The sequence below is a fragment of the Aeromicrobium sp. JP4 genome, assembly GCF_054957925.1.
The window spans coordinates 2,193,416-2,249,754 of the sequence record NZ_CM143290.1 but is presented as its reverse complement, the minus strand read 5'-3'; the positions used below and the strand labels follow the sequence as shown (position 1 = coordinate 2,249,754).

48 protein-coding genes, 5 tRNA genes and 1 other RNA gene (1 of these 54 cut by a window edge) are annotated in these 56,339 nt (G+C 70.3%); 29 read left to right on the top strand and 25 right to left on the bottom strand.

Features of this window, described 5'->3' with window-relative positions:
- Window positions 1–29 precede the first annotated feature (29 nt).
- From ACY1JX_RS11000 to ACY1JX_RS10990, 3 genes are read left to right on the top strand one after another with little or no spacing between them, the layout of a single operon-like run.
- Window positions 30–767, top strand: coding sequence for a LytR/AlgR family response regulator transcription factor (locus tag ACY1JX_RS11000; protein WP_286930893.1), 738 nt, complete (start codon window positions 30–32; stop codon window positions 765–767).
- Entirely contained in the window at window positions 764–1,156 is a 393-nt protein-coding gene (locus ACY1JX_RS10995; protein ID WP_181753287.1) for a DUF485 domain-containing protein, read from the top strand. Before ACY1JX_RS11000 ends, ACY1JX_RS10995 begins: the two co-directional genes overlap by 4 nt.
- The gene (locus ACY1JX_RS10990) at window positions 1,153–2,658 is read left to right on the top strand and encodes a sodium/solute symporter (protein ID WP_181753289.1); all 1,506 of its coding nucleotides are present in this window, start codon (window positions 1,153–1,155) and stop codon (window positions 2,656–2,658) included. The genes ACY1JX_RS10995 and ACY1JX_RS10990 overlap by 4 nt, the downstream gene beginning before the upstream one ends.
- A 1-nt stretch (window position 2,659) precedes the next feature.
- On the opposite strand, the gene ACY1JX_RS10985 is transcribed toward ACY1JX_RS10990, so the two are convergent.
- From ACY1JX_RS10985 to ACY1JX_RS10975, 3 genes are read right to left on the bottom strand one after another with little or no spacing between them, the layout of a single operon-like run.
- Window positions 2,660–3,166 (bottom strand): WhiB family transcriptional regulator, encoded by a 507-nt coding sequence (locus tag ACY1JX_RS10985; protein ID WP_462563984.1) that lies wholly within the window; start codon window positions 3,164–3,166, stop codon window positions 2,660–2,662.
- 58 nt (window positions 3,167–3,224) lie between these two features.
- Window positions 3,225–3,725 carry a bacterial proteasome activator family protein gene (locus ACY1JX_RS10980; RefSeq protein WP_462563983.1) on the bottom strand — a complete coding sequence of 167 codons (501 nt, stop codon included), beginning with the start codon at window positions 3,723–3,725 and terminating at the stop codon, window positions 3,225–3,227.
- A gap of 43 nt (window positions 3,726–3,768) precedes the next feature.
- Window positions 3,769–4,743: an NAD(P)H-quinone oxidoreductase gene (locus tag ACY1JX_RS10975; protein ID WP_462563982.1), complete on the bottom strand. Its 975-nt coding sequence runs from the start codon at window positions 4,741–4,743 to the stop codon at window positions 3,769–3,771.
- Window positions 4,744–4,777: 34 nt separating this feature from the next.
- Between ACY1JX_RS10975 and ACY1JX_RS10970 the strand changes: the two genes are divergently transcribed.
- From ACY1JX_RS10970 to ACY1JX_RS10955, 4 genes are all read left to right on the top strand, one after another.
- A complete protein-coding gene (locus tag ACY1JX_RS10970) occupies window positions 4,778–5,551 on the top strand; it encodes a carbon-nitrogen hydrolase family protein (RefSeq protein WP_462563981.1) in 774 nt (257 codons plus the stop codon).
- Window positions 5,548–6,600 carry a hypothetical protein gene (locus ACY1JX_RS10965; protein WP_286930888.1) on the top strand — a complete coding sequence of 351 codons (1,053 nt, stop codon included), beginning with the start codon at window positions 5,548–5,550 and terminating at the stop codon, window positions 6,598–6,600. Before ACY1JX_RS10970 ends, ACY1JX_RS10965 begins: the two co-directional genes overlap by 4 nt.
- Before the next feature lie 173 nt (window positions 6,601–6,773).
- Window positions 6,774–6,862: transfer RNA gene (locus ACY1JX_RS10960), tRNA-Ser, on the top strand.
- Window position 6,863: 1 nt separating this feature from the next.
- Window positions 6,864–7,304, top strand: a complete 441-nt coding sequence (locus ACY1JX_RS10955; RefSeq protein WP_462563980.1) for a hypothetical protein — start codon at window positions 6,864–6,866, stop codon at window positions 7,302–7,304.
- 137 nt (window positions 7,305–7,441) lie between these two features.
- Here ACY1JX_RS10955 and ACY1JX_RS10950 read toward each other — a convergent pair.
- Window positions 7,442–7,531: transfer RNA gene (locus ACY1JX_RS10950), tRNA-Ser, on the bottom strand.
- Between the two features lie 44 nt (window positions 7,532–7,575).
- A complete protein-coding gene (locus tag ACY1JX_RS10945; protein WP_462563979.1) occupies window positions 7,576–8,223 on the bottom strand; it encodes a TetR/AcrR family transcriptional regulator in 648 nt (215 codons plus the stop codon).
- A 98-nt stretch (window positions 8,224–8,321) separates the two neighbouring features.
- Here ACY1JX_RS10945 and ACY1JX_RS10940 point away from each other — a divergent pair.
- Window positions 8,322–8,394 (top strand) — tRNA-Arg (locus ACY1JX_RS10940).
- Between the two features lie 443 nt (window positions 8,395–8,837).
- On the opposite strand, the gene ACY1JX_RS10935 is transcribed toward ACY1JX_RS10940, so the two are convergent.
- Window positions 8,838–9,938, bottom strand: coding sequence for a Fic family protein (locus ACY1JX_RS10935; protein WP_462563978.1), 1,101 nt, complete (start codon window positions 9,936–9,938; stop codon window positions 8,838–8,840).
- A 1,401-nt stretch (window positions 9,939–11,339) separates the two neighbouring features.
- Here ACY1JX_RS10935 and ACY1JX_RS10930 point away from each other — a divergent pair.
- On the top strand, window positions 11,340–15,008 hold the full coding sequence (locus tag ACY1JX_RS10930; protein WP_462563977.1) for an Ig-like domain repeat protein: 3,669 nt from the start codon (window positions 11,340–11,342) through the stop codon (window positions 15,006–15,008).
- 196 nt (window positions 15,009–15,204) lie between these two features.
- On the opposite strand, the gene ACY1JX_RS10925 is transcribed toward ACY1JX_RS10930, so the two are convergent.
- Window positions 15,205–17,958 (bottom strand): M1 family aminopeptidase, encoded by a 2,754-nt coding sequence (locus ACY1JX_RS10925; protein ID WP_462563976.1) that lies wholly within the window; start codon window positions 17,956–17,958, stop codon window positions 15,205–15,207.
- 180 nt (window positions 17,959–18,138) lie between these two features.
- Here ACY1JX_RS10925 and ACY1JX_RS10920 point away from each other — a divergent pair, with 180 nt between their 5' ends.
- Window positions 18,139–18,312: a CsbD family protein gene (locus ACY1JX_RS10920; protein WP_286930877.1), complete on the top strand. Its 174-nt coding sequence runs from the start codon at window positions 18,139–18,141 to the stop codon at window positions 18,310–18,312.
- A 98-nt stretch (window positions 18,313–18,410) separates the two neighbouring features.
- Here ACY1JX_RS10920 and ACY1JX_RS10915 read toward each other — a convergent pair whose 3' ends face one another.
- Together ACY1JX_RS10915 and ACY1JX_RS10910 are read right to left on the bottom strand one after the other, a co-directional pair.
- On the bottom strand, window positions 18,411–18,914 hold the full coding sequence (locus tag ACY1JX_RS10915; RefSeq protein ID WP_462563975.1) for a hypothetical protein: 504 nt from the start codon (window positions 18,912–18,914) through the stop codon (window positions 18,411–18,413).
- 42 nt (window positions 18,915–18,956) lie between these two features.
- Window positions 18,957–21,365 (bottom strand): ATP-dependent DNA ligase, encoded by a 2,409-nt coding sequence (locus ACY1JX_RS10910; protein WP_462563974.1) that lies wholly within the window; start codon window positions 21,363–21,365, stop codon window positions 18,957–18,959.
- A 53-nt stretch (window positions 21,366–21,418) separates the two neighbouring features.
- Here ACY1JX_RS10910 and ACY1JX_RS10905 point away from each other — a divergent pair, with 53 nt between their 5' ends.
- The gene (locus tag ACY1JX_RS10905; protein WP_462563973.1) at window positions 21,419–22,165 is read left to right on the top strand and encodes a GAF and ANTAR domain-containing protein; all 747 of its coding nucleotides are present in this window, start codon (window positions 21,419–21,421) and stop codon (window positions 22,163–22,165) included.
- A 7-nt stretch (window positions 22,166–22,172) separates the two neighbouring features.
- On the opposite strand, the gene ku is transcribed toward ACY1JX_RS10905, so the two are convergent.
- Together ku and ACY1JX_RS10895 are read right to left on the bottom strand one after the other, a co-directional pair.
- Window positions 22,173–23,009 (bottom strand): non-homologous end joining protein Ku, encoded by an 837-nt coding sequence (gene ku, locus ACY1JX_RS10900; RefSeq protein ID WP_181753317.1) that lies wholly within the window; start codon window positions 23,007–23,009, stop codon window positions 22,173–22,175.
- A gap of 17 nt (window positions 23,010–23,026) precedes the next feature.
- Window positions 23,027–23,749, bottom strand: a complete 723-nt coding sequence (locus ACY1JX_RS10895) for a DapH/DapD/GlmU-related protein (RefSeq protein ID WP_462563972.1) — start codon at window positions 23,747–23,749, stop codon at window positions 23,027–23,029.
- An 87-nt stretch (window positions 23,750–23,836) separates the two neighbouring features.
- Between ACY1JX_RS10895 and ACY1JX_RS10890 the strand changes: the two genes are divergently transcribed.
- On the top strand, window positions 23,837–24,487 hold the full coding sequence (locus tag ACY1JX_RS10890; RefSeq protein ID WP_181753319.1) for an ACT domain-containing protein: 651 nt from the start codon (window positions 23,837–23,839) through the stop codon (window positions 24,485–24,487).
- 1 nt (window position 24,488) lies between these two features.
- Here ACY1JX_RS10890 and ACY1JX_RS10885 read toward each other — a convergent pair whose 3' ends face one another.
- Window positions 24,489–25,382 carry an SDR family oxidoreductase gene (locus ACY1JX_RS10885; RefSeq protein ID WP_462563971.1) on the bottom strand — a complete coding sequence of 298 codons (894 nt, stop codon included), beginning with the start codon at window positions 25,380–25,382 and terminating at the stop codon, window positions 24,489–24,491.
- 173 nt (window positions 25,383–25,555) lie between these two features.
- Here ACY1JX_RS10885 and ACY1JX_RS10880 point away from each other — a divergent pair, with 173 nt between their 5' ends.
- Together ACY1JX_RS10880 and pntB are read left to right on the top strand one after the other, a co-directional pair.
- Window positions 25,556–27,094, top strand: coding sequence for a Re/Si-specific NAD(P)(+) transhydrogenase subunit alpha (locus tag ACY1JX_RS10880; protein ID WP_286931539.1), 1,539 nt, complete (start codon window positions 25,556–25,558; stop codon window positions 27,092–27,094).
- 15 nt (window positions 27,095–27,109) lie between these two features.
- Window positions 27,110–28,549 (top strand): Re/Si-specific NAD(P)(+) transhydrogenase subunit beta, encoded by a 1,440-nt coding sequence (gene pntB / locus ACY1JX_RS10875; RefSeq protein ID WP_286930865.1) that lies wholly within the window; start codon window positions 27,110–27,112, stop codon window positions 28,547–28,549.
- Window positions 28,550–28,621: 72 nt separating this feature from the next.
- Here pntB and ACY1JX_RS10870 read toward each other — a convergent pair whose 3' ends face one another.
- The 3 genes from ACY1JX_RS10870 to upp are packed head-to-tail and all read right to left on the bottom strand — an operon-like array spanning window position 28,622 to window position 31,769.
- A complete protein-coding gene (locus tag ACY1JX_RS10870; protein WP_462563970.1) occupies window positions 28,622–30,070 on the bottom strand; it encodes an MFS transporter in 1,449 nt (482 codons plus the stop codon).
- A 56-nt stretch (window positions 30,071–30,126) separates the two neighbouring features.
- Window positions 30,127–31,128, bottom strand: coding sequence for an adenosine deaminase (locus ACY1JX_RS10865; RefSeq protein ID WP_462563969.1), 1,002 nt, complete (start codon window positions 31,126–31,128; stop codon window positions 30,127–30,129).
- Window positions 31,128–31,769, bottom strand: a complete 642-nt coding sequence (gene upp, locus ACY1JX_RS10860; RefSeq protein WP_078699499.1) for a uracil phosphoribosyltransferase — start codon at window positions 31,767–31,769, stop codon at window positions 31,128–31,130. The genes ACY1JX_RS10865 and upp overlap by 1 nt, the downstream gene beginning before the upstream one ends.
- A 46-nt stretch (window positions 31,770–31,815) precedes the next feature.
- Here upp and ACY1JX_RS10855 point away from each other — a divergent pair, with 46 nt between their 5' ends.
- From ACY1JX_RS10855 to ACY1JX_RS10840, 4 genes are all read left to right on the top strand, one after another.
- The gene (locus tag ACY1JX_RS10855; protein ID WP_181753329.1) at window positions 31,816–32,277 is read left to right on the top strand and encodes a tRNA adenosine deaminase-associated protein; all 462 of its coding nucleotides are present in this window, start codon (window positions 31,816–31,818) and stop codon (window positions 32,275–32,277) included.
- 14 nt (window positions 32,278–32,291) lie between these two features.
- Window positions 32,292–32,714 carry a tRNA adenosine(34) deaminase TadA gene (tadA, locus tag ACY1JX_RS10850; RefSeq protein WP_181756138.1) on the top strand — a complete coding sequence of 141 codons (423 nt, stop codon included), beginning with the start codon at window positions 32,292–32,294 and terminating at the stop codon, window positions 32,712–32,714.
- An 85-nt stretch (window positions 32,715–32,799) separates the two neighbouring features.
- A complete protein-coding gene (locus ACY1JX_RS10845) occupies window positions 32,800–33,921 on the top strand; it encodes an LLM class flavin-dependent oxidoreductase (RefSeq protein WP_462565885.1) in 1,122 nt (373 codons plus the stop codon).
- Window positions 33,918–34,517, top strand: a complete 600-nt coding sequence (locus tag ACY1JX_RS10840) for a CE1759 family FMN reductase (protein WP_462563968.1) — start codon at window positions 33,918–33,920, stop codon at window positions 34,515–34,517. The genes ACY1JX_RS10845 and ACY1JX_RS10840 overlap by 4 nt, the downstream gene beginning before the upstream one ends.
- 55 nt (window positions 34,518–34,572) lie before the next feature.
- On the opposite strand, the gene ACY1JX_RS10835 is transcribed toward ACY1JX_RS10840, so the two are convergent.
- Both ACY1JX_RS10835 and ACY1JX_RS10830 read right to left on the bottom strand, forming a co-directional pair.
- Entirely contained in the window at window positions 34,573–35,628 is a 1,056-nt protein-coding gene (locus tag ACY1JX_RS10835) for a YdcF family protein (RefSeq protein WP_462563967.1), read from the bottom strand.
- A 56-nt stretch (window positions 35,629–35,684) separates the two neighbouring features.
- Window positions 35,685–36,344 (bottom strand): hypothetical protein, encoded by a 660-nt coding sequence (locus tag ACY1JX_RS10830; RefSeq protein ID WP_462563966.1) that lies wholly within the window; start codon window positions 36,342–36,344, stop codon window positions 35,685–35,687.
- Between the two features lie 140 nt (window positions 36,345–36,484).
- Between ACY1JX_RS10830 and ACY1JX_RS10825 the strand changes: the two genes are divergently transcribed.
- Together ACY1JX_RS10825 and ACY1JX_RS10820 are read left to right on the top strand one after the other, a co-directional pair.
- Window positions 36,485–36,574 (top strand) — tRNA-Ser (locus ACY1JX_RS10825).
- Window positions 36,575–36,778: 204 nt separating this feature from the next.
- Window positions 36,779–41,113, top strand: a complete 4,335-nt coding sequence (locus tag ACY1JX_RS10820) for a LamG-like jellyroll fold domain-containing protein (protein WP_462563965.1) — start codon at window positions 36,779–36,781, stop codon at window positions 41,111–41,113.
- A 68-nt stretch (window positions 41,114–41,181) separates the two neighbouring features.
- Here the strand turns inward: ACY1JX_RS10820 and ACY1JX_RS10815 are convergent, their stop codons facing one another.
- The gene (locus ACY1JX_RS10815) at window positions 41,182–42,051 is read right to left on the bottom strand and encodes an LLM class F420-dependent oxidoreductase (RefSeq protein ID WP_462563964.1); all 870 of its coding nucleotides are present in this window, start codon (window positions 42,049–42,051) and stop codon (window positions 41,182–41,184) included.
- Between the two features lie 3 nt (window positions 42,052–42,054).
- On the bottom strand, window positions 42,055–42,582 hold the full coding sequence (locus ACY1JX_RS10810) for a flavodoxin domain-containing protein (protein ID WP_462563963.1): 528 nt from the start codon (window positions 42,580–42,582) through the stop codon (window positions 42,055–42,057).
- 69 nt (window positions 42,583–42,651) lie between these two features.
- On the opposite strand from ACY1JX_RS10810, the gene aroQ reads away from it, so the two are divergent.
- A complete protein-coding gene (gene aroQ / locus ACY1JX_RS10805; protein WP_462563962.1) occupies window positions 42,652–43,098 on the top strand; it encodes a type II 3-dehydroquinate dehydratase in 447 nt (148 codons plus the stop codon).
- 33 nt (window positions 43,099–43,131) lie between these two features.
- Window positions 43,132–44,637: a potassium/proton antiporter gene (locus ACY1JX_RS10800; RefSeq protein WP_462563961.1), complete on the top strand. Its 1,506-nt coding sequence runs from the start codon at window positions 43,132–43,134 to the stop codon at window positions 44,635–44,637.
- Window positions 44,638–44,640: 3 nt separating this feature from the next.
- On the opposite strand, the gene ACY1JX_RS10795 is transcribed toward ACY1JX_RS10800, so the two are convergent.
- A complete protein-coding gene (locus tag ACY1JX_RS10795) occupies window positions 44,641–45,153 on the bottom strand; it encodes a LytR C-terminal domain-containing protein (RefSeq protein WP_286930852.1) in 513 nt (170 codons plus the stop codon).
- A complete protein-coding gene (locus ACY1JX_RS10790) occupies window positions 45,150–45,452 on the bottom strand; it encodes a type II toxin-antitoxin system VapB family antitoxin (protein ID WP_181753351.1) in 303 nt (100 codons plus the stop codon). Before ACY1JX_RS10790 ends, ACY1JX_RS10795 begins: the two co-directional genes overlap by 4 nt.
- Window positions 45,453–45,566: 114 nt before the next feature.
- Here ACY1JX_RS10790 and ACY1JX_RS10785 point away from each other — a divergent pair, with 114 nt between their 5' ends.
- Together ACY1JX_RS10785 and ACY1JX_RS10780 are read left to right on the top strand one after the other, a co-directional pair.
- Window positions 45,567–47,315, top strand: a complete 1,749-nt coding sequence (locus ACY1JX_RS10785; RefSeq protein WP_286930850.1) for a helicase HerA-like domain-containing protein — start codon at window positions 45,567–45,569, stop codon at window positions 47,313–47,315.
- 4 nt (window positions 47,316–47,319) lie between these two features.
- Complete coding sequence (locus tag ACY1JX_RS10780) at window positions 47,320–48,084, top strand: M14 family zinc carboxypeptidase (RefSeq protein WP_462563960.1); 765 nt, start codon at window positions 47,320–47,322, stop codon at window positions 48,082–48,084.
- A gap of 3 nt (window positions 48,085–48,087) precedes the next feature.
- Here the strand turns inward: ACY1JX_RS10780 and ffs are convergent.
- An RNA gene (gene ffs / locus ACY1JX_RS10775) (signal recognition particle sRNA small type) lies at window positions 48,088–48,184 on the bottom strand.
- 123 nt (window positions 48,185–48,307) lie between these two features.
- Between ffs and ACY1JX_RS10770 the strand changes: the two genes are divergently transcribed.
- The 3 genes from ACY1JX_RS10770 to ACY1JX_RS10760 all read left to right on the top strand — a co-directional run bounded on the left by ACY1JX_RS10770 (window position 48,308) and on the right by ACY1JX_RS10760 (window position 51,698).
- Complete coding sequence (locus ACY1JX_RS10770) at window positions 48,308–48,997, top strand: response regulator transcription factor (protein ID WP_462563959.1); 690 nt, start codon at window positions 48,308–48,310, stop codon at window positions 48,995–48,997.
- The gene (locus ACY1JX_RS10765; RefSeq protein WP_462563958.1) at window positions 48,994–51,552 is read left to right on the top strand and encodes a DUF4153 domain-containing protein; all 2,559 of its coding nucleotides are present in this window, start codon (window positions 48,994–48,996) and stop codon (window positions 51,550–51,552) included. The genes ACY1JX_RS10770 and ACY1JX_RS10765 overlap by 4 nt, the downstream gene beginning before the upstream one ends.
- A gap of 58 nt (window positions 51,553–51,610) precedes the next feature.
- Window positions 51,611–51,698: transfer RNA gene (locus ACY1JX_RS10760), tRNA-Ser, on the top strand.
- Between the two features lie 107 nt (window positions 51,699–51,805).
- Here ACY1JX_RS10760 and ACY1JX_RS10755 read toward each other — a convergent pair.
- The 3 genes from ACY1JX_RS10755 to ACY1JX_RS10745 form a co-directional block, all read right to left on the bottom strand.
- On the bottom strand, window positions 51,806–52,945 hold the full coding sequence (locus tag ACY1JX_RS10755) for a hypothetical protein (protein ID WP_146826467.1): 1,140 nt from the start codon (window positions 52,943–52,945) through the stop codon (window positions 51,806–51,808).
- A 140-nt stretch (window positions 52,946–53,085) separates the two neighbouring features.
- The gene (locus tag ACY1JX_RS10750) at window positions 53,086–54,351 is read right to left on the bottom strand and encodes a tyrosine-type recombinase/integrase (RefSeq protein WP_146826468.1); all 1,266 of its coding nucleotides are present in this window, start codon (window positions 54,349–54,351) and stop codon (window positions 53,086–53,088) included.
- Entirely contained in the window at window positions 54,348–54,962 is a 615-nt protein-coding gene (locus tag ACY1JX_RS10745; RefSeq protein WP_146826470.1) for a helix-turn-helix domain-containing protein, read from the bottom strand. The genes ACY1JX_RS10750 and ACY1JX_RS10745 overlap by 4 nt, the downstream gene beginning before the upstream one ends.
- Window positions 54,963–55,056: 94 nt before the next feature.
- Here ACY1JX_RS10745 and ACY1JX_RS10740 point away from each other — a divergent pair, with 94 nt between their 5' ends.
- Entirely contained in the window at window positions 55,057–55,266 is a 210-nt protein-coding gene (locus tag ACY1JX_RS10740) for a helix-turn-helix domain-containing protein (protein WP_146826472.1), read from the top strand.
- 101 nt (window positions 55,267–55,367) lie between these two features.
- A protein-coding gene (locus tag ACY1JX_RS10735; RefSeq protein WP_146826473.1) for a Fic family protein crosses the window boundary here: on the top strand, window positions 55,368–56,339 show its 5' portion. 336 nt of this gene lie beyond the right edge of the window; the window shows 972 of its 1,308 coding nt (coding positions 1–972); the start codon lies at window positions 55,368–55,370; its stop codon lies beyond the right edge, outside the window.

Sequence of the window (56,339 nt, the reverse complement as noted above, 5' to 3'; positions counted from 1 at the left end):
CGAGGCGCAGAGTGACTAGGCTCACTCCCATGGCGCGCGCACTGCGGACGCTGGTGGTCGACGACGAGCAACCGGTCCTGGACGAGTTGGTCTGGCTGCTCGGCCGCGACGACCGGATCGGCACGATCGACACGGCCCGGTCCGGGACCGAGGCCCTGCGCCGACTCGACGCCGGCGACATCGATTTGCTGTTCCTCGACATCGCGATGCCCGGTCTCACCGGGATCGACATCGCTCGGCTGCTCGGCCGGTTCAAGTCGCCGCCGCAGATCATCTTCGTCACGGCGCACGACGCCCACGCCGTGGAGGCGTTCGACCTCAACGCCGTCGACTACCTGCTCAAGCCGATCCGCGAGGAGCGCCTGCGCGAGAGCGTGCGTCGCGCCGTGTCCGACTCGGACTCCGCGGGCACCGACTCCGACGACACGATCGCGGTCGAGCTGGCCGGCGTCACCCGCTTCGTCTCGCGCTCCAAGGTGACCCATGCCGAGGCCCAGGGCGACTACGTGCGGCTGCACACGCTGGACGGCGCGAGCCACCTCATCCGCACGCCGCTGACCTCGCTCGCCGAGGACTGGGCCGACGCCGGCTTCCTGCGCATCCACCGCAGCATCGCGGTGAACCGCGCGCACATCCTGGAGGTCCGCATGTCCTCGGGCCGCGCCAGCGTCGTGGTCCCGGCGGCCGGCGGCACCACCACCGAGCTGCAGGTCGCCCGGCGCCACACCCGCGCCCTGCGCGAGCTGATCGGCGAGCACACGCCGTGACCGAGGAGCCACGGGAGTCCGGACGGGTCCGGATCACCAGCCCCCTCTCGAGCGCCCCCGCGCACGTGCGCAGCACGGTGGGCCAGGAGATCGACGAGGCCACCGGCGTCGGCGAGGTCTACATGCAGTCGCTCATCCGCTCGCAGCTGCGCGCGGCCGCGACGGTGACCATCACGCTGCTGCTCACCGTCGTGAGCCTGCCGCTGGTCTTCTCCTGGGTCCCGGGTCTCAACGACAGCCGTGTCCTGGGCATCCCGGTGCCGTGGCTCGTGCTCGGCGGCGGCGTCCACGCGGGGCTGATCCTGCTCGGCTGGCTCTACGTGCGCCACGTCGAGCGCGTCGAGCGGCTCTTCGCCCTGCTGGTCGAACCGGGCGACACCCTGCCATGAGCCCCACCTGGGGGATCGTCGCGGTCACGCTCGTGTCGATCGCCACCCTCGCTATCGGCGCGTTCGGTCTGCGGATCAGCCGCACCACGAGCGACTTCTACGTCGCGTCACGCTCGGTCTCCCCCGCGCTGAACGGCTCGGCGATCAGCGGCGAGTACCTCTCGGCGGCCTCGTACCTGGGCATCGCCGGGCTCGTGCTGGTCAACGGCGCGGACATGCTCTGGTACTCCATCGGCTGGACCTCGGGCTACCTGCTGCTGCTGGTGTTCGTGGCGGCCCCGCTGCGCCGCTCGGGCGCGTACACGATCCCCGACTTCGCCCAGGTGCGCCTGCAGTCGGTGGCGGTGCGGCGGGTCTCGACCGCCCTCGTCGTGGCGGTCGGCTGGCTCTACCTGCTCCCGCAGTTCCAGGGCGCCGGCCTGACCCTGGAGGCTGTCCTGGACGCCCCGCGCTGGGTCGGCACCGTGCTGGTGGCCGTGATCGTGACGCTCAACGTCGTGCTGGGCGGCATGCGATCGATCACCTTCGTCCAGGCGTTCCAGTACTGGCTGAAGCTGACCGCCCTCCTGATCCCGCTGATGTTCCTGCTGCTGGCGTGGTCACGCGACGGGCGTCCGGCGGCGCAGGCGTCCAGCGACTGGTGGATCCCGCTCGGCGACGCCAACCCCCAGACCATGTACTCGACCTACGCCGTGATCGTGGCGACCTTCCTCGGCACGATGGGGCTGCCCCACGTGGTGGTGCGTTACTACACCAACCCCGACGGGCACGCGGCGCGCCGGACCACCCTCATCGTGCTGGGCCTGGTCTCGGTCTTCTACCTGCTGCCGACCTTCTACGGCGTCCTCGGACGCGTCTACGCGACCGACCTGATCGACTCCGGTCGCGCCGACACGGTGGCGCTCGAGCTGCCGAGCCGCCTCATCGAGGGCACGGCCGGCGAGGCGCTGACGGCCCTGGTGACGGCCGGGGCCTTCGCAGCCTTCCTCTCCACCTCGTCGGGCGTGACGATGGCCATGGCCGGCGTGGTCGGGCAGGGCCTGAGCAACCACGCGCCGTGGCGGGGGCGGCTCTCCTCGATCGCCGCGCTGCGGATCGCGGCGGCGGCCTGCGTGGCGGTGCCCCTGCTGCTGGCGTTCGTCGCCGAGCCGATCCCGGTGGCCAGCTCGGTGGTGTTCGCGTTCGCGCTGGCGGCCTCGACCTTCTGCCCCCTGCTCGTGCTGGGGATCTGGTGGCGCGGCCTCACGTCCGCCGGCGCCATCGCGGGCCTGATCGGCGGCGGGATCTGCGCCGGCGCGGCCCCGTTCGTCACGCTCGCGCTCGACGTGGAGGGCTGGTGGGGCACGCTCATGAGCCAGCCGGCGGTCTGGTCGGTGCCCGTGGGCTTCGGGCTGATGGTGGGCGTCTCGCTGGCCACCCGGGCGCGGGTGCCGGCGAACGTCGGCCGCACGATGGTGCGCCTGCACACGCCGGAGCGGGTGCAGGTGGACCGCCGGTTCTGAGTCAGACGCTGCGCGAGGTGTCGAGCCGGTCGAACGCGTCGAGCACGTCCCCGACCGAGGGCTTCTCGATCGTGGTCACCACGGCGGCGCGACCCTCGCGCTCCTGGCGCAGGTGCCGCTTGACGGTGGAGGTCGAGCAGCCCAGGCGCTGGGCCAGCTCGCGGCAGGTCTCGTCGGGATGGGCCTTGCGGGCGGCGATCACCTCGGCGTGGTCGACCGGACCGCCTCCGACACGTGCCGTGCCGTAGGGGCTGGAGTCGAACCGCACCTCGATGCCGAGCTCGCGCCGCATCGTGCGGCGCTCGGCCTCACTGGTGCACGCGACGAAGCCCAGGACGTCGACGTCGACCACCGAGCGGTACAGGCAGTCGGCGAGGACGTCGCAGCCCGCACAACGGCGGTGGGCCGCGGCTCGCTTCGCGAGGTAGTCACGCCATTGCTCGACGGTGACGTCGCGCCGCGCCGGCGGGGACAAGAGGATCTCGTCCTGGTACATCGCCGGTGACATGGCACACGGTGGGAGTGTCGGCCTCATTGCCATCTCCGATCCTGCAGGTGACCCCAGTCTAGAGGTACATTCCCCCCGTTTCGGAAGGTGTGACGCGTTCGGACGTCGCACCGTCCTCGCCGGCACCTCCCGGCAGGGCGAGGCGCATGTTCTGCAGCTGGCTCTGGGCCTGCACCTGCTGGGCGTACAGCGCCGCCTGGATGCCGTGGAAGAGGCCCTCGAGCCAGCCGACGAGCTGGGCCTGGGCGACACGCAGCTCGGCGTCGCTGGGGGCCTCGGCGTCGAACGGCAGGCTGAGCCGCTCGAGCTCGTCGACCAGCTCGGGCGCGAGGCCGTCCTTGAGCTCGTCGATCGACTGGTGGTGGATCTCGCGGAGGCGGGCGCGGCTGGCCTCGTCGAGGGGCGCCACCTTCACCTCCTCGAGGAGCTGGCGGATCATGCCGCCGATGCGCATCACCTTCGCCGGCTGCTCCACGAGGTCGGTCAGCGGCGTGCGCTCGGGCTCCGCGGGGGCGGGGACGGGCTGGCCCTGGGGGTCGATGATCCGGTCGTCGGTCATGCGCCCCAGCCTAGGCCGGGAGGCCACGGGGCGCGGCGCGACCTCAGGCCGTGACGTCGAGGACGACCTTGCCCACGTGCGACGACTCCTCGAGGATGCGGTGCGCGTCGGCCACCCGCGAGAGGGGCACCGCCTCGTGCACCACCGGCCCGAGGGTGCCGTCCTCGATGAGCGGCCAGACCTTCTCCACGAGCTCGGCCATGATCGCGGCCTTCTCCTCGAGGGGGCGGAATCGCAGCGACGTCGCCGCGATGCTGCCCTGCTTCGCCAGCAGCGCTCCGAGGTTCAGCTCGCCCTTGCGCCCACCCTGCATCCCGATCACGACGATGCGTCCGCCACGAGCGAGCGAGGCCACGTTCTGCGCGAGGTACTTGCCGCCGATGATGTCGAGCACGACGTCGACGCCACCGAGGTCCTGGCAGGTCTCGACGAAGTCGTCCTCGCGGTAGTTCACCACCGCGTCGGCACCGAGCCGGCGGACGACCTCCGCCTTCTCCTCGCTGCCGACCGTCGTGACCACCGTGGCCCCGAAGGCCTTGGCCAGCTGGATCGCCGTGGTGCCGATGCCGCTCGCGCCGCCGTGGACGAGCAGCTTCTCGCCCTCGCGCAGGCCGGCGAGCATGAAGACGTTGGACCAGACGGTCGCGTAGGTCTCGGCGATGGCCGCGGCCTCGATCAAGGAGGTCCCGGCGGGCACGGGCACCACCTGTCCGGCCGGCGCGACCACCCGTTCGGCGTAGCCGCCCCCGCTCAGCAGGACGCAGACCTCGTCACCCGGGGCCAGGCCGGTGACGCCCTCGCCGAGCTCCTCGACGACGCCGGAGCACTCCAGCCCGAGGACGTCGGTGATGCCGGGAGGGGGCGGGTAGTGCCCTTGGCGCTGGAGCAGGTCGGCGCGGTTGACGCCGGCCGCGGCGACCCGCACCGCGACCTCGCCCGGGCCGGGCTCCGGATCGGGGAGGTCGGCGACGACGAGGCTGTCGGGGCCTCCGGGCTCTTCGACGATGACGGCTCGCATGTGCTCCACGGTAGTGACCGGCACACTGGACCTCATGCAGGTGACGCTCGTCCAGCTGGCCGCCACCCTCGACTCGGCCGCCAACCGTGCCCAGGTGGAGGCGCGACTCAGCGACCTCGACGGCCCCGGGCTCGTCGTGCTGCCCGAGGCGACGATGCACGACTTCGGCCCCGCCGACCACGACCTCGCGGCCGTCGCCGAGCCCCTTGACGGCCCCTTCGTCGACCTCATCGCACGCGAGGCGAAGCGCCTCGGATCCACGATCGTGGCGGGGATGTTCGAGCGCACGGACGATCTCCCGTACAACACGCTCGTCGTGGTCGCTCCCGACGGCGACCTCGCGGCGACGTACCGCAAGATCCACCTCTACGACTCGTTCGGCTACCGGGAGTCCGAGCGGCTCCGCGCCGGCGAGATCGAGCCGGTCGTGGTGCCCGTGGAGGACCTGACGGTCGGCCTGATGACCTGTTACGACCTCCGGTTCCCCGAGCTGGCGCGCGCGCTGGTCGACCGCGGGGCGGACGCGTTCGTCGTCCCGGCGGCGTGGGTCGCCGGCGAGCACAAGGCCGAGCACTGGCGCACGCTGCTGCGCGCCCGGGCCATCGAGAACACCGTCTGGGTGGCCGCGGCGGCCCAGGGCGGCTCTCGCTACACCGGCCGTTCCTTGGTCGCCGACCCGTGGGGAACTATCGTGGAGGAAGCCGCCGGGGGGGACGAGCTGGTCACTGCGCAGGTCGCGGTGGACGCCGTTCGCGCTTCCCGCGACGTGAACCCGTCGCTCGCCAACCGGAGGATTTCCACACCGTGACGACTGCCCCGCCGGGCCGACGCCGCCTCGACACGTCGGTCCCGACCCCCTACGAGGTCGCGACCCGTGAGCCGCGCGTCGACTCGCCGCGCTGGGCGCGTCTGCTCATGATCGCGACGTTCGTCGCGTGGGCGTGCGGCACCGCCGGTGCCGCATCGGCGATCACCGACGTCGGCGCCCCGTCGTGGCTGTGGCGGCCGTCGGCGGCCGTGCTGCTCGTGACGTTCGCCGTGATGCTGACGCACCGCGTCGGCGGGTACATGCGCATCTGGGTGTCCCTGTCGCTCCTGCTGTCCGCGGCGGCCCTGCTGAGCGGGGTCAACGCCCTGCTGGCCGCGGCCGCCGGGACGACGGCGGTGCTGTCCGCCGTGTCGGCCGTCGTCTTCACCCGGCCTGCCGCCACCGTGGTGCAGGTGCTGCGCGAGTACGCCGTGATGCTGGTCCTCGCGCTCAGCGGCGCGGTGGGGGTCGCTGCCTGGAACGCCCCGGTCGAGGTGCGCCCCTTCGGCCTCATGGTCATGGCCGTCTCGGTCACGCTCGCCATCTCGATCGTCTGGCGCCTCGGCTCGGGCCTGCACGGCTTCGGCCGCAGCCACCTCAAGCTGCTCGTCGTGGTGGCCGTGGTCGCGGTGGGCCTGTTCTACTACGGCAGCTTCGTGCGGACAGCGGGCTCGCCCGCGCTGACGAACCTGCTCGACGACACGATCGTGTGGCTGCGCCAGAACATCGGCGGCGTCCCGCGCCCGTACGAGTTCCTCATCGGGTTCCCGGCGCTCGTGGTGGGCGTCTCGATGCGCTCGCGGTACCGCGAGGGCTGGTGGGTCTGCGTCTTCGCCGTCGTCGGCACCGTGATCGTCGCGAACTCGCTGATCGATCCGCGCGCGTACCCGTCGTACTTCGCGCTCTCGACGCTCTACAGCGCGATCATCGGCCTCGTGATCGGCCTGGTCATCCGCGCGGTCTTCTTCCGGCCGCGGTCGCGGCGCGCCGCGCGCGCCGTCCAGCAGGCCCAGCGCACCGAGCCCGGTCGCCTCTCACCGCTGCGCTGAGTTCAGGCCGCGACCACGCTCCCGCCCGCCCACTTGTGGATCGGGATGCACGTGCCTGCGCCCGCGGGACGTTGATCCCGCTCCAAAAGTGGAGGGCTCGGGTGCCAGGTCGGGGCGCCCGCGCGGCGGAATGCGAGAATCGATCCAGGTCCCGTCGCCTCGGCGGCGGGCCTGGAGGGGTGCCGGAGTGGCCGATCGGAACCGCCTTGAAAGCGGTCGCTGGCAGCAGTGTCAGCCGCGGGTTCGAATCCCGCCCCCTCTGCGTGACTCGCTATCGACTCGACCGGTCGCACCTGATGGTGCTCGCCGGCGTGTGCTTCATCGTCGCTGCCGTGGGCGTGCTCGTCGCGTTCCTGACCGGGACGGGCAGTGACCTGCGCGTCACCGTCACGATCCTGGGTGCGGTCGTCGCGGTGGTCGCGCTGCTCGTGGCCGCCGTCATGAACCTGCGGCCCCCGACCGTGGTGACCCTGGACCCCGCCGGCTTCGTCGCCCGCGGGCGCCACGGCGACGTGACGTGGAAGCAGGTCGAGTCGGTCGGCGTCAGCGACGGCATGCTGCGGTTCACCGACGGCACGGGCACCGTCACCGCGTTCCCGCTCTCGCTCGTGGACCGCACCCGCCGCGCCGAGCTCATCCGCGAGGTCTACGACCGCTTGAACCAGGCCAACGGCTACCGGCGCTTCGACCTGGCCGAGGGCTGACGCTCACAGGACATGCGAAGAGGGAGCAGGCGAGCCTGCTCCCTCTTCGATTGGCGGAACGAGCTCCGCCCTGGCTGGGCCCGAGGACACCAGCGAACGTGAAAGGTGGGAGCAGGCTGACCTGCTCCCACCTTGGCTGGCGGAGATGGAGGGATTTGAACCCTCGAGAGGTTTGAACCTCAACCCGCTTAGCAGGCGGGCGCACTAGGCCACTATGCGACATCTCCAGACAACCGCATCAGGATACCCACCCCGACCCTCAGTCACCGAATCAGGTCGAGCGCTTGATGATCGAGGTGCTCATCTGGTCGAAGTGCTCGGGCAGCTCCGGCAGGGGCGTGGCCGGGTGCGGATGCGCTCGCATGCCGTCGAGCACGAGGCCTCGGATCCGCGCGGCGATCCACTCGTGGTGCTCGGGCGCGAAGGTCCGGACCTCCCCCAGCATGACCGCCAGGGCGCTGAGGTCGGAGACCGCCAGGTCGGGGCGTGCGGCACCCTCGTCGATCGCACGACTGACGAGGTTCCCCAGCGGCTCGATCCATCGCTGGCTCGGGCGGTAGTCGGGATCGTTGATGGCCTGGCGACGCATGACCTCCGACACGATGCGCTTCTCGAGGAGCATCCTCATGCACTCGTCGAGGACCAGCTCGATGCCCTCCCAGCCCGACTCCATCTGCACGGCACGCTCCGCCAGCTCGTCGAAGAAGCGGATGTACCGGTCGTAGAGCGCGCGCACGAGCTCGTCCAACGAGGCGAAGTTCCGGTAGAGCGTCCCCGTGCCCACCTTCGCCTCCGCGGCCAGGGTGTGCAGAGGTGCGTCGAGGCCGTTCTCGGCGAAGTAGACCTCGGCGGTGTCGATCAGGCGTTCGCGGTTCGCCACGGCATCGCGGCGCTGTGGAACGCGGGGGGAATCGTCCATCGTCTCCAACTTACGGGAAGTGCGGCGGCGCGTCCGGCAGACCCAATTTCCCACCTCGCGGGGTCACACGTTAGACTCGTCGAGGCCCGCAAGGGCGTGCGCCCGTAGCTCAACGGATAGAGCATCTGACTACGGATCAGAAGGTTTGGGGTTCGAATCCCTACGGGCGCGCAGAGGCCTCTGGAATAGCAGTCAACCGACACGTTCCAGGGGCCATTTTGCTTTCGAAACAGTTATGCGCCAGCGGGGCACCCTTGGCAGTCCCGCTGCGCCGCGATGCTTGCTTGTGCGCAACCGGCGCCCCTTGTTTGTCGCCCGCTTCGAGCGGCCGTGCCGGCGCGGGGCCTTTTGGGCGGCCGCGATGGACTCCCACGTGCCTGCCCGGCCGCGCAGGGCTAGTAGAAGGCCTTGTTCACGCGGTGCGTACTGCTGGCGCCTTTCTTTCCGCCAGCATGCTGGACGAAGGGCAGGCCCGGCGTGTGGCAACGGCTCAAGTACCAGTCGGCCTCGCGAAGGTCGTTTCCAGCTAGTAGCTATCTATCTGACCTGGGCGGACCTGGGTGGCCAGAGCACCCCCCGAATTGAGCCGATTCGCGGGCCCCACCGGGAGTACGTCAGCTGCGCAGTTCGGTGCGCGCCCGGCTGGCGATCCTTACCGAGAGCGCATCTAACTCATCGGCGATGGAGGACACGACCCACACCTGGTTTCGCGTCCGCTTGGTTAGCGGTCGAATCACCCCGGCGTCAGTGAGGTTCTCGATGGCGACGTACATGCTCGACGTGGCACCCACGAACCTTTGCTCCAGGTCGTCTGCGCTGAAGACGGGATTGGTCGCGAAGCCGGAGATGAGCTTGCGAGCCGCCGAGCCGGCTCGGGGCCTACCGGCGTCCTCGATCCAACGCTCAGGCATCTGAGCGAGTCGATGGGCGCTGACGGAGGACTCCGACGCGGCGATCAGCGACCCCGCGGTGAAGGCGGCGATCAACGGGCCGGCATCTCCGGCACGGTGGGCGGCCAGGGCATCGAAGTAGTCGTCCCGGCGGGCCACGATCGCTGAAGCAATAGGTACGACGACTGCGGTAGTGACGCGGCGCCGCCGCAGGATCGTGTTGACCAAGGCTCGGCCGATACGGCCATTGCCGTCGGTGAACGGGTGGATGGACTCGAACTGAGCGTGCGCGATCGACGCTTGGACAATGGGGTGGACATTGCGGCGGTTGCAGAATGACATGAGGTCGGCCAAGTGATGCTCGACGGCGGTAGGTGCCGGCGGCACGTACATGGCACCGAGCGGGCTGTAGTCAGACCCGCCGATCCAGTTCTGCATGTCGCGCGCCTTGCCGGCGTAGTCGCGCTCGCTAGGGTCGGCGGCCATGAGAGTGCGGTGGGCGGCCAAGATCGAGTCCATAACGATGTCCGAGCCGTCGTCCACCGTCCCGATGAGGTCGCGCAAGGCTCGTGTCGAGGCGACCATCGAGACTGCGCTTGAGTTCTCCTTGACCCCGTGCAGGGCGCGGGCATACTCGTCGACGTCGGCCTTGATGTTCTCGATCTTGCTCGACGCAACAGACTCGGCGCGCAGCAGCAGGGTGGCCAGCGGAGTGAGCACATCGGCGTGGGATCGGTCGAGAGTGGTGATGACCTCGGTCGCCTGATCGAGCCCGCGGGACAGTCCCGGGCCGACCGACGGCACAAGGTCTGCGATGTCGGGCACGACCGACACCTCGACCTCGTGCAACGTCCGGTCGTCGTAGCTACCGCCGCGACCCGACGGAGTCCACGGAACCATCTGAGAGCCTGAAGGCTCCACCCCGACTCGCTCGACGGCGACTAGATCGCCGACGACATCGGGAGACACAGCGGCGAGAGTTTCATCGCCGCCGGGCATATGCCCATTCCGCTCGTGTGGCTTCATTGCGCCCTCCTGTCGTAACCCGGAATAGCCTACCCAGTATTCCGGCTTAGGGGACCTAAGTCGGAATAACCCGGTTCGCGTTCCTGTTGGCCGGCGCCTCAGCGGTCCGGCGCCGAGGGTCATCGGCGATCAAGAGGGTCAGCAACCAGCACTCCTGACTAGTTGTCTTGTCCCGTAAGTCGGAATTGGAAGTGCGCTATTCCGGTTTACCGGCCCCAAGTCGGAATATTGGACTTGCTTTTCCGACTTACGGCGACGTCGTTTACCGCTTACGCCCAGCCGGACACGGGGCGACGGCTTGAACCATTCGGCTGCTCAGCCGGAGTCGCGGACTCGGACGCGCACGCGATCCGCCGTCTCCTTGACGATCGTCACCTCCTCGAGTGCCATCGAGCGGCAAGCGACGGCGGGCCATCTCACGATGGATCGGTCCTCGGAGTTTGTTCAAGCCAGGCGCTGATCTCGCTGCGCAACCAAAGCAGCTTGCGTCCCGCCTCCGAAGTCCGCAACAACCCGCCGTGGCGCCGCAGGCCGTGGCTCGCGGCCATCGTCGTCCGCTCTTAGGCCGCTAGGTTGTCGGAGGTCATCAACTCGGGCTCCGAGCTGGTTGGGATGGTCGGGATGGTCCGTGCTCCCGGTGCTGACGTCGGTGACGGTGCTGATGCAGATGTCGATGATGGTGCTGGTCATGCTCGTTCCGTCATCCCCGCATCAGCCTGTCAGCTCCGCTCCGATGCCTCCTGCCAGGTGCCGGCGCTCGCCACGGAGAGCTTCGTTTTCTTTCGTGGTGCGGCCCCCGCCCTGCCCGAACAGATGTGGTGCTGACCGCCCTGCGCTCGGAGCAGCCGCTAGCGTAGAAACGCGCCGCTATTGCAACGATCCGGGCTTGACCGCGTCTTTGGCCGAGCCGAGAAGTGGTCAATCGGATCAGAAGGTTTGGGGTTCGAATCCCTACGGGCGCGCCACCACCCCCGGTCGACCACCAGGTCGCCGGGGGTTCTTCATTTCCTGGGCCGTGGCCGCCCGTGTGCGGATTGTTACGTGACACGCCGTCAGATCATCTGGTTGAGCGGCTGACGACACGTCCGCGTAACGCGCCGTACCCAGACTCGAAGGGTCCCCGCTCCGCCCCCGGTGCGAGCTTCCCCCACCCCCGAGAGGGATCACGTGTTCAAGCAAAGAGGTTGGCGGCTCGCCACCGTGGGAGCACTGCTGGCGCTGCCCCTGGCCGCGGTACCCGCCCACGCCGCCGACGGCTCCCTGGCCTCCGGGGACGACTGGTCGGTCAGCCGCGCCGCCGGCGGTTACCTGGTCACGGTCGACCTGGCCAAGAAGCTGCCCATGGCCTCCGACGCCCCGACGATCGAGGTCGACGGCAAGCCCATCGGCATCGCGACGGAGTCCGCCGACGGCCGCAGCCTGTCGGTGTTCACCGCCGACTCCGCCGTGGTGAAGGCCGACGACATCGAGGCCGGCTGGTTCAGCAAGCCGTCGAGCGCCCCGCTGCGGGCCACCGAGCTCGCCGAGATCGCGGCGGCCGAGCCCGAGCCGCTCGACGCGAACCCCGCCTCGCTCGGCACCTACGAGCACACCGAGGCCGTCTACAACTTCGGCGCCCAGTCCGTCCCGCTGGCCGCGATCGGCGGCATCCGCGGCGAGCTGCAGGGCAAGGTCTACCTGCCCAAGACCGGTGGCGCGCGCCCCGTGGTGCTGCTGCTGCACGGCCGCCACACCTCGTGCTCCACCGGCACGGCCAACCCGAACCGCTGGCCCTGCGGCGCGAACCAGATCAACATCCCGAGCTTCGCCGGCTACGACGGCACGGCGCGGGCGCTGGCCAGCCACGGCTACGCGGTCGTCTCGATCGCGGCCAACGCGATCAACTCCAACGACAACCAGCTCGCGCTGGACCAGGGCGCCCAGGCGCGCGGCCAGCTGCTGCTCGACACCCTCTCGATGCTCAAGAAGGCGAACGAGGGCGCCGAGGTCGTGCACCACGACGCGCAGACCGACGCCGACGTCACGCTGGCTCAGGCCCTGGCGAACCAGGACCCGCTGCCCGGCCTCACCGAGGGAACCGCGGGCCTGTCTCCCGCCGACCTCGTCGGCCGCTTCGACTTCTCGAACATCGGCATGATGGGCCACTCGCGCGGCGGCGAGGGCGTCACCTCCGCCGCCACGCTGAACCAGGGCCTCGAGAAGCCGTGGAAGATCACGTCGATCCTGCCCCTGGCGCCGGTCGACTTCGCCCGCATGACGGTGCCGAACGTGCCGATGAACGTGATCCTGCCCTACTGCGACGGCGACGTCTCGAACCAGCAGGGTCAGCACATGCTCGACGACTCGCGCTACGCGTTCGACGACGACGTGCTGCGCAGCGGCGTGTGGATGATGGGCGCGAACCACAACTTCTACAACACCGTCTGGACGCCCGGGAAGTACGCCTACTCCGTCTCCGACGACTGGGGCGCGACCTCCACCGACGCCGTCTGCGGCCCGCGCTCGGAGACCAACATCCGCCTCAGCGCCGACGCGCAGTACGACGCCGGCACGGCCTACATGGCCGGCTGGTTCCGCCTGACGATGGGTGACGAGAAGCAGTTCCTGCCCATGTTCGACGGCTCCGCCGAGGTGCCCGAGGTGCTGGGTACGCCCGACATCCGCAGCATGTCGACGGCTCCGGCCTCGGCACGCAGGACCATCGCGTCGTTCGAGGCGCCCAGCTCGCTCGTGCGGGTCCAGGGTGCCGCGACGGCCACGGTCTGCGCGAGTGCCGCGGGTCGCACGGTGACGCAGGTCCTGCCGGCCTGCACGGCCTCGACGCTCAGCACGAGCGCCCAGCCGCACTGGACCCCGGCCAGCAACGGCGGCAACGTCCCGGCCACGCCGGTGACCAAGTTCGCCTGGACAGCACTGGGCTCCGGCACGACGACCATCACGCCCAGCGAGGTGCGCGTGAGCGTTCCCGCGAAGGCGCGCGACGCGTCGAAGATGGAGCGCCTGTCGGTGAAGGTCGCCGCGGACGACACCGTCGCCAGCAGCACGGCGCTCTCGCTCACCGTCGTCGACGGCACGGGCGCGACGTTCACCACGCCGGTGGCCGACCTCAACCCGCTGGCCACGACGCGGTTCCCCGCGTCCACCAGCGCGCTGCTGAAGAAGGTCATCCTGCAGCAGGTCGACCTCCCGGTCGCGACGCTGGAGACCGCGGGCCTGAAGGTCTCCGACATCCGTGAGGTCCGCTTCGGCGCCCTCGCCGGTCCGGACGACCTGGCCACCGGTGGCGTGTTCCTGTCCGACCTCGCTTTCGAGAGCTCGGCCGTGGGCACCGCGGACAGCAAGACCGTCCCGACGGTCAACGTCGACGCCCCGAACGTCGACGAGGGCAACGCGCCCGGCACGGCCGACCTCGCGGTCTACCTCGACGAGGCGGCCTCGATCCCGGTCACCGGCTACGTGTCGGCGCTCGGCTCGGCCACCGGCCGGGCGGGCATCGCGATGGAGAAGGTCACCTTCGCCCCGGACGAGACCTGCAAGGTCGTCAGCGCCCCGGTGCTCGGCGACTCGGCCACCAGCACGACGAACTCCACCTCGGTGAAGGTCTCGGTCATCAACACGACCGGCGGCGTCCTGGGCACCAACGCCCTCGACTGGCTGGTCGTGCGTGAGGACGACGGCGTCACGGCTCCGGCCACGGCACTGCCGCCCGCCGGCGTCCAGGGCGACGCGTGCGCCGAGCTGGCCGCCAAGGGCCAGCAGACCGAGGTCTCGGTCAGCGACGCCAAGCCGCAGCCGGGCGAGTCGGTCACGGTCACGGCCGGCGGCTTCCGCTCCGGCGAGGGCGTCACGGTGACCGTCGCCGGGATCGACCCCGTCGTCGCGGTCGCCGACACGACCGGCGTCGTCAGCGCGGTCGTCACCATCCCGGCCACGGTGGCCCGGGGCACGGCCGCGATCTCGGTCGTGGGCAGCGGCACCGACCGCAAGGGCACGGGCTCGCTCGCGGTCCTGGACGCGAGCTCGACGAGCCTGTCGATCTCGCCCGAGGCACCGTCGATCAACGAGCCCGTCACCCTGACGGCCACGGTCGAGGGCGGCGACACCACGGGCTCCGTGGAGTTCCGCGACGGTGACAAGGTCCTGGGCTCGGCCGAGGTCGTGGACGGCGAGGCCACCCTCGACGTGCCGGGCTTCAAGGCCGGCACCCACGCGATCGTCGCGGAGTTCGCCGAGACCGGCGTCACCGCGGGATCGACGTCCGGCGCGGTGTCCTTCACCCTGGTGAAGGGCAAGCCCACGATGGTGATGTCGCTCTCGAGCGCCTCGACCACCTTCGGGCAGGCCGCGCGGCTGTCGGCGATCGTCGGCGGGGCGGACGGTGGCACCGTCACCTTCCGCTACGGCTCGGTGAGCCGGACGGTCGCGCTGGCCTCGGACGGATCGGCGGCCCTCACGCTGCCGGCCACCCTGAAGCCGGGTCGCTACACGGTCTCGGCCGCGTACGACGGCACCGACCGCACCGACGGCTCCGCGCGGATCTCGTCCACGCTGACCGTCGCCAAGAAGAGCACCACCACGAGCCTCTCGGCGAAGTCGGTGGTCAAGCCGGGCAAGACCCTGAGCGGCAAGTTCGCCGTCCGCGGCGGCGTGGCCGGGGTCGCCCCGACGGGCACCGCGAAGGTGTACGTCGCGCAGGCCAAGGGCGGCTACAAGCTGTCGAAGACCGTGCGGGTCCCGTCCACCGGCAAGGCCTCCTTCACGGTGAAGGCGCCCAAGAAGCGCCAGAGCCTGCGGGTGAAGGTCGTCTACTCCGGTGACGCGAACTACGGCTCGAGCAGCTCGGTCGTGAAGTCGGTGCGCGTGCGCTGACGTTCTGCGGAGCGGGGCCCCGGCAGCAGCTGCTGCCGGGGCCTCGCTCTTTCCGCAGCTGGACGAAGGATGATGCATCGAGGCACCGGAGCGGGACCGAGGACATCATCCTTCGCCCTCTCCCGGCGGCGTCCGGACACGAGAGCGCCCCGGCCCGCCGTGGCGGACCGGGGCGCTCGGGGCGACCTCGGTGGGGTCAGCGCAGGACGCGCGCCGTGCGAGGCGTGTACTTCACCACCGTCGCGTAGCCCGGCTTCGTGGCCGTGACCTTGACCCGGATCCGCTGGCCACGATCGGCCTTCGCGAGCTTGTACGACGTCTTCGTCGCACCCTTGATGGCCTTGCTGCCGCGGTACCAGCGGTACGACAGCCGGACGCCCGGGTCCCACGTGCCCGCCTTGACCTTCAGCGTGCGGCCCACCTTCGGCAGTCCGACGTGGAAGGGCTGCGGCTTGCGGGTCAGCAGGCCCGGAGCGACCCTGAGCGGAGCGCTGACCTTGGTCACCGGCGCCCAGCCGGACTTGGTGCCCGTGACCGCGACGGTCACGACGCGACCCACGTCCTTCGGCGTGAGGCGGTAGGTCGCGCCGGTCGCACCGGGGACGACCTTCCCGCCGACCGACCACTGGTAGGCCAGCGCGGTGCCGGCGGGCCAGGTGCCGGCGCGGGCCGTGAGGACCGTGCCGACGCGACCCGTGCCGCTCACCACCGGCACCGGGGCCGGGCTGAGGGGCTTGAGGCCGACGGTGTGGGTCAGCGTGGGCTCACCCGATCCCCCGGCCGTGCCGGGCGAGGCGGAGACCGTCAGCGTGGCACCCGACTCCGACTCGACCTCCACCGTGAACTCGGCGCGGGCCGTCTGGCCGCTCGCGACCCGCGACACCGACCACCGGAGCGTGGTGCCGTCGAGCTCGAGCCCCGCACCCAGCGACACCACGGAGGCGTCGTCGAGGACGTCGGCGAGGTCGATCTCGGCCGTCGCGCCCTCGAGCGCGTGGACGGCCGTGTTCTTCGCCGAGACGGTGTAGGTGATCTCGTCGCCGGCCTCGACAGCACCCGGAAGCGGTGCGGCCGACAGGCCCAGCGTCCACGCGTCGGCCTGGTCGGCGATCGCCGTCGACACGCTGCAGGTGAGGCAGAACGAGCCCAGCGCGCTGGAGCTCGTCGTGAGGCCGACGGTGCCGCCGGACGAGGACTCCTTGACGGTGGCGGGGAACGAGACGGTCGCGGACGCGCCGGCCGCCGTGGCCGGGATCGTCCACCGCAGCGTGCCGCCGAGGTTCGCCAGCTCCGCCGGGAGCGCGCCGAGGCGCGCGTCGTCGACGAGGTCGGCGACGTCGACCGTCACGGTCTGGCCGCCGAGGGCGACCTTGCCCGTGTTCTGCGCCGTCAGGGTGTGCACGACGGTGTCACCCGCGGCGACCGGGCCCGTGGCGTCGGCAGCCGCCGACAGGTTCCACTTCGACGGCCACGCCGGCTTCACCGTGCCGTAGAGCCATGGGTTCAGCACCGGTCGCACGTCCTTGCCGGAGACCCGGTTCGCGAGCGCGACGAAGTCGGCCGTCGAGGCGTCCGAGCCGTTGTTCTCCGCGACCCACGTGCGCAGGATCTCGAACCACGCCTCGTCGCCCACGATGGTGCGCAGCGCCTCGAACGTCATGCCGCCACGCCCGTAGACGTAGTTGAAGAGGATGGCCGGGTCGGTGAAGCCGGCCAGCGGCACCTGCCACTGGGCCGACGTCGGGGCGCTGGCGTTCCACGAGTTGAAGTAGGCCGTCTCGGGCGTGGTCGTCGTCGCGCCGGTCTCGTAGTTGTAGGCGCGCGGCGCGTAGTCGCCCATGCCCTCGTTCAGCCACAGGTCGCTCCAGTCGGTGGGCGACACCGCGTTGCCGAACCACTGGTGGGCGATCTCGTGGATGAGCGTGCCCTTGCTGACCGAGTTCTGGTAGAAGGAGCGGTCCTGCGTCTCCAGCGCGTAGCCGACGTTGATGCGGTCGACGACCGCGCCGGTGGCCACGCCCGGGTACGGGCCGAACTTCGACTCCAGCCAGCGCATGATGTCCTGCGTCTGCGCCAGGCTGGCCAGCGTCGTCGTGCGCTGGGTGGAGGTCATCGCGGCGTCGAGGAACGTCCAGTCGCGGTACGTGCCGCTCTCCAGCTCGATCACGGACTCGCGGACCTCGTACTTGCCGATGGAGACCATCGACAGGTACGGCACCATCTGGTTGGGCTGCTTCCAGTGCCACGTCTCGAGGGCGCCGTTGCGGGTCTTGGAGTGGAGCGTGCCGTTGCTGGCCGCCGCCATCGTCTCGCCGTCCATCAGCCGCGGGATCGTCAGCTTGATGTCGTACTTCGCCTTGTCCTTGAGCGAGTTGTTGACGGGGTACCAGGTCATGGCGCCGACCGGCTCGTTGACGGCGGTGGCGCCGTCGTCGCCGGCGATCCAGCCCTCCCTCGACCCGTCCGGGTCGATGTGGGTGACCGGGGAGCCCGAGTAGGTGACCACTGCGGTGAAGTCACCCTCGACGGGCTCGGCGGGTGTCACGACAAGCTTGTACTTCGTGGTGGCCGCGTCAATGTCGCGCTCCCACGTGGCCGGCGCCCCGTCGACGGTGATCGAGTCGACCGTGAGGCCCTCGAAGTCGAGCGAGAACTCCGAGAGCGGGGCGGCCGCGGTGGCACTGATCCTCGCGGTGGCGGCGATCGTGCTGGCCGTCGCGACCGGCGCCCCGGGGGTCCACGTGATGTCCAGGTCGTAGTGCTGCACGTCGTAGCCGCCGTTGCCGACGTTCGGGAAGAGGGAGTCGCCGGAGGTGCGCGCGCCGGCGACCGGGTCGGCCGCGGCGGCGGTGGCCGTGGTCGCGCCGAGGGTGCCCAGGCACAGGGCACCGCTCAGGGCCGCGACCGCGACGGCCCGAGCCGGTCGGGTGAGGGAAGGAGGAAAGGACATCGTGGCTCTCTCGTCGGGGGGCTTTCGCTCATCCTGCCCGTGACGGGTGTCACGCGTCCGGTGAAGCGGCCAGGTTTCACACGCCTGCAACACGCGGCCCGGACGCGGCCACGAGATGCGCCGCCACCGCATCCGTGTTCGCATGGAGGTGAGAAGAAGACGAGAGGAAAGGTGGAGATCATGGGACTTGATGACAAGTTGAAGAACACCGCTGAAGACCTCAAGGGCAAGGGCAAGGAAGCCACCGGCAAGGCGACCGACGACGAGAAGCTCGAAGCCGAGGGCAAGGGCGACCAGGCCAAGTCGGACATCAAGCAGGCCGGCGAGAACGTGAAGGACGCGTTCAAGCACTGAGTTGCTGAGCACTGAGCACTGACCATGTGCTGACGACGAGGGCCCCGGGAGATCACTCCCGGGGCCCTCGTGCGTCTGGTCTCAGACGGTTGGTGTCGTCAGACGGTCGGCGGCGTCGTCGGCGGCGTGACCGTGCCCGTGGCTCCGACGTCGCCGGTGGGCGTCGTCGAGGTCGTGGTGGTGGTCGGCGCCGCGGGGGCGCCCGTCGGCCGTCCCGGCGTCGTGTAGGTCGACGCGGTGTAGGTGGACTGGTCGGCCGACCTGGCCTTGAAGAACGCCGCCACGCCGGCGACGCCGGCGGTCAGCAGGCCCACGAAGGCCACCTTCTTCACGCCCCTGAACCGCTTCTGCTTCTTCGTCTCGACCGGGAGCTTGTCGCTGACCTCGGCCGGCAGCTTCTCGACGAGGGTGTCACGCAGGTCGACGAGCTCCGACCTGTCCGGCAACTTCTCCAGCAGGTCGTCGCGCAGGGCCAGCCACTCGGCCCGGTCGGGGAGACGCTCGACCAGCTGGTCCCTGAGGTCGCGCAGCTCGGATGCGTCCGGCAGCTGCTCCACGACGGTGTCGACGTGATCCTTCACGCTCTTCTTGCCCTTGCCCACGATGGCTCCTTCGCACAGATGTCGTCGGACTCCCATCGTGGCTCACGGCGGGGTCAGTCGCACCTCGGCAGGGGTCTCCAGGACGACGTCGGCGGCCTCCTTGTCCGGCCGCAGACCGCGCCAGCTGGCGTGGCGCAGGTGCCCGGCGGGCGACCAGTCGCCGTAGACGACCTCGCCCACCAGCTTCGGGGTCGTCCACGTCGCGTCCCGCGATGCGGCCCTCTCCACGTCGTCCACGAACGGCGAGGTGGCGCGCTCCAGCGGGTCCAGCAGCGACCGCAGCTTGAGCCGCTCGGCGTTGCTGTACCCCGTGCCCACGCGCCCGAGGTACTTCAGGCCACCCTCGACCGGGACGCCGACGAGCAGGGACCCGATTCCGCGCCCACCGCTGCCGGGCCGCCACCCGCCGATCACGATCTCCTGCGTGTCCTGGTTCTTGATCTTGAGCCAGTCCGTGGAGCGCGAACCCGGGTCGTACGTGGAGGCGCGCCGCTTGGCCACGACTCCCTCCAGCTTGTGGCTGCGGCTCAGCGTGACGGCCTCGTCGAGGGTGCCGCCGTGGGCCGGTGGCACGTGGACCAGGCCGGTGCCGATGCCGAGGTCGTCGAGTGCGTCGCGCCGCTCGTCGTAGGCGAGGTCGCGGAGCGACGTGCCGTCGCGCTCCAGCACGTCGAAGAGCATCAGCTGCACCGGCACGGTGCGGCGGAGTCGCTCGATGTCGCCGGCCTTCGTGACGCCCATCCGCTGCTGCAGCCGGCCGAAGCTGGGGATGCCCTTGTCGTCGAGGGCGACGATCTCGCCGTCGAGCACCACGTCGAGGTCGAGGCCGGCCAGCTCCTCGACGAGCTCGGGATAGCTGGCGCTGACGTCGTTGTGGTTGCGCGAGTAGAGCCGCACCTGCTCGCCGCTCACCACCGCGACGCACCGGATCCCGTCCCACTTCAGCTCGTAGGCCCACCCGTCGCCCGACGCGTCACGCCCACCAGCGAGCACGGCGAGCATCGGCGGGACGAACCCGGCACGGGCCGACGCCGGCTTCCTCCTCGTCCGCTTCGCCGGTGGCTCCTCCGGGGGCGCCGCCTCCTTTGCGGGAGCGTGCGGCGACTGCTCCTTCATGAGGTGGATCAGCCAGTTCTCGCCGGTCTTGATCAACGCGAGGCGCTTCGACCCGCCGAGGCCCGCCTCGCGCGTGCCGTGCAGCGTCGCGATGACCTCGTGGTCGTTCCACTTCTCCAGGTCGTAGTGCCCGTGGTCCCAGATGGTGACCTCGCCCGCGCCGTACTCGCCCTTCGGGATCGTGCCCGCGAAGGTCGCGTACTCCAGCGGGTGGTCCTCGGTCTGGACGGCGAGGTGGTTGCCGGTGGTCGAGTCGGGCACGCCCTTCGGCAGCGCCCACGACACGAGCACGCCGTCGCGCTCGAGCCGGAAGTCCCAGTGCAGGCGCCGCGCGTGGTGCTCCTGGATCACGAACGTGGGGTCGCCGTCGCGGCCCCGGACGACCGAGTCGGGCACGGGTTCGGGCGTGCGGTTCGCGTCGCGCATCGACCGGTAGGTCGCGAGGCGGTCGGCCACGGGGGCCGCGAGCGCCGCCATCGGGTCGCCCCGCTCGGCCAGCCTGGCCGGGACCTCGTCGATCGTCAGGTGCCTCAGGTCGGCGTCGATCTCGTCCCAGTCGCGGGGCACGGCCACGGTCGGCTCCTCGCGTCCGCGCAGCGAGTAAGGCGAGATCGTGGTCTTGTTGCCGTTGTTCTGGCTCCAGTCGACCAGCACCTTGCCGCGGCGCTTCGCCTTCGACATGTCGCTGACGACCAGCTCGGGCATCGACGCCTCGAGCGCCTGGGCCACCTGCTTGGCGAACGCGTTGACGTAGTCGGAGTCGTGGGTGCCGTCGAGCTGCGCGTAAAGGTGGATGCCCTTGCTGCCGCTCGTGACCGGGACGCACTCGAGCCCGACGTCGGCCAGCAGCTCCCGCGCGGCGTGGGCGACCTCGGCGCACTCGGGCAGACCCGTGCCGGGTCCGGGGTCGAGGTCGATCACGAGCCGGTCCGGGTTCTGCGCCACGCCCGTCGCGTCGACGCGCCACTGGGGCACGTGCAGCTCGAGTGCCGCGACCTGCCCGGCCCACGCGAGGTCGGCCACCGACTCGAAGACGGGGTAGACGTTCGTGCGAGACCGGTGCTTGATCGTGACGCGCCGGATCCAGTCGGGCGCGGAGTCGGGGAGGTTCTTCTCGAAGAACACCTCGGCATCGGGACCCGTTCCGTTCACCCAGCGCTTGCGCGTGACCGTGCGCCCGGCGAGGTGCGGAAGGAGCCACGGGGCGACCTGGGCGTAGTAGGCGATGACCTCGGCCTTGGTGGTGCCCGAGGCCGGGTAGATGACCTTGTCGCTGTTCGTCAGCCTTAGCAGCCTGCCGTCGACGGACACCGTCTGGGTGGGTGCGCCTGCCACTGGTGGTACCCCCTGCGCGTATTCTTTGGAGTTCCCAGTGTGAAGGAGAGGCCGTGTCCGTGCCCGATTTCTTCTCCGAGGTGGCACTCGACCTGCACCAGCAGCCCACCGCTGAGAAGACAGTAGAACGCATCACCGAGCACGCCCGGACGGCCGCCGGGTGCGACGACGCCGGCATCATGCTGGTCCACTCCCGTACGCGCATCGAGACGGCCGCGTCCACCTCGCCCCGCGTCTCACGCTCGCACGAGCTGCAGCACGAGCTCGACGAGGGGCCCTGCCTCGACGCCCTCGAGTCCGGGGGCAGCTACCTGTGCACCGACGTCCAGACCGACGAGCGCTGGCCCCGTTGGGGACGCGCCGCCGCCGAGCTGGGCATCCACAGCGCGATGAGCGTGCTGCTGGAGACGCGCGACCGCCGGTACGGCTCCCTGAACCTCTACGCCGATCGCACAGGCGCGTTCGACTCCAACGACCTCGCCACCGCGATGATCTTCGCGCGGCACGCCTCCATCGCGCTGGCCAACGCCCACCACGAGGCGGGCCTGCTCACCGCGATCGACGCGCGCAAGGTCATCGGCCAGGCGCAGGGCATCCTGATGGAGCGCTTCGACATCGAGTCCGACCGGGCGTTCGACGTGCTGCGGCGGTACTCGCAGAACCACAACCAGAAGCTGCACGCCGTGGCGACCTGGGTCGTGGAGAACCGCAAGCGCCCCGTGTCGGAGTTCCCGGCCACGGTTCGCGTGGAGCTGTCGGACGTCGCCTCCACGTCCGACGGGGACCACCAGCCCGCCTGAGCCGGGGTCAGGCCGACGACTTCTTCTTCGCCGCCTTCTTCTTGGGCTTGTCGTCCGCCGCGTCGCCCTTGCGGGCCTCGACGCTGCGGCGCAGCGCCTCCATGAGGTCGACGACCTCGCCGCCCTCGTCCTCCTGCGTGCCGAACGTGGCCTCGGTGTCGATGCCCTCGCCGGCCTTCTGCTTCGCCTCGATGAGGGTCTTGAGCTGCTCCTGGTAGTCGTCGGTGAACTGGCTCGCGTCGAAGTCGCCGGCGAGCGACTCGATCAGCTGGCCGGCCATCGCGAGCTCCTTCTGGGTGACCTTCGCGGTGTTCTCCAGCACGGGGAAGTCGGCGGTCCGGACCTCGTCGTCCCACAGCAGCGTCTGGAGCACGAGCACGTTGTCGCGCACGCGCAGGGCGCCCAGCCGGGTGCGCTGGCGCAGCGCGAACGTGACGACGGCCGTGCGCTCGGTCTCCTCGAGGGCTTGGCGCAGCAGGGAGTACGGCTTGAGCGCCTTCTCCTCGGGCTCCAGGAAGTAGGGGTTGCCCAGCCGGAGCACGTCGATCTGGTCGTCGGGGACGAACTCGACCACGTCGATCTCGTGGCTGCGCTCGGCGGGCAGGGACTTGAGGTCCTCGTCGGTGAGGACGATCGTCCGCTCGCCGTCGTCGTAGGCCTTGTCGATGTTCTTGTAGGCGACGACTTCCTTGCAGATCTCACAACGGCGCTCGTACCGGATCCGCCCACCGTCCTCGTCGTGGACCTGGTGCAGCGACACGTCGTGGCTCTCGGTGGCGGAGTAGACCTTCACCGGCACGTGGACCAGCCCAAAGCTGATCGCGCCCTTCCAGATGGCTCGCATCCAGCCAGTATCCGCCCTCAGCGCCGCCAGCGCGAGCGCTTCGACCCGCCGCCCGCCGGTCGCTCGATCGGGACGAACCCGGGCTCGTACGGCTCCAGGTCGGGGACGCGCTCGTCGAGCTGGTCGAGCGCGCGGGGCAGGTCGTCGAACGCGACGCCGGCCAGCTCGTTGGGCGAGAACCGCCACCAGGCCAGGTCGAGGAGGCGCTCGCGGGTGGCCGGATCGACCCGGTCGCGGATGGGTCGTGCCGGGATCCCGCCGACGATCGAGTAGGGAGCCACGTCCTCGGTGACCACCGCGCCAGCGGCGACGACCGCGCCGTCGCCGATGGTGACGCCGCGCAGGATCACCACCTTCGCGCCGATCCAGACGTCGTTCCCGACCACCGACGGCTCACCGCGGAACGACGGGCGCCCGTCTGCCTCGGGGTCGATCACCTCGGACTCGGCTGCTGACGAGTGCCACCCCCACGTGGCCAACTTGTACTGGAACGAGTTCACGCCCAGCCAGGTCAGCGGGTGCCCGGTGGCACCGATGAGGACGTCGGGGGCGAACTCGCAGTACCGGCCGATCGTCGCCGACTGTGACTCCATGCCGTGGGCCAGGCTCGTGAACGCCCCCACGCGGGTGAGGCCGCCCCGGACGAGCAGGTCGCCGAGCATCCGGATCGGGGGCTCGGCCAGCAGCCGGGACGACCCGACGAGTCGCAGGCCCTCGGTTCCGCGCGCGTGCTCCACCACGGCGCCAGCCTAGGGGCATCGGCGCGCCGCGACTCGCCCGTCCCGGCGTTTACCTCTCCGCAATCGGGACGCGCGACAATGGCTGGCATGGCGTTTCTGTTGCGGGTGGAGCTTCCCGACGTCCCGGGCTCGCTCGGCGCACTCGCGACGGCACTCGGTGGTGCCGGAGCCGACATCGAGGCGATCGAGATCGTCGAGCACCGGGCCGACGGGGTCGCGGTGGACGACGTGCTCCTCGAGCTGCCCAGCGCGGTGATGCCCGACGCCCTCATCACGGCCTGCCAGGGCCTCGAAGGCGTCCACGTGCACTGGATCAGCCGGTACACCGCGGGCGCGAACCTCAGCATGGACCTCGAGGCCGTCGAGGCCTTCACCGACGAGCCCGACCTGGCGATCGAGCGCCTCATCGAGGTCATCCCCTCGACGTTCCGCACCGACTGGGCCATGGCCGTGGGGCCGGGCGAGGGCGGCGCGACGTTCCTCTTCGGCTCGTCGGCCGCACCCCGCGTCCTGCCCGACTGCGACGCCTGGCTCGCCGTGAGCAAGGCGCAGAACCTGCCCGAGGTCGCGGCGTGGGACTCCACCGTGCTGGCCGGGTCCCCCGGGACCACGCGGTCGGGCACCGAGTTCTTCGTCGCGGTGGGCCGCCACGGCGGGCCGGAGTTCCTGGCCTCGGAGATCGCCCGGCTGGGTCACATGGTGTCCCTCGCCGCCTCGGTGCAGACCGAGGGCGACTGACCTACTGCTTCTTCTGCGTCACCGGGGTGTGCGCGTGGTGGAACCGGCCGAGCGCCGTGACCTCCCGCTCCAGGGCCGGCACGGTCTTGCGGGTCAGCAGCCGCACGTAGGGCCACGTGGCGGGCGAGTTCACGAACGCCTTGCTCCAGTTCGCCAGCAGCACCGCGCGCGGCACGTAGACCCGGCTCTTGCGCTTGGCCAGGCCCACGAGGATCCGCTCGGCGCACGTCTCCACGTCGGTGGTCGTGTTGGCGGGGTACGGGAGCCGGCGGCGGATCGCCTTGAAGGTGGGCAGGTCGGCCTCGGCGTTGCGCACGATGTCGGTGTCGATCCACGAGGGGTGGCACAAGCCGACCTTCACGCCCAGGTGCGCCACCTCCTGGCGCAGCGCGATCGCGAGCGCCTCGTTGCCCGCCTTGCTCGCGCTGTAGGAGCTGAGCCCGGCGATGTTGGAGAAGGCCGCGAGCGAGGAGACCACGAGCAGGTAGCCCTTCGACGCCTGCAGGTGGGGGATCGCGTACTTGGCCGTGCGGAAGACACCGTTGAGGTTGACGTCGATGACGCGCTCGAATGCCTCGTCCTCGATCTGGCGGACCGTGCCGTACGACGCGATGCCCGCGTTGGCGACCACGTGGTCGAGCCGGCCGAAGTGGGCGGCGGCGGCGTCGATCGCGCTCTTCGTCTCCTCGCTGCTGCGGACGTCGGCCTGCCACCAGGCCGCCGACTCGCCGAGCTCCTCGGCCAGGTGGGCGAGCAGGTCGGGCTCGAGTCCGACGAGGGCCACCCGGCCGCCGTGGGCCACGTAGGCACGGGCGACGGACGCGCCGATGCCGCGCGCGGCACCCGTGATGAGCGCGACCTTGCCGCGGAACTGCTGGGGCTTCAGAGAGGACATGGCCGCCAAGATACCGGCGGTATGTGAAATGTGCCACTGCCGATGTCATATTCACTCAAGACCAGGTCTGGCCCGTGTTACCTGTCCGTAACGTGACATACCTCATGCGCCGACCCCGGAGAGACCCGGCTATTGTCTGCGGGATGAGCACCCCCCTGCCCGATCTGGGCTCGATGAGGATCGGCGTCGTGAAGGAGTCCGCCCCCGGCGAGACCCGCGTCGCCGCGACACCGGCGACGGTGAAGCAGCTGATCGATCTCGGCTACCTGGTGAACGTGGAGAGCGGGGCCGGCGTGGCCTCCAGCTTCAGCGACGCCGCCTACGCGGCCGCCGGTGCCACGATCAGCGACAAGCCCGACACGTGGGCCAGCGACGTGATCTTCAAGGTCAACGCGCCCAGCGAGATCGAGATCGCCCTCATGCTGGACGGCGCGACACTGATCAGCATGATCAGCCCGGGACTGAACCCCGATCTGGTCGAGAAGCTGGCGACGCGCCCCATCACGGTGCTCGCGCTGGACGCGGTGCCGCGCATCTCGCGCGCCCAGTCCATGGACGTGCTGTCCTCGATGGCCAACATCGCCGGCTACCGCGCCGTCGTCGAGGCTGCCCACGAGTTCGGCCGCTTCTTCACAGGCCAGGTCACCGCAGCCGGCAAGGTGCCGCCGGCGAAGGTCCTCGTGGCCGGTGCCGGCGTGGCCGGCCTCGCGGCCATCGGTGCGGCCTCCAGCCTCGGTGCCATCGTGCGCGCCACCGACCCGCGTCCTGAGGTCGCCGACCAGGTCAAGTCGATCGGTGGCGAGTACCTCGAGGTCGTCGTGCCCGAGGAGGCCAAGGAGGTCTCCTCGGACGGCTACGCCAAGGCCACCAGTGAGGCCTACAACCGGCGGGCCGCGGAGATCTACTCCGAGCAGGCCGCCGACGTGGACATCATCGTCACCACGGCACTCATCCCGGGCCGGGCCGCGCCCCGCCTGATCACCGCCGCCGACGTCGCGACCATGAAGTCCGGCAGCGTCATCGTGGACATGGCCGCGGCGCAGGGCGGCAACGTCGAGGGCTCGGTCGCCGGCCAGAAGGTCGTCACCGACAACGGCGTCACGATCCTGGGCTACACCGACCTCGCCGGCCGTCTGCCCACCCAGGCCTCGCAGCTGTACGGCACCAACCTGGTCAACCTCATGAAGCTGCTGACGCCGGGCAAGGACGGCCAGATCGTCCTGGACTTCGACGACGTCGTCCAGCGCGGCGTCACCGTCGTGCGCGACGGCGAGAACACGTGGCCCCCGCCGCCCGTGCAGGTCTCGGCCGCCCCGGCGCCCGTGGCACCGAAGGAGCCGGCCCCGGCCCCCGAGCCGAAGAAGCCGGTCAACCCCGCGGTCAAGATCGGCGCGATCGCCGTCGGCGTGCTGGCCTTCCTGTGGGTCCTGGCCACCGCGCCGGGCCAGCTGCCCCAGCACTTCACCGTGCTGGCCCTGTCCATCGTGATCGGCTACTACGTCATCGGGCACGTCCACCACGCGCTGCACACGCCCCTGATGAGCGTCACCAACGCGATCAGCGGCATCATCGTGGTGGGCGCCATGCTCCAGATCGGCGCGGACGACGCAGTGATCCGCGCGTTGGCCTTCGTGGCCGTGCTCGTCGCCAGCATCAACGTCTTCGGCGGCTTCGCCGTGACCCGACGCATGCTCAGCATGTTCTCGAAGTGAAGGGCTGACTGAACCGTGACCGCCACCTCCCTGGCCAATGCCGCGTACCTCGTCGCCGCATTGCTGTTCATCCTCAGCCTCGCCGGGCTGAGCAAGCACGAGACCGCTCGTCGCGGCGTCGCCTTCGGCATCGCCGGCATGGCGATCGCCCTCGTGGCGACGTTCATCCTCGTCGCCAAGTCCGAGCCCGGCATCGGCCTCCCGCTGCTGATCGTCGCCATGGTCATCGGCGCCGCCATCGGCCTGTGGCGCGCCAAGATCGTCGAGATGACCGGTATGCCCGAGCTCATCGCGCTGCTGCACTCGTTCGTCGGCCTGGCCGCCGTTCTCGTCGGCTGGAACGGCTACCTGGAGTACCGGGGCGCCAACGCGCTCGCCGAGTTCCTCGAGCACCTCGAGCCCGGCACGGACCTCGGCGACGCCGGGACCCTGCTCGACATCCACAACGCCGAGGTCTTCATCGGCGTCTTCATCGGCGCGGTCACGCTGACCGGCTCGATCGTGGCCTACCTCAAGCTGAGCGCCAGGATGAAGAGCGCCCCGCTCCTGCTGCCGGGCAAGAACTGGATCAACCTCGGCGCGCTCGCACTGTTCGTGATCCTCACGGTCTGGTTCGTCATCGACCCCGCACTGTGGCTGCTGATCGCCGTCACGGTCGTCGCGCTGGCCCTCGGCTGGCACCTGGTCGCCTCGATCGGCGGCGGCGACATGCCGGTCGTCGTCTCGATGCTCAACAGCTACTCCGGCTGGGCCGCGGCCGCGTCGGGCTTCCTGCTGGGCAACGACCTGCTGATCATCACCGGCGCGCTCGTCGGCTCCTCCGGTGCCTACCTGTCCTACATCATGTGCAAGGCGATGAACCGCTCGTTCATCTCGGTGATCGCGGGCGGCTTCGGCATCGAGGCCGGCCCCGCCGACGACACCGACTACGGCGACCACCGCGAGATCACCGCCGAGACCGCCGCCGAGCTGCTGGGCGACGCCAAGAGCGTCGTCATCACGCCCGGCTACGGCATGGCCGTCGCCCAGGCGCAGTACCCCGTCGCCGACCTCACGAGCCGCCTGCGCGAGAAGGGCGTCGAGGTCCGCTTCGGCATCCACCCCGTCGCCGGTCGCCTGCCCGGTCACATGAACGTGCTGCTCGCCGAGGCCAAGGTCCCGTACGACATCGTCCTGGAGATGGACGAGATCAACGACGACCTCGCCGAGACCGACGTCGTGCTCGTCATCGGCGCCAACGACACGGTCAACCCGGCCGCGGCCGAGGACCCGACCAGCCCGCTCGCCGGCATGCCCGTCCTGCACGTGTGGGAGGCCAAGAACGTCATCGTGTTCAAGCGCTCCATGGCCGCCGGCTACGCGGGCGTGCAGAACCCGCTCTTCTTCCGCGAGAACAGCCAGATGCTGTTCGGCGACGCAAAGGACCGCGTCGAGGACATCATCAAGGCCCTCTGACCGCCGGCCCGCGCCGCCGGCGGGCCAGTTGTGCAGCGCTCCTCACCAACAGGGTGGGGAGCGCTTCACATGTCAGTCGTTCGCGACCGCCCTCGCGATGCGCAGGTGGGAGACCACCGCGACCGCCAGCGCGAGCGAGAGCACGGCCACCGAGGTGAGCAGGGCGGCTCGTAGCCCCACGTCAGCGCCATGGTTCGCCGCCGCGATGCCGTAGACGGTCATCAGCGCCGCCGTCCCGAGGGCCGAGCCGATGCGCTGGCCCGTCTGTAGCGCGCCCCCGGCGGCGCCGCCCACGCTCGGCGGCACGTCCTGAAGGGTGAGGGTCTGGTTCGGGGCCACCACTCCCCCGCCACCGAGTCCGGCGAACAGCAGGAGCGGGGCGAAGGTCCACCACAGCGCTTCGCTGTCCTGTCCGGGCGTCACCCACGCCATCGCGGCGAAGCCGGTCATCAGCACGACCAGCGCGCCGATCGTGACCAAGCGACCGGCACGGCTGACCAGCCGGCCCGCCGGGGTCGACGTGATGGCGGCACCGATCGCGAACGGGGTCAGCAGCAACCCGCTGTGCAGGGCGCTCAGGTCGCGCGCCTCCTGCAGCCACACCGACGAGGCCAGGAACACGCCCGTGAACCCGGCGAAGTAGAGCGTGCCGATCAGCACGCCGCTGCCGTAGGTGGGCAGCTCCGCGAGCATCCCGATGTCCAGCATCGGCGATCGGCCGCGGGCGCGCACGGAGCGCTCCCAGCGCACGAAACCCAAGGCCAGTGGCGGCACGGCGATCACGAGGAGCAGCGGCAGCCGGCTTCCGGACTCGAGCTCGATGAGGGGGTACAGCAGGCACAGCACCGTCAATCCCAGGATCACGGCGCCGACGACGTCGACGCGCTCCCGCTCGCCGTCGCCACGGGCGACCGGCACCAGGCGACGGATCGCCACCAGTGCCACCAGGCCGATCGGAACGTTGACCAGGAAGATCAGCCGCCAGCCGAGCTCGCCGGAGAGCGCGATGATCGCGCCGCCGAGCACCGGTCCGAGGCCCGACGCCACCGAGACGGTCAACCCGAAGTAGCCGAACGCTCGACCGCGCTCGGCGCCGGTGAACAACTCCTGGATCAGCCCGGCGTTCTGCGGCGTGAGCAGGCCCGCGGCGGCGCCCTGCGCCAGCCGGGCCGCGACCACCAGCTCGGCGTTCGGCGCCAGCCCCACGGCCGCACTCGAGGCCACGAAGGCGATCAGGCCAATGGTCATCAGCCGGCGCCGGCCGTACGCGTCACCGAGGTGGCCGCCGGCGACCAGCACCAGCCCGAACGCGAGCGCGTACCCCGACACGACCCACTGCACCGTCCCGGCCGAGGTGTCCAGGCCTTCGCGGATCGAGGGGACCGCGACGTTCACGACCGTGACGTCCAGCAGCGTCATGAAGCCGACGACGAGCGTGACGGCCAGGATCCGCCAGCGTCGCGGATCCGGCTCGTCCAGGGCGATGGGATCGGCGGCCCCGTGCGTCGTCTCATCTCCCACCAGACCACTGTGCCGGGGCGCGCGTCACCTGTCCTGTCGAGCGGCGACCGCCCGGCTCAGCGACCCGCGGCGTCGATCTCGGCGCGCAGGTGGGCCTTCATCGGCTCGGGCGCGAAGCTGGCGTCGACCGCGGCCGTGGCCAGGGCGACCAGGCCCGACTCGTCGAGATCCAGCAGGTCGGCCGCGATCGCGTACTCGTCGTTCAGCGTCGTGCCGAACATCGGCGGGTCGTCGGAGTTGATCGTGACGGTCACGCCCGCCTCGACGAGCGTGGCGAGCGGGTGCGCGTCGAGCGAGGGCACCGACCGCGTGCGCACGTTCGACGTGGGGCACACCTCGAGCGCGATCCCGTCGGCCGCGAGCCGCTCCATCAGCCGCGGGTCCTGGGCGGCGGCGATGCCGTGGCCGATGCGCTCGGCGCCCAGGAGGTCGAGGCTGTCCCAGATCGACTGCGGGCCGGTGGACTCCCCCGCGTGCGGCACGCTGTGCAGGCCAGCCGCGCGGGCCCGCTCGAAGTGGGACGCGAACTGCGGACGGGGCACGCCGATCTCGGGGCCGCCGAGGCCGAAGCCCACGAGGGAGCCGGGGCCGAGCCGCAGCGCCGTGTCGAGGGTGACGTCGGCAGCCGGGATCCCGGACTCGCCGGGGATGTCGAAGATCCACTGCAGCGCCACGCCGAAGTCGCGCTCGGCGGCGCGACGGGCGTCCTCGATCGCCTCGACGTACGCCTCGGCGGCAATGCCGCGCACGATCGAGGTGTAGGGCGTCATCGTCAGCTCGGCGTAGCGGACGTTCTGCGCGGCGAGGTCGCGGCCGACCTCGTGGGTCAGGGTCCAGATGTCCTCGGGCGTGCGCAGCAGGTCGACCACCGAGAGGTAGACCTCGATGAAGTGACCGAAGTCGGTGAACGTGAAGTACTCGGCCAGGGCCGCGGGATCGGCGGGGACGGGCGAGTCCTCGTGCCGGGCGGCGAGCTCGGCGACCGTGTCGGGTGAGGCGGAGCCCACGTGGTGCACGTGCAGCTCGGCCTTGGGCAGGGCCGCGATGAACTCGTGCATCAGTCGACGATGCCGTAGAGCCGGTCCCCCGCGTCGCCAAGGCCCGGGACGATGTAGCCGTTCTCGTCGAGGCGCTCGTCGAGGCCGGCGCTGAAGAGGGTGACCGGCGCGTCGATGTGCGCCGTGTCGCGCTCGAGGCGCTCGATGCCCTCGGGCGCCGACAGCAGCGTGATCGCCGTGATCTCGCGGGCGCCGCGCTCGACGAGGAAGTCGATCGCCATGGCGAGCGTGCCGCCGGTGGCCAGCATGGGGTCCAGGACGTAGCACTGGCGGCCGTCGAGGCGGTCCGGCAGCCGCTCGGCGTAGGTCTCGGCGACGAAGGTCTCCTCGTTGCGGATCATGCCCAGGAAGCCGACCTCGGCGGTGGGCAGCAGCCGCTGCATGCCCTCGAGCATCCCGAGTCCGGCGCGCAGGATCGGCACGACGAGCGGGCCGGGACTGGTGAGCCGGACGCCCTGCGTGGTCGTGAGCGGCGTGGTGACCTCGACGGTCTCGACGCTGACCTCACGCGTGGCCTCGTAGGCCAGGAGGGTCACCAGCTCCTCGGTGAGCCGCCGGAACGTCGGCGAATCGGTGCGCGCGTCGCGCAGGACCGAGAGCTTGTGGGAGATCAGGGGGTGGTCGGCGACGTGAACACGCATGCGTCGAGGGTAGCGGCCGCGTGCAGGCGTCTGTCACCATCGCAGAGTGGCCGAGGACGACGTCGACTTCGTGATCGCCGCGTACCGCGACGAGGGTGCGTGGACCGTCGTCGAACTCCCGCCCCGGCTGGGCGAGGACTTCGACGGGTTCACCGACGCGCTCGCCCGCTTCCCGTCCGACGTCGGCGTGCTGGGACTGGCCTCCGTCAACGACGACTTCTTCGTGATCGTGCGTCGCAGCGGCGAGCACGTAAGGGCCCTGTTGTCCGATGCCACCGCCGTGTGGGACTGGCCCCTCGCGGCCGACCTCGCCGAGCTGGTGAACGCCGTCGACGGCGACGAGGAGCCCGAGCCCGTCGGCGACCTCGACATCGTCAGCGACCTCGGGCTGGCCTCCGTCGAGCTGAGCCTGCTGTGCGACGACGACGACCTCTTCCCCGACGAGGCGCTGGCCGACCTCGCGGAGCGGCTGGGCTTCGGCGAGCAGTTCGAGGCGATCGTCGGGTGACGTGGGACCCGTTCATGCGGCGGGCCCTCGACCTGGCGCGCGAGGCGGCCGCCGAGGGTGACGTCCCCGTCGGCGCGGTCGTCGTCCACGAAGGACTGGTCGTCGGCGAGGGCCGCAACACCCGCGAGCGCGACGCCGACCCCACCGGGCACGCCGAGATCGTGGCCCTGCGCGCGGCCGCGGAGGCGCTCGGCCGATGGCGGCTCGACGGCTGCACGCTCGTGGTGACCCTGGAGCCCTGCACGATGTGCGCCGGTGCGGTCGTGGCGTCCCGCGTCGACCGGCTCGTGTTCGGCGCCTGGGACGAGAAGGCCGGCGCGGTCGGCTCGCTGTGGGACGTGGTGCGCGACCGCCGCCTCAACCACCGTCCCGAGGTCCTGGCCGACGTCCTCCCCGACGACTCCTCCACCCTGCTGCGCTCCTTCTTCGGCCGCTGAGGCCTCCGCGGAATAGACCGGGCCCTGCTGCGTTGTAGTAGTTGAAACTTTAACTAACTTCTGGGAGACTGGAGCCATGAGCAGCATGCAGATCGGCATCTTCACCGTCGGCGACGTCACGACCGACCCCACGAACGGCTCGACCCCCACCGAGCACGAGCGCATCAAGGCCACGGTCGCGATCGCGAAGAAGGCCGAGGAGGTGGGTCTGGACGTGTTCGCCACCGGCGAGCACCACAACCCGCCCTTCGTGCCATCCAGCCCCACGACGACGCTGGCGTACATCGGCGCGCAGACCGAGAAGATCATCCTCTCGACCTCGACGACGCTCATCACGACCAACGACCCGGTCAAGATCGCCGAGGACTACGCGACGCTGCAGCACCTCGTCGACGGCCGCATGGACCTCATGCTCGGCCGCGGCAACACCGCGCCGGTGTACCCGTGGTTCGGCAAGGACATCAGCAAGGCCGTCGAGCTGACGATCGAGAACTACCAGCTGCTCCAGAAGCTCTGGAGCGAGCCGGTCGTCAACTGGGAGGGCAAGTTCCGCACGCCGCTGCAGGGCTACACCTCGACGCCCGCGCCGCTCGACGGCGTCGCGCCGTTCGTGTGGCACGGCTCGATCCGCACGCCCGAGGTGGCCGAGCTGGCCGCGTTCTACGGCGACGGCTACTTCGCCAACAACATCTTCTGGCCGAAGGAGCACTACATCCAGCTGATCAACTTCTACCGCCAGCGCTACGCCCACTACGGGCACGGCACGCCGGAGCAGGCGATCGTCGGGCTCGGCGGTCAGTTCTTCATGCGCAAGAACAGCCAGGACGCGGTGAACGAGTTCCGGCCGTACTTCGACAACGCGCCCGTCTACGGGCACGGCCCGAGCATGGAGGACTTCACCGAGCAGACGCCGCTGACCGTCGGCAGCCCGCAGCAGGTGCTGGAGCGCACGCTGGCGTTCGCCGACTACTTCGGCGACTACCAGCGCCAGCTGTTCCTCGTCGACCACGCGGGCCTGCCGCTCAAGACCGTGCTCGAGCAGCTCGACCTGCTCGGCGAGATCCTGCCCACCCTGCGCGCCGAGTTCGACGCGCGACGCCCGGCCGGCGTGCCGGACGCCCCCACCCACGCCGCCCGCGTCGCCGCCCGCGACGCCGCCCGCGACGCCGCCCGCGACGCCGCACTGACCGAGGAGGTCATGGCATGACCCGCATCGTCGCCCTGTCCGCGGGCGTCGGCGAGCCGTCGACCACGCGCATGCTGGCCGACCGGCTCGCCGCGGCCTCCGGCACCGCCCTCGGGGGCGCCAGCGTCGAGGTGGTCAACCTGCGTGACTTCGCGCACGAGATCACCGACGCGGCGCTCACGGGCTTCGCCGCGCCGCGACTGCAGCACGTCTACGACCGGCTCGGGGAGGCCGACGCGGTGATCGTCGTCGTCCCGACGTTCAAGGCGTCCTACCCCGGTTTGTTCAAGTCGTTCGTCGACGCGCTCGACAACGACGCGCTGATCGGCAAGGTCGTGCTGCTCGCGGCGACCGGTGGCACGGCTCGCCACTCGCTGGTGATCGACTTCGCGCTGCGGCCGCTGTTCGCGTACCTGCAGTCCGTGGTCGTGCCGACCGGCGTGTTCGCCAGCCCGCACGACTGGGGCTCTTCCGGAGAGGGCACCCTGCAGTCGCGCATCGAGCGCGCCGCGGGTGAGCTGGCGAGCCTCCTCGGCGGCGCCGGCTCGGGCCGCTCGAAGGACGACGAGATCGATCTCTTCAGCGAGACGATGCTCTCGATCAGCCAGCCCGGCTGAGATCGCGCCTCACTCCGCCCGCCGCCCCGCCGCCGGGACGGCGGGCGGTGGCGTCTCAAGCCAGGGAGGCGACGGAGCGCACGAGCAGCAGGACCATCGGGACGCACGCGAGGGCCAGCAGCGCGACGTTGAGCCTGCGGTGCTCCCACAGGATGGCGGCGAACTCCCGCAGGATCGCGCTGGGCCAAAAGTAGCGAGCGGTGGTCGCGCCCAGGGCGTAGCCGTCGAGGCCGGTTCGCCGCATGAGCAGCGCGGCCCGCAGCGCGTGGTAGTCGTTCGTGACGACCGCGAACCGGCCGCCCTTCACCCCGTGCTCGGCCGCGACCCGGGCGCTGAACTGCAGGTTCTCCTCCGTGGAGGTCGAGGCGTCCTCGAGCCACAGCAGGTCGCGATCGACGCCGGACTCCACGAGGTGGTTCGCCATCGCCACGGCCTCGGGGACCACCTCGTCCGCACCCTGCCCACCCGAGCAGATCAGGTGCGTATCCCGGCCACGCGCGCGCGACCGGTCGAGCGCCTGCCGGCCCCGGTCGAGCCGCGACGCGAGCAGTGGCGTCACCCGCTCGCCCATCAGACCGGCGCCCAGCACGATCACCGCGTCGACCGGACGGGCCCAGCGGGCGGCTGCCCAGCCGTAGACCAGGCCGTAGCCGACGAACGCGACGAAGACGAAGGCCAGGTAGGCCAGGGGCGTCCCGATCGCGACCAGCCAGAAGAACAGCACGAGCGCCACGTCGGTGTGGTTCCGGTCGAACCACCACACCGCCACGATCAGGGCGCAGTAGGCGAGCACCACGACGCCGAAGACGAGCGAGAGCAGGTTCGAGGGACGACGGCCCTCGCGCCGCAGCATCGCGAACCCGTTGAAGACACTCGCCACGCCGAGCACCACGAGGGCCAGGATCGCGAGGACGACGGCGCCGAGCAGCGCCCAGGCCAGGCGCAGCGGATCGTCGGAGTCGTCCAGGAGGATCGCGAGCCGCCCGGCCATCCCGATCGAGGCCAGTCCGATCGCGAGGGTCAGGTACACGCCGATCCGCAGCCGCCGCGGGTCGTGCCAGGCGGTCACGCCCGCTGCGAGCGCCAGCAGCGCCACGAGTGCCCAAGCCACGCCCCGACCCTAGGGCCCCGGAACACTTCGTGCCCCCATCGGGCGGACCATCAGCGTCACCACTTGAGGCAGACGTTCCCGAAGTCCACAGGCTTGCCGCGGGCGTACGTGGTGTTGCCCGTGCGCACCTTCACCGTCGCCGCGGCGCGGATGCACGTCGTGTATTTCTTGGTCCGCACCGGGTACGTCTCGGTGCGGTTCCACGTGGCCGTCTCTCCCGACACCCTCAGCGCTGCCCCGTAGCCCTTTCCGCCCTTGGCACTGGCTCGTGCCGCGCGGAAGTTGCCACAGGTGGGAGTGACGGACGCGCTCACGGCGAACGGCACTGAGGCGCTGATGCTCGGATTCCACTTGCACCCGCTGTAGTGCCAGAGCTGCGTCACCGTCGAGCTGGTCACCTTCCGGGCATGGGGGCGCGTGCAGTAGGCGTAGGACGCCGAGATCGAGGGGCTGGCCAACCGCGGCTTGCTCAACCGGATGCGATCGTTCCGTGAGCCGTGGATGTACGTGACGGTTCCACGCATCTTTCCCGTCAGCTTCACGGTGGCGCAGATGTTCCCCCCGACGTTGATTCGCTTGGAGATGGAGTAGCTCTTGCTCACCGTCTGGGCCTGGGCAGGACTCGCGAAGCCCACCACCAGAACGAGTGCGGAGATGACGGCCACGAGGAGATTGCGACGTTTCACGGCGGAGCCCTTCTGTAGGCGATGTGACATGCCCGCAGTCCGGGGGCTCCCGCGAGATGTCACATCGTAGACCGTCGCGACCGACGAATCAGCCCTCTGCCGCCCGCCGGGCGCCACGGCCGGCCGCCCCGATTGGGTCGCGACGGGGTGACTGACGTAAACTCCTCGGCGGTGGCGTGTCCGAGCGGCCTAAGGAGCACGCCTCGAAAGCGTGTGTGGGTTCACGCCCACCGTGGGTTCAAATCCCACCGCCACCGCCAGCAGCATCAGGACCCCGTCGAGCGAGAGCTCGGCGGGGTTCTCGCTTTCCTGCCCAGCCCGGGCGAACGCCGGGCGAACGGACCCCGAACGCACCGAGTGCTCACGCACCCTGCGCCCCGTGCTCACCTCGCGTTCACCGTGAGGAACCTCACGCCGCGAGTCTCAGTGGGTCTTGATGGCCTTCCCGTAGGAGCACACTGCCCATGCGATCCCTTCGCACGACCTCCAGCCTCGCGCTCGCCGCGGCGGTCGGATTCGGTACCTTCTCCACCGCCCCCGCCCTCGCCTCGCCGCGTCTCGCCGATGCGGCGGTGAGCTCGATGGCGACCATCGCCGCGCCGCCGGCCGCGGCCTCGGCACTGCGCCAGGCGGTCGACCTGCCGACCGCCGACGTCTTCGACGTCGACTTCCGTGGAGGGAAGCTCACCGAGCACGCCCAGGGCCTCGAGCCCACGGTCCACGGTGAGCCGAAGGCGGCCGCCGACCTCGGCACCGGGCGCTCGGTCCTGAGCTTCGACGGCACGAAGGACGCGGTCAGCTACCCGATCCGGTCGGAGTTCTCCAAGCTCGAGCAGGGCATGTCGCTGGAGTGCTCGTTCCGGTTCGACGGACCGCGCACCGCGGCCAGCACCGAGGCGGCGCTGTGCTCCTCCAAGGAGTCGGGCGGCTTCGCCACGGTCATGTCGGGCAACGACGTGCACTTCATGATCCACGTCGGCGGCGGCTACAAGAGCGTCCGCGTCCCCATCACCACCGGGACGTGGCACCACACCGTCGCGACGTGGGACGGCACGCGCCTCAAGCTCTACCTGGACGGCGAGCTGGTCCGCGACGTCCCCGCCGCGGGTGCGTTCAAGCACTCGACCAGCGGCGCCGACTCGATGATGCTGGCGGCCGACGTCAGCAACGCGAACAAGCCCCAGTTCTTCGCCGCGACCACTTTGCGCACGAGTCGCATCTACAGCGATCCGCTCAGCGCGGAGCAGGTCTCGGCGCTCGCCGACGCCGACCGTGAGGGACCCGCGGCCCCGAAGGCCGACGTCCTCGACCTCGACTTCTCCTCCGGCGCCCCGGTCGACGGCGCGCAGGGCCTGAGCCCGCGCACGTTCGGCGCGCCCGAGGTGCGTGACGACGCCCCCATGGGCACGAAGGTGGCCGAGTTCGACGGCTCCGGCTCGGCCTACCTCTACCCGTTCGAGGCGCAGTTCCCGAAGCTCGCGAACCAGATGACCGTCGAGTGCGTCTTCAAGTACAACGAGGACTTCCAGGCCAGCGGCGTGGAGACGCGCGGCAACCTGTGCGGCGCCAAGGAGGCGGGCGGCTTCGCCGTCGTCATGTACGGCGACCGGCTCTCGTTCAACCCCCACATCGGCGGTGCGTACCGGAACACGAGCGTCCAGGTCGAGAGCGGCCGCTGGTACCACGCGGTCGGCACGTACGACGGCGAGATGGTCCGGCTCTACGTCAACGGCGTCCTGGCCGCCAGCACCCCCGCGACCGGCACGCTGAGCTCGCCCAGCGCCGGCGCCCGCAACCTCGTGATCGGTGGCGACGCGACCGGCCGCGACCGCCCGAACTACTTCTCCCCGTCGACGATCAGCCGCGTGCGCGTCTTCAGCGAGGCCGTGGACGCCGACGGCGTGCTCGCGCTGGGCCGCGACGCCTTCGCCGGTCGCCCCGCGAACTACAACGTCAAGGTCAGCTCGACCACGCCGGCCGCCGGCGAGCGCCTCACGAAGCGCACCCGCTTCGGCGTGGAGTTCACGAACCCCGAGGGCGTCGGCCGCGACGTCCGCTACGAGCTTGACGGCGACCCGATCAAGCCCGGCGACGAGATCGGCGCCGGGCTCAAGGCCGGCGAGCACGCGCTCACCGTGGCGGGCCACGACGTGTTCGGCACCCCGATCGAGCACACGACGACCTTCACGACCGCCAACGTCCCGACGCCCGGCGGCACCGAGACGGAGCAGGGCGGCGGCTCCGTGCGCCTCTCGGCCAACGCCACGAACCCCTCGGGCGACCGAGTGCGCACGACCTTCCGCGAGGCCGACGTCGTGGTGGCGAAGCAGGGACGCCAAGGCGTCCTGACCGAGATCCCGAAGGGCCGCGACTTCACGGGCACCGACGAGAAGCCGATCACCGACGCCGCCGCTCCTGGGGACGACACGTTCCTCGACTCGCCGTCCGCCGCGGAGATGCCGTTCCAGCAGTTCGACGTGCCGGTCACGTCGAGCTCCGACCAGCAGGTGATCTGGAGTGGCCGCGTCGATCCCGCGCGCGAGGTGGTCCTTCGCGTCTGGGACGGCGAGACCTGGGACGAGCTCGCCCGCTCCCGTGGCAACGCCGAGGGTCAGGTCCAGCTGACCGGCGACCTGCGCAGCCGGCACCGTCACGACGGCAGCGTGCCGGTCCTGTTGACCGGCGAGGACCCGTTCGCCGACGACCTGCCCAACGAGGTCAAGGACTCCTTCGAGAGCCCCGACGACTACGACTTCTCGATCGCCCACCTCACGGACACGCAGTACCTGTCCGAGGGCGCGGTGGAGCAGGAGACCGCGCAGGAGCGTGAGGTCTGGCGCAACGCCTACCGCGGCATCACCGAGTGGATCGCGGCGAACGCCGACGAGCGCAAGATCGCGTTCACCGCCCACACCGGCGACGTCATCGAGAACTGGCACAACGTCGGCTCCGACGAGCCGAACGCGCGCGCCGAGTTCGAGGTCGCCTCGGAGGCCCAGAAGGTCCTCGACGACGCGGGCATGGTCAACACGGCGCTGCCCGGCAACCACGACAACCTCTACGGAGCCGACACCGGGCCCGACGCGCTGTACAACGACTACTTCGGTCCCGACCGCTACGACGCGCTCGAGCAGAGCGAGGCCTGGAAGCAGGCGCGCGCCGAGTACACCCCGTGGAAGGCCGGCGACAGCAGCAACAACTACGTGCTGTTCAGCGAGGGCGACATGGACTTCGTCGTGGTGTCCCTCGGGTTCGGCGTCGACGCCGAGGAGTCCGCGTGGGCCGACAGCGTGCTCAAGCAGTTCCCCGACCGCAACGCGATCCTGCTGACGCACGCCTACCTCACCCCGAGCGTCAACCCCGACGGCCGCGGCAGCGGGTTCTCCTACGACGGTCGCCAGGTGCTGGACGCCGTCATCAGGAAGAACCCGAACGTCGCCCTCGTACTGTCCGGGCACGAGCACGGCGTCAGCATCGAGCTGCGTCGCGACGTCGCCCGCAAGGGGCACCATGTGGTCGAGCTGCTCGCTGACTACCAGTTCTACAAGGTGAACTCCGACGAGCTGGGGCTGACGGGAGTCGGCTACGACAGCAACACGCCGCTCCAGTTCGGCTCGTCGTTCTTCCGCCTGCTCCAGTTCGACCTGGACGCCGGCGAGGTCGCGGTCGACACCTACTCGCCGCTGCTGAAGAACTTCGGCGCCACCGAGTACGACGACCGCTTCCGCTACAACGGCACCGAGGACGACACGCGCCTGCCGATCAACCTCACGACCCGCAAGACGAGCTTCAGCTCCGACGGGCTGGTCGTCGTCGACCCGACCGATCGCGTGATCGGCGAGGAGACGGTGCGCTCGGGCTGGCCGGCCACGGTCACGTGGGACGGGCTCGAGGCGGGCCGGACGTACGCCTGGCACGCCACGAGCGTCGACGCGGCCTCGGGCGACGAGCTGCCGGGCGAGGTCAGCCAGATCTCGCTGTTCACGGCCGGCTCGAGCGGCACGGACACGACCGCGCCGACCCTGACCGTCCCGGAGAACGGCTCGGTCGAGCTGAACGAGGTCTTCGACCCGATGGACGGCGTGAAGGCGGTCGACGCGGTGGACGGCGACGTCACCGAGAACGTCCAGGTCCTCGGCGAGGTCGACACCGCGAAGCCCGGCAGCTACGCGCTGACCTACTCGGTCGCGGATGCGAACGGCAACCAGTCGATGGTCACCCGGATCGTCGAGGTCAAGGGCGCGAAGGCCCCGGTCAACACGGTCCGGCCGAAGGTCAGCGGCTCGCTGCGGGTCGGCTCGGTCCTGCGCGCGAGCATCGGCACGTGGTCGAACACCGAGGCTGCCACGCTCCAGGCCCAGTGGCTGCGGGACGGCCAGCCGATCCGCGGCGCGACGGGCGGTGACTACCGCGTGACCGCGGCCGACATCGGCCGGGCGATCAGCGTGCGCGTGACCGCCACGACGGTCGGGCACCAGCCCGTGACCGCCACCTCGACGGCCTCGCGGGTCGCGAAGGCCAAGGCCACGGTCCGCGCCTCGCTGTCGAAGAAGCGGATCAAGACGTCGCAGCGGGCCCGGGTGACGGTCCGCGTGGCCGCGCCGGCCCAGACCAACGGCAAGGTCCTCGTGAAGGTGAAGGGCCGCGTCGTCGCCGACGGGACGGTGCGCAACGGCAAGGTCTCGGTGCGGCTGCCGAAGCTGAAGGCGGGCAAGCACCGCCTCGTGGTCAGCTACCTCGGCAACGACCGCGTGGGGGCCCGCAACACGGCGATCACCCTGCGGGTGGTGAAGCGCTGACCCGAGCAGGAACGACGGAGGCCCCGGGGCAATCCCCGGGGCCTTCGTCGTCGGCGTTTCGACGCAGCTCAGATCTCCTTGAGCCGCGGGGCCACCTTCTCGGCGAACTCGCTGACCCAGCCCACCGGGTCGGGGCCGTGCGGGGAGACGCTGACCGACTGGATGCCCAGCTCGGCGTACGCCTCGATCTCCTCGAGGAACTTCTCCGGATCCTTCACGGCGTCGCCCGGCCCCTGCAGGGTGCGCAGGATGTCGGCGGGGTCGCGGCCCACGTCGGCGCAGTGCCGGTCGAGGACCTCGAGCTTGTGGCGGATCACGTCGGTGCCGGCGGGGAACAGGTTGCAGGCGTCGCCGTACTCGGCCACGAAGCGCAGCGTCTTCTTCTCGCCCATGCCGCCGAGCAGGATCGGCGGACGCGGCTGCTGGATCGGCGCGGGACGGCAGATCGTCTCGGCGAGCTGGTAGTGCTTGCCCTCGTAGGGACCGTCGTCGTCGCTCCACATCTGGTGGACGATCTGCAGCGTCTCCTCGAGCCGCTCGAACCGCTCGCCCATCGACGGGTAGGGCACGCCGAGACCGTGATGCTCGCGCTCGTACCAGGCGGCGCCGAGACCGAGGATGGCCCGGCCCCCGGACAGCACGTCGAGCGTCGTGACGATCTTCGCGAGCAGGCCCGGGTGCCGGTAGGTGACGCCGGTGACGAGCAGGCCCAGCTTCACCCGCTCGGTGACTCCGGCGAGGTAGCCCAGGCCGGTGTAGCCCTCGAGCATCGGGTCCTCGGAGCGGCCCACGGTCTCCATCTGGAAGTAGTGGTCCATCAGCGTGACGGCGTCGGCACCGGCCTGCTCGGCCCGGCGCGCCGTCTCGGCGAGGGTGGGGGCGAGCGACTGCGGCTCGCCGGGAATCGTGAAGTTGTAGACGTGAACGCTGAAACGCATTCCTCAGCCTAGACACGCTTCCACGACTCCGGCGACCGCAGCGCGGTCGGTGAGGTCGATCCGGTCGGGCTCGAGCGCCTCCAGCATCGCCTGCTCCTCGGCCGTGCGGGCCCGCTTGGCGGCCAGGCCGCGGCGGATCGTGGACATCATGGTGCGCTCCACGAGACTCAGCCGGTGACGGTCCATCGCGCCGCGCAGGTGGGCCACCGCCATCCGCTCGCGCAGGTCGGCGGGGAACTTCGTCGCAACCAGCTCGTCCCGCTTCGTGGTGAGCGCCGGGTCACTGAGGCCGACGGTGACCAGCACCCACCGGGTCGCGGTGGAGAGCTCCATCGCCTGCCGCAGGAGGCTGCTGCCACGCAGGCTCGGACCGTAGATCGCGGCGCAGAACGCGACCGTGTCCTGCGCCGCCATCTGCTCGGGAGAGACCTCGTCCTCGGCCACCACCGAGGCGCCGAGCGCCTCCCCGATCCACTCGGCGTACCGCTCGGAGGAGCCGTACTTGGACGCGTGGACCACGAGTGTCTTCACGCTTCCGAGGCTAGGCCGCGACGGGTTCACTGCGCCGGTCCGAAAGCCGGCCCCGGTAGGTTTGGCCGTGTGACCACGCGCCGGCTGCTGCTCGTCAACGGGCCCAACCTGAACCTGCTCGGCACGCGCGAGCCCGAGATCTACGGCTCGGAGACCCTCGCCGACGTCGAGGCGCTCGTGACGGAGGCGGCGACCGCCCACGGCTACGAGGTGCGCGCCCTCCAGAGCAACCACGAAGGCGTGCTGATCGACGCGATCCACGAGGCCCGCCACGACTGCTCGGGCATCGTCATCAACCCCGGTGGACTCACCCACACCTCGGTCGTCCTGCGCGACGCGCTGTCGGGCGTGGCCCTCCCGGTGGCCGAGATCCACGTCTCCGACGTCATGTCGCGCGAGCCGTTCCGGCACCACTCGTACGTGGCCGACGTGGCGGTTGTGCACGTGATCGGCGAGGGCGTTCCGGGCTACCGCAGCGCCACCGAACGGCTCATCGCCCACCTCGAGGGCCGATAGGATCGGCCCACCGGCACGAGGGAAGGCGATGATGTGACCTCCCACGACCTCGACGTCATCCTGCTGACGGGGTCAGGGGTCCTGATCCTCGCCGTCCTGGCCGTCCGACTCTCGGTGGGCGTCGGGCTGCCGTCGCTGCTGATGTACCTGGGCCTGGGCATCCTCATCGGCTACGACGGCGCCGGGGTCCAGTTCGCCGACGCGGACATCGCGCTCGTGCTCGGCCTGTCGGCGCTGATCCTGATCCTCGCCGAGGGCGGCCTCACGACGAACTGGTCCACGATGCGGCCCGCGCTCGGGCTCGGCGTGCTGCTGGCCACGGTGGGCACCACGATCAGCGTCGGGATCGTCGCCGCGGGCGCGCACTACCTCTTCGGGCTCGACTGGCAGCTGGCCGTGCTCATCGCGGCGGTGCTGTCGCCCACCGACGCCGCCGCCGTCTTCTCGGTGCTGCGCTCCGTGCCGCTCAAGTCGCGCGTCTCCGGCGTCCTGGAGACGGAGTCCGGCCTCAACGACGCCCCCATCGTCGTGCTGGTCACGGCCATCAGCGTCGGCGAGATCGCGGACTACGGGGTCGCCGGATTCCTCGCGCTGGTGGTCTTCGAGCTCGTGGTCGGTGCCCTGCTGGGACTCCTGGTGGGCGGAGGCGGCGCGCGCCTGCTCCGCCGGGCGGCCCTGCCCGCCGCCGGCCTCTACCCCCTGGTGGTCTTCGCGTTCACCGTCCTGGCCTACGCCTCGGCCGCGCTCGTCCACGCGAGCGGCTTCGCGGCGGTCTACGTGGCCGCGGTGGTGCTGGGCAACACCGAGCTGCCGCACCGCTCGGCCACGCGCTCGTTCGTCGAGGGCATCGGCTGGCTGGCGCAGATCGGGCTGTTCGTCATGCTCGGCCTGCTGGTGCACCCGAGCGACATCGAGCTGTGGCACATCGGGGCCGGCGTGGGCATCGGCGCGCTGCTCACCTTCGTGGCCCGTCCGGCCTCGGTGGCGGCCTGTGCCGCGTGGTTCCGCGTGGGGTGGCGCGAGCAGCTCTTCATCGGCTGGGCCGGGCTGCGTGGCGCGGTGCCGATCGTGCTGGCGACGATCCCGCTGGCGAACGGGGTCACCCAGTCGATCGACCTGTTCAACATGACCTTCGTGGCCGTGGTGGTCTACACGATCATCCAGGCCGCGCCGCTGGGCCGGCTGGCGCGCTGGTGCCGGGTCGAGAGCGATCGCGGGCGCGACGTGGAGATCGACGCGGCGCCGCTGGAGCGGATCTCGGCCGACCTCCTGCAGATCCACGTGCCACCGACCTCACGGCTGGCCGGCGTGGAGGTGGGCGAGCTCCGGCTGCCGCGAGGCGCCTCGGTGACGATGGTGGTCCGCGACGACTCCACGCTGGTGCCGCACCGCACCACGCGGATCCGCGTGGGCGACGAGCTGCTGATCGTCACCACGCGCGAGCTGCGCGAGTCGGTGGAGCGGCGCCTGCGCGCCGTGGCGCGGCACGGTCGCCTGGCCGGCTGGGACCTCGATCCGCGCGCCGGTCAGGGCGGGTAGCCGCTACGGCAGGGTGATGGTGGGGACGCAGACCGAGACGTCGCGCGCTGCCTCGAGCTTCGTGCTGGCCTTCTTGAGTCCCTCGTAGTCCGGGCCGATCAGCACCGAGATGCCGTCCTCGGTCTCGAAGTCGGCCGCCTTGAAGATGACCTTGCCCTTGAACTGGCGCGCGACGAGCTTCGCCCGCGGATCCGTGGGGTCGCTCGAGAGCACGATGACGTTCTTGGACTTCAGCCGGCCGGGGTTGTTCTGCGCGACCCCGCCGAGGAAGCCGCGGCGCTCCAGGTTGATCTTGACGCGGTTGGCGATGCCGGCGCGCTGGCTGGCGTTGTAGACGTGCACCATGACGAGGTTGCTGCTGAGCACCTCGCCCTTCGCGACGGTCTTGACCTCGCACGTGGGCTCGGCGGCGACGGGCTCGGGCTTGGAGAACGCCAGGTTGACGCCCAGCGCGGTGCCCGCGACGAACACGCCCGCGGTGCCCAGGACGACGAGTCGCTCGACTGCCTTGCTCATGACTGCTTCCCGATCGTGTGGACGCGTGCGTGCACCATCGTCCGCTGCTGGAGCGCGGCCCGCAGGGCCCGGTGGAGCCCGTCCTCGAGGAAGAGCTCGCCCTTCCAGCCGATGACGTGGGCGAAGAGGTCGCCGAAGTAGGTGGAGTCGGTGTCGAGCAGCGTCTCGAGATCCAGCGTGGTCTTCGTGGTGGTGAGGTCGTCGAGCCGGACCTGGGTGGGCGCGATGGCAGCCCACTGACTCTGGGTCAGTCCATGGTCGGGGTACGGCCGCCCGTCCCCCACGCGGCGAAAGATCACCTGCCCAGTCTAAGGGCCCCACCGAAGCGCCCGCGCCACCGACGATCCCCGCGGTTCGCCTCCCCGTGCGTCCGGGAACCCCGCGATCGCGCCGCGGACAACTAGCCTGAGGACATGACCGAGACCGATCCCTCCGCCGACGACGTCGCCGCCGCCACCCGGGCCGCCGCAGAGGCCCGCGCCGCCGCGGAGGCCGCCCAGCGGCACGCCGACGAGCTGGCCGCCGCCGCCGAGGCCGCGCAGCAGGCCGCCGAGCAGGGACCGGCCGAGACCTCGACGAGCGCCCCCGCTGAGGGCACCGAGAGCGAGCAGGTCGCCCAGGTCCGGACGGGGTACGCCTTCGACGGCCCGGCGCTGGAGATCGGTGCCCTCGTCGATGGAGGGGAGCCGCGGGCCGACGTGCCCGTGCGGATCCCCTTCGGCATGCTGAACCGCCATGGCCTCGTCGCGGGCGCCACCGGCACGGGCAAGACCAAGACCCTCCAGGTGCTGGCCGAGCAGGTCTCGGCCGGTGGCGTGCCGGTCTTCGCCGCCGACATCAAGGGCGACCTCTCGGGCATCGCCACCCCCGGCGCGTCGAACGAGAAGCTGCTCGCCCGCACCGCCAGCATCGGCCAGGACTGGCAGGCGACGGCGTTCCCCACCGAGTTCTACGCCCTCGGCTCGAAGGGGATCGGCGTTCCGATCCGGGCCACCGTGGAGTCCTTCGGCCCGATCCTGCTGTCGAAGGTGCTCGACCTCAACACGACGCAGGAGTCCTCGCTCTCGCTGGTCTTCCACTACGCCCGCAAGGCCGGGCTGCGCCTCGTCACGCTGGAGGACCTGCGGGCGGTCGTGGCGTACCTCGACAGCGCCGAGGGCAAGCCCGAGCTCAAGGCCATCGGCGGTCTGTCCAGCGCCACGGTGGGCGTGATCCTGCGTGAGCTCGTGACCTTCGCCGACTCCGGCGCCGACGTGTTCTTCGGCGAGCCGGCCTTCGAGGTGACCGACGTCCTGCGCACCGACGAGGCCGGACGCGGGATCGTCTCGCTGCTCGAGGTCCCGGGCGTGCAGGACCAGCCCCAGCTCTTCTCGACGTTCCTCATGTACCTGCTGCGCGAGCTGTTCGCGACGCTGCCCGAAGTGGGCGACACCGACAAGCCGAAGCTGGTGTTCTTCTTCGACGAGGCCCACCTGCTGTTCAAGGGCGCGTCGAAGGACTTCCTCGAGATCGTCGTGCAGACCGTGCGGCTCATCCGCTCGAAGGGCGTGGGCATCTTCTTCGTCACCCAGACGCCCAAGGACGTGCCCGACGACGTGCTGGCCCAGCTCGGCTCGCGCGTGCAGCACCAGCTGCGCGCCCACACCCCGCAGGACGCGAAGGCGCTCAGGGCCACCGTCTCGACCTACCCGCACTCGGGGTACGACCTCGAGGAGGTGCTGACGCAGCTGGCCACCGGCGAGGCGATCGTGACCGTGATGAACGAGAAGGGTGCGCCGTCGCCCGTCGCCTGGACCCGCGTCCGCGCACCCGAGGGCTCGATGGAGCCCACTCCCGCAGCCACGATGACGGCCGCCGTCGCCGCGTCGCCGCTGACCGCGAAGTACGCCGCCGTCGAGTCCGGTGACGGAGCCGCCGCCGCGATGGCCGAGCGCACGCGCGCGAGCGCCGAGGCCGCCGCAGCGGAGGTTGACCGCAAGCGTGCCGCGGAGGAGGCTGAGAAGCTCGAGAAGGACCTCACCCGGGACCGCTCGCCCGGCACCCGCGCGAAGAGCCGCACCCGCGGCTCGAGCCGGATGTCGCCGATGGACCGGGCGATCGGGGAGGCGAGTCGCACCGCCGCCCGTGAGCTCATCAAGGCGATCTTCAAGAAGAAGCGGTGATCACATGTCGGGGGTCGTGAAGGCAGCAGCAGGAGTCGTCCTGTCGATGGGGCTGGTCGCGCCGGCCCTCGTGAGCGTGCCCGCCCAGGCCGCGGACTCGACCTACATCACGCGCAAGGTCGTGATCGGCAAGAGCCACCAGGGGCGCAGCATCGTCGCGTTCTACCGCGGCGCCAAGGCACCGGAGCGCGTGCTGCTGATCCTCGGTCAGATGCACGGCGACGAGCCGGCAGGACGCAGGACCGCCCAGCACGCCGTGAAGCGCGTCAAGCCCAAGGCGGGCACCGGGCTGTGGATCATCCCGACGATGAACCCCGACGGCGCCGCCCGGGGCACCCGCACGAACGCGCGCGGGGTCGACCTCAACCGCAACTGGCCGACCACCGGCTGGATCCGCGGCACCAAGGGATCTCGCACGTACGGCGGACCGAAGCGGGCCAGCGAGCGCGAGACCCGCACGCTCATGAAGTTCCTGAAGAGCCGCACGCCCGACTACATCGTCTCGCTGCACCAGCCGCTCCACGGCGTGGGCAAGTCGGGCAAGGACGTCGCCTTCGAGAAGCGGCTCGCGAAGGAGCTCGGGCTCAAGCGCAAGCACTTCGGCGTCTCGCAGGGCAAGGGCACCTCGCCGACCATGACGGGTTGGTACAACCGCTACTACGCCAAGCACGGCACGGCGATCACGGTGGAGTACGGCGCCCGGCCCTCGTCGGGCTACGTCAAGGGCGCCAGCCGCGGCATCATGCGCGCGGCACGCGTGCACCCCTAGGAACGCAAGGACCCCTCGCGTACCCGGCAGGGACCACTGACCCTTGCTGCATTCCTGCCCTGGGGGAGTTGGGTGATGTGCCGCCACGCGAGGGGCTGCACACCAATATACGGGCCCCGGCGTGAGGACCTGAAGCGGGCGCCCGAACTCGCGCGGGCGATCTGCACAGGATCTTCACGATTCGTCCCCGCAATCCGACGAGGCGGCCTCCTAGGTTGGGGTCATGCCTGAACGCCGCATCCTTCTCGTCGAGGACGAGCCCACCATCGGGGCCGCCGTCGCCGACCGCCTGAGTGCCCACGGCCACGAGGTCGTGAGGGCCTGGGACGGGCCGGGCGCGGTCGCCGCGTTCGAGGAGCACGACCCCGACCTCGTGGTGCTGGACGTCATGCTGCCGGGGTTCGACGGTCACGAGGTGTGCCGCCGCATCCAGGCGATCCGCCCCGTGCCGGTGCTGATGCTGACCGCGCGCGACGACGAGGCCGACGTCCTCGTGGGGCTCGCCGTGGGGGCCGACGACTACCTGACCAAGCCGTTCCGCATGCGCGAGCTGGTGGCGCGCGTCGCCGCGCTGCTGCGTCGTGTGGACCGCGCGGCCGAGCTGGCGGCCTCCGCGCAGGGTTCCGTCCGCGAGTGGGACGACCTGCGCCTCGACGTCGGGGCGCGCCGCGTGTGGGTCGGCGGCGACGAGATCCATCTGACGCCGACGGAGTTCGACCTGCTCGTGTGCCTGGCCGCCGCGCCGGGCGACGTGCTCTCGCGCGAGCGGCTCCTCGCCGAGGTGTGGGGCTGGGCCGAGGCCTCCGGCACCCGCACGGTCGACAGCCACGTGAAGGGACTGCGGGCCAAGATCGGCGCCGACCGGATCCGCACCGTGCACGGGGTCGGCTACGCGCTCGAGGTCACCCGATGAGCGAGCGCCCGATGAGTCGGCCCCTCGACCCGATCGGGTCGGTGAAGTTCAAGCTGGGCCTGCTCGTCGCGGTGAGCGTCGTGGTCGCCTCCGTCGTGGCCACCGTGGGCTCCGCGGGCGGCGTGCCCATCTGGCTGAGCATCCCCGTCACGATCGCACTGGCCCTCGCCGTGACCCAGCTGCTGGCGTCCGGCATGACCTCGCCGCTGCGCCAGATGACCGTCGCGGCGGCGCGGATGGCGCGTGGCGACCACAGCACCCGGATCACCGACACCTCGCGTGACGAGATCGGCGAGCTGGCCCGCGCCTTCAACCGGATGGCCGCCGAGCTCGAGCAGGTCGACCGGCAGCGCCGGGACCTCATCGCGAACGTCAGCCACGAGCTGCGCACGCCGCTCACGGCCATGTGCGCGCTGCTGGAGAACCTCGCCGACGGCGTGAGCGAGCCCGACCCGGCCACGCTGCGCAGCGCACTGGCCCAGGCCGAGCGGCTGTCGGCCCTCGTCGCCGACCTGCTCGACCTGTCCCGCGTGGACGCGGGCGCGGCGCAGCTGCGCCTCGAGCCCGTGACCGTGCGCCAGCTGCTCGAGTCGGCCGCCGACGAGTTCCAGTACGGCGAGCGCGACGTCGAGATCACCGTGACCGTCGACCCGCCCGACCTCGCGGTCGAGGCCGATCCCGCCCGGCTGAAGCAGCTCGTGGCCAACCTCGTGGACAACGCGACGCGCCACTCCCCCGCGGGCGGCACCGTGTCGATCCGCGCGACCGCGACCGACGCGGGCTGGCTGCTCGAGGTGGCCGACGAGGGTCCCGGCGTGGAGCCGGGATCGCGCGACCGGGCGTTCGAGCGCTTCGGCACCCTCGCGGAGACCGAGGGCGGAGGCGGCACCGGGCTCGGCCTGGCCATCGCCCGCTGGGTGACCGACCTCCACGGCGGCACCATCGGCTTCGTCGACCCCGAGCCCGGCCGAACGGGCGCCCGCGTCCGCGCCGCCCTGCCGTCCACCCCCGACCGCGCCCCCGTGGCCGCACCGAAGGAGACCCCCGTGCCCCAACCGTCTGCACCCGCGCCCCTGCCGAAGTCCCCGCAGGCCAGCCCCCCGCCCCTGCCCTCGATGACGGACTCGCTGTTCGGCGGCTTCTGGCCCGACCGCGGCGTGCCCGGGCGCCCTCGCCTGCTCGGCTGGGCCGTGGGCGTGGGAGTGCTGGCCGGGATCGCGCTGCCGTTCCACGACCTCGGCCTGGGCACCTTCCTCGTGCTGATGGCCGCCGGCCTGCTGCTGTTCGCGGCCAGCCCGAAGCGGCGTCGACCGTTCACGATCGCCTGCGCCGTGCTGTGCACGGCGCTCGCCTCGACGGCGCTGTTCCGCGATGCCGAGTGGATCGTGATCCTGTGCCTCATGGCCGGAGGTGCGATCGCCACGATGGCGCTCACCGACGCCCGCAACGTGCCGTCGTTCGTGGTCTCGGCGATCTCGTGGCCCGTCGCCGGCCTGCGCGGGATCCCGTGGCTCGGCCGGACGATGCGGATGCTCACCGGCACGGGGCACGGGATCGCCGTGCTGCGCACCGTGCTGTGGTCGGTGCTCGGCCTGACGATCTTCGCGTTCCTGTTCATGTCCGCCGACGCGCTGTTCGCCGAGTGGTTCAGCGGCCTGGTCCCCGACTTCGGCTCACCGGACTTCGCGGTGCGCGTCTTCGTGGCGATCGCCATCGGTGGCATCGCCCTGGCCGGCACCTACCTGGCGCTCAACCCGCCGGAGGTGGACACGGTGCGCTGGGACAGCCGCCCGGTCGCGAAGCGCTTCGAGTGGCTCGTGCCCGTGCTGGTCGTCGACGCGGTGTTCGCCGCCTTCCTCGTGGCCCAGGCCGCGGCGATCTTCGGAGGGCGCGACTACTTCGAGCGCACCACCGGCCTCACCTACGCCGAGTACGTCCACCAGGGCTTCGGCCAGCTCACCGTCGCCACTGTGCTGACGCTGTTCGTGGTGTGGGCCGCCTCGCGCAAGGCACCGCGCGAGACCGTCGAGGACCGGACGTGGCTGCGGGTCGCGCTCGGCCTGCTGTGCGTCATAACGCTGCTGGTGGTGGCCTCGGCGCTGAACCGGATGGCGCTCTACCAGGAGGCCTACGGCTTCACCCAGCTGCGACTGCTGGTGGACGTCTTCGAGGGCTGGCTCGGCCTGCTCGTCCTGGCCACGCTGGCCGCCGGCTGGCAGCTCCGCGCGACGTGGCTGCCGCGCTTCGGACTCATCAGCGGCGCGGTGCTGCTGCTGGGGATCGCGGCGATCAATCCCGACGCGTGGATCGCCGACCACAACCTCGACCGGTACGAGGAGACCGGCAAGGTCGACTGGTACTTCCTGTCGCAGCTTTCGGACGACGCAGTCCCGACGCTGGATTCGCGACTCGGGGACGAGCAGGAGTGCGCGCTGTCGACCGACCGACGCGAGCCGGCCGCCTGGCTGGAGTGGAACCTGGGTCGCAGCCGCGCCGAGTCACTGGGTCTGGAGTCGGACGCCACGGCCTACTGCCCCGGCCAGACCGACGACTGAGGGGCGAGAGTCCCTCCCGATTGGCTCGCCGCGGGAGAGGCCACGTAGACTCCTGCGCGGAGGATTCGCATAGTGGCCTAGTGCGCTCGCTTGGAAAGCGGGTTGAGTGAAAGCTCTCAGGGGTTCGAATCCCCTATCCTCCGCCAGTGGTTGAGCGCCTCTGACCTGCGAAGACATCTCCCGGGTCGGGGCGCTCACCTGCTTCATGTGCTGAGATAAGTGCTAAGAGCCTCTGAGATACGCCCGGAACGAGTCAGAACGGTGGCTCTTCAGCCTTGACAGGCGTCGCGACTTTCCGCTGCGACTCGACAATCCGGTCCGTCAGTTCGATGGTCGACAGGTACACCCAGAACACCCAATCGAGGTAGTCGTCCGCGTAGTCCGCCTTCTGGTCGGCGCGTTGATGGCGAATTGCGAACTCGTTGGCGATCTGGAAGAGCGCTCCCTCGTCCTTCTTGAGGAGGTTGTCCTTCAGGTGCTGGCGCCTCCGCTCAAGCACTCCAGACAGCGACACACAAGCCGCCCTCTTGTCGAGCCGGGATGCGCCACGAGCGCGGAATTGCGCGATGGCGTGTCGGACTTCCGCGGCGTCATCGTCGTGCTGGTTCGCATTGGCAGAAACTCGCTCCAGAGTCCGCAACACAAGTTCGTCTCGGTCATCCCCTGGAGCGCGGACCAGTCGCCCCCTGTCTTCGCCTGAATCCGCCAGCGCTAGCCCAAGGTCGCCCTGCGCGAACAGGGCGTTGGTCTTCCAGCGGTAAATCCCCTGACCAACTCCCGGGACGTAGTCATCGAAATGCCAGCCGCAGTTGCCGTAGGTGTGGTCGTATCTCAACCGGGGACGCGCAACCAGGTCGTGAATGACCTCGACAAGTGTGTAGAAGTCGTCGACACCCAAGGGCGACTCTGACGTAAGGGGCCACGCAATCCGAAGACCCGCCCGCCTCAACACCTCTGACTCGATCTTGCGGTCAGGCGGCGGTACCGGCTCGCCGTCCACGCACTCCTTCGGCGCCACTCTGGAGAGGAATCCGAGCCTCTGGAATTCGAACATCTCCGCAGCCCACTCCCGTTGCACTTCGAGCATGGACAGCATGGCCGCAGGGGCATCCGGCCGGGTCCGCGCGTTCCAATAGCGCGCTCGCTCCGTCGGGAACTGGTCGACGTCGTTCGCCAGTTGAGTCAAGTAGGTACGGTCCTTCGGGGCCCCACCCCAGCCAGTGCTCCGTAACCGACGCTCGAACTCCTGCTTGGGCTCCGGACCATCGAAGGCGTCCTCCAGCAGGATCGCTCCAGCCGTTTCGTAACCGGCGATCGACGCGATCGCTCGGGACTCCGCAGCGAATACCTCGCGAGGCCAAGTTAAGTGGAACTCGGGGCCGTACGAATTCATCCCCGAAGGCTAGCGCCGGTTGCACTCCCACGATTGGTTCTATGTCCCAGAACGTGCGCCAGTTTCCAAGTCTCCCTCGGTTCAAGTCACCGTCGGCGGGCGGCGAATCGCCGGCTGAACTCTCGACTTGCGCGTAGCAACTATGAGCCCTCAAGGTGCGCCGCAAAGCGATCCGCCGCAGCCTTCTGCATCGTCGGGGTCACGTGGCTGTAGATGTTCATCGTCGTCGTGATCGTCGAGTGTCCGAGTCGTTCTTGGACGACCTTGGGATGTTCTCCCAGTTCAAGCAGCAGGGTCGCGTGCGTGTGCCGCAGGCCCTTGAGGGTCAGCGCCGGCAGGTCGATGAGGTCGTCCTGCGCTCTCCGGACGCGGTACCTCCAACGCCGGCTGATCTCGTTGGGCGACCGGATCTCGCCCGCGTCGTTGCCGAACACGTAGGCGTCGGCCCGCGCGAGGTCGAGGGAGATGGTTCCGCGCGTGGTCTTGTACGACTTGAGCACGGCCAGCGTCTCGGAATCGAGGTCGATCACGCGCGCCGAGCCGGTTTTCGTCGTCTTCGCCTTGTTGCGCACCGTGACGTCCGCAGCGCGCCTGATCGCGAGCCGGCCGGTCGCGAAGTTCAGGTCCGCCCAACGCAGCGCGAGTGCCTCGCCGCGGCGAACTCCGGTGTAGGCGATGGCGTGCCACAGCGGGAAGAGGTCGTCGTCGAACACGTCCCGATTCCACCGCAGGAACGCATGGAGCTCGACGCCCGTCCAAGTAAGAATCTCGGGGCGCTGAGCCCGGATCTGTGAGGCGCGCGGGGCGTTGACCGTGCGCTTCTTTCGGGCCGGGTTGATCGCGATGATTCCTTCGTCCACGGCTGCGTCGAGGATCGCCCCGAGGACGACGTGGACCTTGTTGACCGTGTTGGCCGCCAGCGGTGTGCCGTATCCCCGCTTGTCCCGCCGGCCAGAGGCCTCCAGTTCTCGGTAGTGCCGCCCGATTCTGGTGGCGGTCAGGTGGTCGAGCCGGATGTCGCCGAGCGCCGGGACGATGTGGTTGCGGATGATCTTCTCGTAGCCCAGCATCGTCGAGGCTTCGAGCCGCAGGGACGCACACCACGACGTGGCGAAGCTGCCGAGAGTTGGCACCCTCCCTTGGAACCGCTCGTTCTGGGCTCGCTTCTTCAGCGCAGCGGCCAAGGCGTCCTGCGCCTCCTCCAGGTTCTTGAAGCCACCACGGGTCAGCCGCGTGTCACCGAGTTCCGGCTGTTCGGGGTCCTTGGGGACGTAGATCTGGAACCGCCACCGTCGGCCCTGGCGGGTGTCGTAGGCGGTGATCGACCCGGCGTGGCGAGACCGGGATCGGCGCTGGCGGTTCGCCGACGCCTGTTCGTCACCTCGGGTGGACGTTGACTGGGTCATGGTGTGTCCGTGCTTGGGGCGGGCCCCCAGCGGCTCGGGTCTTCCTGCACAATGCGATCGGCGGCGGCGGGATCGAGCGCAACGATTCGGGCCTTGATGAAGAGCAGTCGATCTTCGTCCTTGGCAATCCGCGCCTCGTACTCAGCAGCCGTGGTGATGCCCTCATCCTGGCCCTTGGCCACGTGCATCTCGACCAGATTCTTGTTGAGCTCAATGCGGCGTCGTGTCGACTCCGCCTGCCCGTACCAGAACCACACGAGTCTACCCGCGATGAGCGGGCTGAGATCGCGCATCCATGCCCAGATCTCCTCGTCGAGATAGTCCCCGTCCGGCAGACCCGTCGGCGCCGGGGCATCCTCGGGCGGGGTAAGGAGCGCCGCCGGTGTCGTGTCCAAGACGTAGGCGAACACAACAAGATCGTCGACGTCGACACGGCGCTCTTCGTTCTCGATCTTGCTGATCGCGGAGTGAGAGATGGCGCGGCCCGCTCGTTGGACCCGTGACGCAAGTTCGCGCAGGTCCAAGCCCGCGCTCTGACGTGCACGTCGGAGGTTGGCCGCCACGTGGGCATTGGTGTTGCCGGCTGGGTTCCCACGTTGCCGCTGTTTCATATAAGAACCATACAACGCGATACTTGACACAGCAACTCGAGGCGCCTAGATTCGAAGGACTCCATTACTGGAGTCAGATGAGGCGGGGGCAGGCATGCAGCCGAGCACGGTGACGATCGACCAGATCCGCAGTTCTCGCAGCCTGGTCATCACGCGAGTGGAAGCAGCGGCGGCGCTCGGCGTCGACCCGCGCACCGTGACCGTGGGGATCGAGAACGGCAGTATCCCCTCGGTCCGACTCGGCAGGCGAGTCGTCATTCCACGCGAGAAGTTCCTGCGGCTGTTCGACCCGAAGGACGCGTGACTCAACCTGCGCGGTTCGGCTGAACATAAAGGTGAGCGGCTCTGCCGCATTTCTCGCTTAGATGCCTTAAAGTAGAAATGTGGTCATGAGAGGCAACGCTGATGGGTGAGTACATCGAGCGTCTGTGGCGACCCGATGACGCCGGTGGACTGAGCCGCAAGGACCGCACCCCTGGGCGCTTCCTGGCGTACGTGCCGGACGAGCTGGGGGATCACCTCCCGATCCTCGGAGCCGAGGCGCAGGAGGCCGCGGAGGACGCGCTGGCCGTGTTGGCGCGCGCCGACGAGCGGATCGGGGCGGGCGGCGGCTACCTGAACCACCTGCTGATCCGCTCCGAGTCCATCTCGTCGTCGTGGATCGAGGGAAACCGGGTCACCCCGAAGAGACTGGCGATCGCCGAGCTGCTGCATCACGGCCCCCGGCAGGCCCTCGACGTGGTGGCCAACGTGCGGGCCACGGAGTCGGCCATCGCGGATCTCGCGGAGCGGGACCACCCGATCACGACCGAAGACATCGTGACGCTGCAACACCTCATCGAGCCGCGCCTCGACCGGGGTCTCCGCCACGAGCAGAACTGGGTCGGCGGTGCCGGGTGGTCTCCGTTGCGTGCCGACTTCGTCCCGCCTCCCGAGAGCGAGGTGCCGCGCCTCGTCGCCGACCTGGCGCGCTTCCTCACAGCGACAGCGGGCAATCCGGTGGTGCGCGCAGCCATCGCGCACGCGCAGTTCGAGACGATCCACCCTTTCGTCGACGGCAACGGCCGCACCGGACGTGCGCTGATCCACACGGTGTTGCGTCGCGCCGACGCGGTCCGGCACACCCTCATCCCGATCAGCACCGTGCTCGCCGGCGACACGGACAGCTACATCGCCGGCCTGACCGGATACCGATCCGATCCACCCCAACTGGATGCATGGGTGACCGGGTTCGCCCTCGCTACCGAGCGCGCCACCGGCAATGCCGTGCGACTGGCCGAGAGCATCACCGCCCTCGATGAACAACTCCGCGACGAGTTGGTGTCCTTCCGCCGCGACCGCGGCCGAAGTCCGGCAGTGCCCCGTCGCGACGCGGCA

Excerpts from the sequence above, each read along its gene's own strand:
- ku (WP_181753317.1), bottom strand. The coding sequence starts at position 23,009 with ATGCGAGCCATCTGGAAGGGCGCGATCAGCTTTGGGCTGGTCCACGTG.
- ACY1JX_RS10920 (WP_286930877.1), top strand. The coding sequence starts at position 18,139 with ATGGGACTTGATGACAAGTTGAAGAACACCGCTGAAGACCTCAAGGGC.
- ACY1JX_RS10890 (WP_181753319.1), top strand. The coding sequence starts at position 23,837 with ATGGCGTTTCTGTTGCGGGTGGAGCTTCCCGACGTCCCGGGCTCGCTC.
- ACY1JX_RS10820 (WP_462563965.1), top strand. The coding sequence starts at position 36,779 with ATGCGATCCCTTCGCACGACCTCCAGCCTCGCGCTCGCCGCGGCGGTC.
- ACY1JX_RS10970 (WP_462563981.1), top strand. The coding sequence starts at position 4,778 with ATGCAGGTGACGCTCGTCCAGCTGGCCGCCACCCTCGACTCGGCCGCC.
- ACY1JX_RS10765 (WP_462563958.1), top strand. The coding sequence starts at position 48,994 with ATGAGCGAGCGCCCGATGAGTCGGCCCCTCGACCCGATCGGGTCGGTG.
- ACY1JX_RS10815 (WP_462563964.1), bottom strand. The coding sequence starts at position 42,051 with ATGCGTTTCAGCGTTCACGTCTACAACTTCACGATTCCCGGCGAGCCG.
- ACY1JX_RS10750 (WP_146826468.1), bottom strand. The coding sequence starts at position 54,351 with ATGACCCAGTCAACGTCCACCCGAGGTGACGAACAGGCGTCGGCGAAC.
- ACY1JX_RS10885 (WP_462563971.1), bottom strand. The coding sequence starts at position 25,382 with ATGTCCTCTCTGAAGCCCCAGCAGTTCCGCGGCAAGGTCGCGCTCATC.
- ACY1JX_RS10795 (WP_286930852.1), bottom strand. The coding sequence starts at position 45,153 with ATGAGCAAGGCAGTCGAGCGACTCGTCGTCCTGGGCACCGCGGGCGTG.
- ACY1JX_RS10785 (WP_286930850.1), top strand. The coding sequence starts at position 45,567 with ATGACCGAGACCGATCCCTCCGCCGACGACGTCGCCGCCGCCACCCGG.
- ACY1JX_RS10990 (WP_181753289.1), top strand. The coding sequence starts at position 1,153 with ATGAGCCCCACCTGGGGGATCGTCGCGGTCACGCTCGTGTCGATCGCC.
- ACY1JX_RS11000 (WP_286930893.1), top strand. The coding sequence starts at position 30 with ATGGCGCGCGCACTGCGGACGCTGGTGGTCGACGACGAGCAACCGGTC.
- tadA (WP_181756138.1), top strand. The coding sequence starts at position 32,292 with ATGCGGCGGGCCCTCGACCTGGCGCGCGAGGCGGCCGCCGAGGGTGAC.
- ACY1JX_RS10755 (WP_146826467.1), bottom strand. The coding sequence starts at position 52,945 with ATGAATTCGTACGGCCCCGAGTTCCACTTAACTTGGCCTCGCGAGGTA.
- ACY1JX_RS10880 (WP_286931539.1), top strand. The coding sequence starts at position 25,556 with ATGAGGATCGGCGTCGTGAAGGAGTCCGCCCCCGGCGAGACCCGCGTC.
- ACY1JX_RS10830 (WP_462563966.1), bottom strand. The coding sequence starts at position 36,344 with ATGTCACATCGCCTACAGAAGGGCTCCGCCGTGAAACGTCGCAATCTC.
- ACY1JX_RS10985 (WP_462563984.1), bottom strand. The coding sequence starts at position 3,166 with ATGTCACCGGCGATGTACCAGGACGAGATCCTCTTGTCCCCGCCGGCG.
- ACY1JX_RS10770 (WP_462563959.1), top strand. The coding sequence starts at position 48,308 with ATGCCTGAACGCCGCATCCTTCTCGTCGAGGACGAGCCCACCATCGGG.
- ACY1JX_RS10865 (WP_462563969.1), bottom strand. The coding sequence starts at position 31,128 with ATGCACGAGTTCATCGCGGCCCTGCCCAAGGCCGAGCTGCACGTGCAC.
- ACY1JX_RS10945 (WP_462563979.1), bottom strand. The coding sequence starts at position 8,223 with ATGGACGATTCCCCCCGCGTTCCACAGCGCCGCGATGCCGTGGCGAAC.
- ACY1JX_RS10740 (WP_146826472.1), top strand. The coding sequence starts at position 55,057 with ATGCAGCCGAGCACGGTGACGATCGACCAGATCCGCAGTTCTCGCAGC.
- ACY1JX_RS10975 (WP_462563982.1), bottom strand. The coding sequence starts at position 4,743 with ATGCGAGCCGTCATCGTCGAAGAGCCCGGAGGCCCCGACAGCCTCGTC.
- ACY1JX_RS10845 (WP_462565885.1), top strand. The coding sequence starts at position 32,800 with ATGCAGATCGGCATCTTCACCGTCGGCGACGTCACGACCGACCCCACG.
- upp (WP_078699499.1), bottom strand. The coding sequence starts at position 31,769 with ATGCGTGTTCACGTCGCCGACCACCCCCTGATCTCCCACAAGCTCTCG.
- ACY1JX_RS10925 (WP_462563976.1), bottom strand. The coding sequence starts at position 17,958 with ATGTCCTTTCCTCCTTCCCTCACCCGACCGGCTCGGGCCGTCGCGGTC.
- ACY1JX_RS10840 (WP_462563968.1), top strand. The coding sequence starts at position 33,918 with ATGACCCGCATCGTCGCCCTGTCCGCGGGCGTCGGCGAGCCGTCGACC.
- ACY1JX_RS10745 (WP_146826470.1), bottom strand. The coding sequence starts at position 54,962 with ATGAAACAGCGGCAACGTGGGAACCCAGCCGGCAACACCAATGCCCAC.
- ACY1JX_RS10780 (WP_462563960.1), top strand. The coding sequence starts at position 47,320 with ATGTCGGGGGTCGTGAAGGCAGCAGCAGGAGTCGTCCTGTCGATGGGG.
- ACY1JX_RS10980 (WP_462563983.1), bottom strand. The coding sequence starts at position 3,725 with ATGACCGACGACCGGATCATCGACCCCCAGGGCCAGCCCGTCCCCGCC.